We start from the raw sequence: 55,128 nt of genomic DNA on the forward strand, positions 1-55,128 counted from the left end.
TGCGATGGCGGGTTTCGTTTGCCGTCGCTGCTGTTCTAACCCAAGCAGCCGATTGGCTGACGGGACCAAGACTGACCGGGTACGCCATGGTGGTGTGACCGGATTAAGTTGGGAAAGATAAACCATGATCCAGACCGAAACTCGGCTTGAAGTGGCCGACAACACGGGTGCGCGTGAAGTCATGTGCATCAAGGTGCTCGGCGGCTCGAAGCGTCGTTATGCCAGCATTGGCGACATCATCAAGGTGACCGTCAAAGAAGCAACGCCGCGCGGGCGCGTGAAGAAAGGCGAAATTTATAACGCCGTGGTGGTTCGCACCGCCAAGGGCGTGCGCCGTCAGGACGGCTCGCTGATCAAGTTCGACGGCAATGCTGCAGTGCTGTTGAATGCCAAGCTCGAACCTATTGGCACCCGTATTTTCGGGCCTGTCACGCGCGAGTTGCGTAGCGAACGATTCATGAAGATCGTTTCGTTGGCACCTGAAGTGCTGTAAGGAGTCGCGATGAACAAGATTCGCAAAGGTGACGAAGTTATCGTCATCACCGGCAAAGACAAAGGCAAGCGCGGCGTCGTGCTGTCCGTTGGCGAAGGCAAGGTCATTGTCGAGGGTATCAACCTCGTCAAGAAACACGTCAAGCCGAACCCGATGAAGGGTACGACGGGTGGTGTGGAAGCCAAGACGATGCCGCTGCAAATTTCGAACGTCGCATTGGTCGACGCGAATGGCAAGGCATCGCGTGTAGGCATCAAGGTCGAAGGGGACAAGAAAGTTCGTTTCCTTAAGACGACCGGTGCCGAGCTGAGCGCCTGACGCTGCGGAGTAAAAAAATGGCTCGTTTGCAAGAGTTTTACAAAGAAAAGGTTGTACCCGGCCTCATCGAGAAGTTCGGTTACAAGTCCGTGATGGAAGTGCCGCGCATCACCAAGATCACCCTGAACATGGGCCTTGGCGAAGCGGTTGCTGACAAGAAGATCATCGAAAACGCCGTTGGCGACCTGACGAAGATTGCAGGCCAGAAGCCTGTGATCACGAAGGCACGCAAGGCAATCGCTGGCTTCAAGATCCGTCAGGGCTACCCGATCGGTGCAATGGTCACGTTGCGCGGTCAGGCAATGTACGAATTCCTGGACCGTTTCGTGACGGTTGCGCTCCCCCGTGTGCGCGACTTCCGTGGCGTGTCGGGTCGTGCGTTCGATGGTCGCGGCAACTACAACATCGGTGTGAAAGAGCAGATCATTTTCCCCGAAATCGACTACGACAAAATCGACGCACTGCGTGGGCTGAACATCAGCATCACGACGACTGCGAAGACCGACGACGAAGCAAAGGCTCTGCTCGCCAGCTTCAAGTTCCCGTTCAGAAACTGAGGTTACCGTGGCTAAACTGGCACTGATCGAACGTGAAAAGAAGCGTGCTCGCCTCGCTGCTAAGTACGCGCCTAAGCGTGCAGAGTTGAAGGCGATCATCGGCGATATGAGCAAGTCGGACGAAGAGCATTACGCAGCACGTCTGGAACTGCAACAACTGCCGCGCAACTCTAACCCGACCCGTAAGCGCAATCGTTGCGCGATTACTGGTCGCCCGCGTGGCACGTTCCGTAAATTCGGGCTGGCGCGTAACAAGATTCGCGAAATCGCGTTCCGCGGCGAGATCCCTGGCCTGACCAAGGCGAGCTGGTAATAGGAGAAACGTAAATGAGCATGAGTGATCCTATCGCCGATATGCTGACTCGCATCCGCAACGCGCAGATGGTCGAGAAGGTTTCGGTGACAATGCCCTCGTCGAAAGTCAAGGTTGCGATTGCGCAGGTCCTGAAGGACGAAGGCTATATCGATGATTTCGCAGTGAAGTCCGAAGGTGCGAAGTCTGAATTGAACATCGTGTTGAAGTACTACGCCGGCCGTCCGGTCATCGAGCGCATTGAACGCGTTTCGAAGCCTGGTCTGCGTGTGTACCGCGGCCGTAACGACATCCCCGTGGTCATGAATGGCCTCGGCGTGGCAATCGTGTCGACGCCCAAGGGCGTGATGACGGACCGCAAGGCGCGCGCAACGGGCGTTGGCGGCGAAGTCATCTGCTACGTCGCTTAAGGCCGAAAGGAGAGAAACATGTCTCGAGTAGGTAAGAGCCCGATCGCGCTGCAAGGCGCAGAAGTGGCCCTGAGCGATGATCGCATCACCGTCAAGGGCCCGCTGGGTACGATTACGCAGGCGGCAAACCGCCTCGTGAAAGTGGTGAACGACAACGGCATTCTGAAGATCGAGCCGGTTGACGAAAGCCGCGAAGCGAATGCGATGTCGGGCACGATGCGCGCACTGGTTGCGAACATGGTGAACGGCGTGACGAAGGGTTTCGAGCGCAAGCTGACGCTGGTAGGCGTCGGTTACCGCGCACAGGCGCAAGGCGACAAGCTGAATCTGTCGCTGGGTTTCTCGCACCCCGTGGTGCACCAGATGCCGGAAGGCGTGAAGGCTGAAACCCCGTCGCAAACCGAAATCGTGATCAAGGGGATCGACAAGCAGAAAGTTGGCCAGGTCGCTGCAGAAGTGCGCGGCTATCGTCCGCCGGAGCCCTACAAGGGCAAGGGCGTGCGCTATGCCAACGAGGTCGTGATCCTCAAAGAAACGAAGAAGAAGTAAGGGTGCGCAATCATGGATAAGACTCAATCTCGCCTGCGCCGCGCTCGTCAGACGCGTATCAAGATCGCTGAGCTGCAGGTCGCGCGTCTCGCCGTGCATCGCACGAACACGCACATCTATGCGCAAGTGTTCTCGCCGTGCGGCACCAAGGTGCTCGCCAGCGCGTCGACGCTCGAGGCCGAAGTGCGTGCGCAACTGGCTGATCAAACGGGCAAGGGCGGCAACGTCGCCGCTGCCACGCTGATTGGCAAGCGCATTGCAGAAAAGGCTAAGGCTGCCGGCATCGAATCCGTCGCCTTCGACCGTTCGGGTTTCCGTTACCACGGCCGCGTGAAAGCGCTGGCTGATGCGGCGCGCGAAGCCGGACTCAAGTTCTAAGGGAAGAATTCGTCATGGCAAAGATGCAAGCGAAAGTTCAGGCTGACGAACGCGACGACGGCCTGCGCGAAAAGATGATTTCGGTCAACCGCGTGACCAAGGTCGTGAAGGGTGGCCGCATTCTCGGCTTCGCCGCACTGACCGTGGTTGGCGACGGTGATGGCCGCGTCGGTATGGGCAAGGGCAAGGCGAAGGAAGTGCCGGTCGCTGTCCAGAAGGCGATGGAACAAGCCCGCCGCAACATGTTCAAGGTGCCGCTTAAGAACGGTACCCTGCAACACGAAGTGCACGGCAAGCACGGCGCATCGATGGTCCTCCTCGCTCCGGCGAAGGACGGTACCGGTGTGATCGCCGGCGGCCCGATGCGCGCAGTGTTCGACGTGATGGGCGTGCAGAACGTTGTGGCCAAGAGCCACGGCTCGACGAACCCGTACAACCTCGTTCGTGCAACGCTCGACGGTCTGCGCAAGCAGTCCACGCCGGGCGACATCGCGGCGAAGCGCGGCAAGTCCGTCGAAGATATTCTGGGCTAAGGTGGACACCATGTCTGAAAAAACTGTCAAGGTCCAGCTCGTCAAGAGCCTGATCGGCACCCGTGAAACGCACCGTGCAACGGTGCGTGGCCTGGGTCTGCGCCGACTCAACTCGGTCAGCGAGTTGCAGGACACGCCGGCCGTGCGCGGCATGATCAACAAGGTTTCGTACCTCGTTAAGGTCATCAGCTAAGCGGCTGACCAGGACTCAAGGAGTTGATAATGGAATTGAATGATCTGAAGCCGGCTGAAGGCGCGAAGCACGCAAAGCGTCGCGTTGGTCGCGGTATCGGCTCTGGCCTCGGCAAGACCGCTGGCCGTGGTCACAAGGGTCAGAAGTCGCGTTCGGGCGGCTTTCACAAGGTTGGCTTCGAAGGCGGTCAAATGCCGCTGCAACGTCGCCTGCCGAAGCGTGGCTTCACCTCGCTGACGAAGGAATTCGTCGGTGAAGTGCGTCTCTCGGATCTGGAAAAGCTGCCGGTCGACGAAATCGATCTGCTGGCTCTGAAGCAAGCCGGCCTGGTCGGCGAGCTGATCAAGAGCGCCAAGATCATCGCGACGGGCGAGCTGAAGCGCAAGATCGTTGTGAAGGGTCTGGGTGCGACGAAGGGTGCGCGCGCTGCTATCGAGGCAGCCGGCGGCTCTTTTGCCGAGTAACGCGCAAGTTATTTTGCCGTCACTAGCATTTGCATCGGAGAAGGTACTTGGCTAACAGCCCGAGTCTCGCAAAACCCGGTCGCAGCGCGGCGAAGTTTGGCGATCTGCGTCGGCGGGCAGTGTTTCTGCTGCTGGCGCTGATCGTCTACCGTGTCGGCGCGCACATTCCGGTGCCGGGTATCGACCCGGACCAACTGGCGAAGTTGTTCCAGAGCCAGTCGGGCGGCATCCTTGGCATGTTCAACATGTTCTCGGGTGGCGCGCTTTCGCGGTTCACGATTTTCGCGCTTGGGATCATGCCGTATATCTCGGCGTCGATCATCATGCAGTTGTTGGCAATTGTCTCGCCGCAACTCGAAGCGTTGAAGAAGGAAGGGCAGGCGGGGCAACGAAAGATCACGCAGTACACGCGTATCTTCACGGTCCTGCTGGCAACGTTCCAGGCTTTCGGTATTGCCGTAGCCCTGGAAAATCAGCCGGCTCTGGTGATCGATCCGGGAATGGTGTTTCGGTTGACGACGGTCGTGACGCTGGTGACGGGCACGATGTTCCTGATGTGGCTGGGTGAGCAGATCACGGAGCGCGGGCTTGGCAACGGTATCTCGATCATCATTTTCGGTGGTATTGCAGCGGGTTTCCCGAATGCAATCGGTGGTCTTTTCGAACTGGTGCGAACCGGCTCGATGAGCATCATCTCGGCGATTATCGTCGTCGCGCTGATCGCCGCAGTGACGTATCTGGTGGTGTTCATCGAACGCGGCCAGCGCAAGATCCTTGTGAACTACGCGAAGCGGCAAGTCGGTAACAAGATTTACGGCGGTCAATCTTCGCATTTGCCGCTGAAGTTGAACATGTCGGGCGTGATTCCGCCGATCTTCGCATCGTCGATCATTCTCTTCCCGGCAACCATCCTGAACTGGTTCAGTTCGGGGTCGCGCACCAGTTGGTTCGCAGACACGCTGCACAACGTGGCCGAGGCCATTAAGCCCGGTCAGCCCGTGTACGTGTTGCTGTACGCGTTGGCGATCGTTTTCTTCTGCTTTTTCTACACCGCGCTGGTGTTCAACAGCAGAGAGACGGCCGACAACCTGAAAAAGAGTGGCGCTTTCGTTCCTGGCATCCGCCCGGGCGATCAAACGGCGCGATATATCGACCGCATCCTCACGCGTCTGACGCTGGCCGGTGCGATCTACATCGTGTTTGTTTGCCTGCTGCCCGAGTTTCTGGTGCTGCGCTGGAACGTGCCGTTTTATTTTGGTGGAACGTCGCTGCTGATCATTGTCGTCGTCACAATGGATTTCATGGCGCAGGTGCAGTCGTACGTTATGTCGCAACAGTATGAATCGCTGCTGAAGAAGGCTAATTTCAAAGGCGGCGGCGTCCCGATGCGTTGAAAGGACTTATGGCCAAAGACGATGTTATCCAGATGCAGGGTGAAGTCATCGAAAACCTGCCTAATGCTACCTTCAGGGTGAAGCTGGAAAACGGCCATGTCGTATTGGGACACATATCCGGCAAGATGCGGATGCACTACATCCGAATCCTGCCGGGCGACAAGGTGACGGTTGAATTGACGCCTTACGATCTCTCGCGTGCGCGGATCGTGTTCCGGGCGAAGTGATTTGAAAAAAGGGTAATATCATGAAAGTGATGGCATCGGTTAAGCGCATTTGCCGCAATTGCAAGATCATCAAGCGCAAAGGCGTTGTGCGCGTGATTTGCAGCTCTGATCCGCGCCACAAACAGCGTCAAGGCTGAACGCCGCGCTTTTGCTTGCGCTTTTTGTTTGAGGAAAAACAATGGCTCGTATCGCAGGGGTTAACATCCCGAATCACCAGCATACTGAAATCGGCCTGACGGCTATTTACGGTATCGGCCGCACGCGCTCGCGCGACATTTGCGTCGCTGCTGGTGTGGCATTTTCGAAGAAGGTCAAAGACCTGAACGACGCAGACCTCGAAAAGCTGCGTGAAGAAGTCGGCAAGTTCATCGTTGAAGGCGATCTGCGCCGTGAAACGACGATGAACATCAAGCGCCTGATGGATCTCGGCTGCTACCGTGGCGTTCGGCATCGTAAGGGCTTGCCCCTGCGCGGCCAACGTACGCGTACGAATGCCCGTACGCGCAAGGGTCCGCGTCGTGCAGCGCAATCGCTGAAGAAGTAAGCGGAACTGACAGTTACAGGAAAACGTAATGGCTAAGGCTTCGAACAACTCCGCGGCGCAACGCGTTCGCAAGAAGGTCAAGAAGAACGTCGCCGAGGGCGTGGTTCACGTTCACGCGTCGTTCAACAACACCATCATCACGATCACCGATCGTCAAGGCAATGCACTTGCCTGGGCAACGTCGGGTGGTCAGGGCTTCAAGGGTTCGCGTAAATCGACCCCGTTTGCAGCTCAGGTGGCGGCCGAATCGGCTGGCCGCGTGGCGATGGAATACGGCGTGAAGAACCTCGAAGTGCGGATCAAGGGCCCCGGTCCTGGCCGTGAATCGGCGGTGCGCGCGTTGCATGGTCTTGGCATCAAGATCACGGCAATCTCCGACGTGACCCCGGTCCCGCACAACGGCTGCCGTCCGCCGAAGCGTCGTCGTATCTAAGACGCTGTTTTCGCTAGCGCCTGTTGCCGCTGGTTCAAGTGACCGGCGAAACAGGCTGCTTGCGCTATTGAATTGACTAAGCCCACCGTTCGACCCAAAGGGTTCGGACTAGCGCGAGTGCGAGCATTCGCGTGATCAATCAACGAAGGAATCAACGTGGCACGTTATATCGGCCCTAAGGCCAAGCTGTCCCGCCGTGAAGGCACTGACCTCTTCCTGAAGAGCGCCCGTCGTTCGCTCGCTGACAAGTGCAAGCTTGACAGCAAGCCTGGCCAGCATGGCCGCACCTCGGGTGCGCGTACGTCCGACTACGGCACGCAGCTGCGCGAAAAGCAAAAAGTGAAGCGCATCTACGGTGTTCTGGAGCGTCAATTCCGCCGTTACTTCGCCGAAGCGGACCGTCTGAAGGGCAACACGGGTGAAAACCTGCTGCAATTGCTCGAGTCGCGTCTGGATAACGTCGTGTACCGCATGGGCTTCGGTTCGACGCGTGCTGAAGCGCGTCAGCTGGTGAGCCACAAGGCGATCACGGTGAACGGCGTCGTGTCGAACATCCCGTCGATGCAAGTGAAGGCAGGCGACGTCGTCGCAGTGCGCGAACAGAAGAAGAAGCAAGCGCGTATTCTCGAAGCGCTGTCGCTGGCTGAGCAAGGCGGCATGCCGAGCTGGGTCGCCGTGGATTCGAAGAAGTTCGAAGGCACGTTCAAGTCCAAGCCGGAACGCAGCGACATCGCTGGCGATATCAACGAAAGCCTGATCGTCGAATTGTATTCGCGGTAATCGGATTAACGGCCGGGGCACCTCGTTGCGTTGCGCAAGGGGGCGTCTCGGCTGTTTATTTTCAGGTTGTTACCGGTCAGCCTTATCGGTGTAACGAGCCGAGGGTATTGAAAAGGAAAACCTATGCAAACCAGTTTGTTGAAGCCCAAGATCATCGCAGTTGAATCGCTGGGCGAAAGCCACGCGAAAGTGGTCATGGAACCGTTTGAACGCGGTTACGGCCACACCTTGGGTAACGCGCTTCGGCGCGTGCTGCTGTCGTCCATGATCGGCTATGCGCCGACCGAAGTGACGATCGCAGGCGTCGTACATGAATATTCGACGCTCGACGGTGTGCAAGAGGACGTGGTCAACCTGTTGTTGAACCTGAAGGGCGTGGTGTTCAAGCTGCATAACCGTGACGAAGTGACGGTTACGCTGCGCAAGGAAGGCGAAGGCGTTGTGACCGCTGGCGACATCGAGCTGGCGCACGACTGCGAAGTGATCAACCCTGACCACGTGATCGCGCATCTGTCGAAGGGCGGCAAGCTCGACGTTCAGATCAAGGTCGAAAAGGGCCGCGGCTACGTGCCGGGCAATGTGCGTCGTTATGGCGAGGAGTCGGCCAAGATTATCGGCCGTATCGTGCTGGACGCGTCGTTCTCGCCGGTTCGCCGCGTGAGCTACGCCGTTGAAAGCGCTCGCGTCGAACAGCGTACCGACCTCGACAAGCTCGTGATGAACATCGAAACGAACGGTGTGATTTCGCCGGAAGAAGCGATCCGTCAATCGGCGCGCATTCTGGTCGATCAGCTGTCGGTGTTCGCTGCACTGGAAGGCACCGAAGCAACGGCTGAAGCGCCGTCGCGCGCACCGCAGATCGATCCGATCCTGCTGCGTCCGGTCGATGATCTCGAACTCACGGTTCGTTCCGCGAACTGCCTGAAGGCCGAGAACATCTACTACATCGGCGACCTGATCCAGCGCACGGAAAACGAGCTGCTCAAGACGCCGAACCTGGGCCGCAAGTCGTTGAACGAAATCAAGGAAGTCTTGGCGTCGCGTGGTTTGACGCTCGGCATGAAGCTGGAAAACTGGCCGCCCGCAGGGCTGGATAAGTAACTCGGCAGTCATCCGGGGCAGAGCCCGCCGCTGTACTGGCAAGGACGCGGATTTTCCTTTAAAATCCGCGTCTTGTCTTTTTTCACTACCGGCCCGTGCACTCGCTACTTTGGTAGATCGAGCGCGATAGAAGAGCTGGATCAAAACTTTGAATCGAAGGAATTAACATGCGTCACCGTCATGGTCTGCGGAAACTGAACCGCACGAGCAGCCACCGTCTGGCAATGCTCCGTAACATGTCCAACTCGCTGATCGAGCACGAAGTCATCAAGACCACGCTGCCGAAGGCGAAAGAACTCCGTAAAGTTGTCGAGCCGCTGATCACGCTCGGCAAGAAGCCGTCGCTGGCAAACCGTCGTCTGGCGTTCAACCGCCTGCGCGATCGTGACTCGGTCACGAAGCTGTTTGAAGTCCTCGGCCCGCGTTACGCTACCCGTCCGGGCGGCTACCTGCGCGTGCTGAAGTTTGGCTTCCGCGTCGGCGACAACGCACCGATGGCTCTGGTCGAACTGCTCGATCGTCCGGAAGTTGAAGAAGTCGAAGTGCAAGAAGCTGAATAAGCTTTGAAGCGCTGATAGCACAGAAGAAAGCCAGGCTCACAGCCTGGCTTTTTTGTTTATGGCGGCAGGCGTAGTAGGCGCGCTGGCACAGGCGGCGAAACGCCGCATCCTCGCGTCCACGCGGTCGGGCAGCCAGCGGCGGTCCAAGACCAGGTGATACGATATTGACACGCAAATTGTGCCTGGCTGGAGCTTGCTGTGAACGTGAATGTGACTCTCCTTCTCACGACGGTGCCCGATGCGGCCGCTGCACAGAAGCTGGCCGCGGACGCATTGGCCGCACGCCTGTGTGCATGCGTTACGCAGCTCGGCCCGGTGCAGTCCAGTTACCATTGGCAGGGTCAGCTAGAAACGGCGCAAGAAATCCAGCTGCTGTTCAAGACCAGCGCCGCCCGCGTGCTTGAGCTCGAGCAGTACCTACAGGCAAACCATCCCTACGACACGCCGGAAATCCTGTCATGGCAAGCTGCCGCGTCGGCCGCCTATGGCCAGTGGATCACTTCTGAAACCCAACGTCCCCTACATGTTTAACGGTCTCAACCGACGCGCGCGTCACGCGTTGCGTGCCGCATTCCTCGTTTCCGCGTGCCTGATTCTCGCGCAGTTCGGCACGCTTGCCCGCGCTTCGGACGACTTCCTCGATCCTGCCGTCGCCTTCAAATTCAGCGCGACCGAGAAGCCCGGCGAGGTCGACGTGACCTACAAGATCGCGGACGGCTACTACATGTACCGCGAGCGCTTCGCATTTGCGGCCCGCAACGGAAACGCGACGATCGGCGAACCGCAGTTGCCGGCGGGTCATATCAAGTTCGATCAGACGTTCAACAAGAACGTTGAGACGTATCGCAACGAACTGACGATCCGGATTCCCGTGAAGCAGGCCGCAGGTGGGTTCGATCTGGCGGTCACATCGCAAGGCTGCGCCGACGCCGGCATCTGTTATCCGCCGATGGAGCGCGTCTACCACGTCAGCGGCGCAGCGCTGCTGCCTGCCGGCAGCGCGGCTGCGCCGCAGTCCACGGCACACGATGCGCCGTGGTACGAACGCGCCACCAGCGCCGACTACGCGCAATCGCTGCTGCAAGGCGGAGGTTTCCTCGCGATCATCGGGCTTTACTTCGTTGCGGGCATCGTGCTGAGCCTGCTGCCGTGTTCCTATCCGATGATTCCGATCCTGTCCGCCATCATCATCGGTGAAGGCGCGCGGGTCACGCGGGCGCGCGGCTTCGCGTTGTCGCTGGCCTATGTCATCGGGATGGCGCTCGTCTACACCGCGCTCGGCATTGCCGCCGCGCTGGTCGGGCAGAGTCTTGGCGCCTGGCTGCAGAATCCGTGGGTGTTGGGCGCGTTCGGCGTGCTGCTGACTATTTTCGCACTCACGCTGATCGCCGGGTTTGACATCGCGTTGCCGCAGCGCTGGCAGGAAGGCGCGTCGCACGCGTCGGCGGGACGTTCGGGCGGCAAGTTCGCAGCCGTCGCCGGAATGGGCGCGCTGTCGGCACTGGTGGTCGGCGCGTGCATGACTGCGCCGCTTTTCGCGGTGCTGGCCTTCATCGCGCATACGGGGAGCGCGGTGCTCGGCGGCGCGGCGCTGTTCGCAATGGGGCTAGGGCTTGGCGTGCCCCTGATGATTGTCGGTCTCGGCGCCGGGACTTTGCTGCCGCGCGCCGGCGCATGGATGGACGACATCAAGGTGCTGTTCGGCGTCGTGCTGCTCGCCGCGGCGCTGTGGATCGTGTGGCCTGTGCTCGGAGCAACCGCCACCATGTTGCTCAGCGCACTCTGGTTGCTGATCGCCGCCGCATGCTTGGGCCTTTTTTCCGCGCCTGGCGCGCAGGCGTCGATATGGCGGCGGCTTGGACGCGGCATCGGCGCGGCCCTCGCTGTTTGGGCGGCCGTGCTGCTGGTCGGACTTGCTGCGGGTTCGTCCGATCCATTGCGTCCGCTCGCCGTGCTGGCGTCGCGGTCGGCGGCGCCGGCCGCTACGTCTGTGGCTGGCGCGCCTCAAACCGCGTCGCACGACGATCTGGCGTTCCAGGCGGTGCGTTCATCGGCGGAACTGGACGGCGCCGTCAAAGCGGCGGCACAGCCCGCCATGCTCGATTTTTACGCGGACTGGTGCGTAAGCTGCAAAGAGATGGAGAAATTCACCTTCAGCGATCCGCGCGTCCAGGCGAAGTTAAAGCAGATGAATCTGCTGCGCGCCGACGTCACCGCGAATAACGCCGACGATCAGGCTCTGCTCAAGCGATTCGGCCTTTTCGGCCCGCCGGGGATTATCTTCTTCGACCGCGGCGGCAAAGAGGTGCTGCGTGTCGTCGGTTACGAATCGGCTGACAAATTCCTGCGTTCGCTCGAGCGGGCGAGTGCGCCGCAGACCTGATCGCACGCAAATCACACGACGATGTGCAACGCGCGGGGCTTACGTCCGCGTAAACGCACAAAAAAACGGAGGCGCGACTCAAAGTCCGCCTCCGTTTTCCATTTCTAGCGAGTTCTTCGCTACACGCGCTAACCTAAAATCCAACCCAAATCACTTCTGCGACCGTAGAATCCGCGCCGCATCCAGCGCGAAATACGTCAGAACCCCGTCCGCGCCCGCACGCTTGAACGCGAGCAGCGATTCCATCATCGCCTTGTCGTGATCGAGCCAGCCGTTCTGGGCCGCCGCTTTCAGCATCGCGTACTCGCCGCTGACCTGATAGACGTAGGTCGGGAACTGGAACTCGTCCTTCACGCGACGCACGATGTCGAGATACGGCATGCCCGGCTTGACCATCACCATATCGGCGCCTTCGTTGATGTCCGCCTGGACTTCGCGCAGCGCTTCGTTCGAATTCGCCGGGTCCATCTGGTACGTCATCTTGTTGCTTTTGCCGAGGTTCGTGGCCGAGCCCACGGCGTCGCGGAACGGGCCGTAGAACGCGGACGCGAACTTGGCCGCGTAAGCCATGATCCGCGTATGCACATGGTCCTCGCTCTCCAGCATTTCGCGGATGGCGCCAATGCGGCCGTCCATCATGTCAGAGGGCGCAACGATATCGACGCCGGCCTCGGCCTGCGCGCGCGCCTGCTCGATCAGGATTTCGACGGTTTCGTCGTTGATCACGTAACCCGTCTCGTCGAGCACGCCGTCCTGGCCGTGGCTCGTGTACGGGTCGAGCGCGACGTCGGTCAGCACGCCGAGCTCAGGGAAGTGCTTCTTGAGTTCGCGAACCGCGCGCGGGATGAGGCCCGCGGGGTTCGCCGCCTCGCGGCCATCGGGCGTTTTCAGCGACGGCTCGATCGCCGGAAACAGCGACAGCACCGGCACGCCCAGCTCGACGCATTGCTCGGCGACTTTCATCAGCAGATCGACGGAAACCCGGTCGACGCCGGGCATCGACGGCACCGCTTGGCGAATATTAGTGCCCTCGACCACGAACACGGGATAGATCAGGTCGTTGGTGGTGAGAATGTTTTCGCGCATCAGACGGCGCGAAAAGTCGTCGCGGCGCATGCGGCGCGGGCGATAGTGCGGGTAGAAGCTCATGTGGGATAGAAAACGTGAGTGTCTTGAGTGGGGCGGTGACACGAGCGGCACCAACTGCAGGCGGCCACTCGCGGAAACTTTTCAAGACAATGGTATATCATACCGATCGAGCAAGGCGCCTGGCGCTGACCTCCCCGCTTCTCCTCCCTGAGCGGGTGCCTGTCGTTTTTCGATTAGGCTGTTTGACCCGCCGTTAATGCGGCGGGTTTTTTTATGCGCCGACGAAAACGGCGCTTTCCCCGATTCGAAAACCAGGACTCGGCTTACTGCGCGGCGTCCGTTTCGCCTTTGGCGCCGGGGATCAGCCAGCTTTCGACCAATTCATGCGCCTCGTCGATACCGACACGCTTGAGCGCCGAAAAAAGCTGCGCCGTCAGTTCGCCCTGGTAGCCCGCGGCACGATACTCGGCGAAACCCTTCTGCGTTGTGCGCAACGCATTCACACTTTCCTGACGCGTCAATTTGTCGCATTTGGTCAGCAGCGCGTGAATCGGCTTGCCGGTCGGCGCGAACCACTCGATCATTCGCCGGTCCAGATCGGTCAACGGACGGCGCGAATCCATCATCAGAATCATGCCGCGCAATTGCGAGCGCGACTGCAGGTACGTGGAAAGCAGCGCCTCCCAGTGGGCCTTCGCCGCGCCGGGCACTTCGGCGTAGCCGTAGCCCGGCAGGTCGACCAGATGGGCGACCGGTTCGTCCTCGCGGCCGACCGAAAAGTAATTGATGTGCTGCGTGCGCCCTGGCGTCTTACTCGCGAATGCCAGCCGCTTCTGATTGCACAGAATGTTGATGGCCGTCGATTTGCCCGCATTCGAGCGCCCCGCGAAAGCGATCTCGGGCTGAGCGGTGGCAGGAAGATCGCGCAGGTGATTGACGGTCGTGAAGAAGCGCGATTGGTGGAGCAGGAAGGACATGAGCAGGCCAGAATTCGAGACGCCGGGGAACCCGGAGTGGGGACGGGTCAAGCCCGACTGGCGTCTTAGCGATTAGCGAGTTATTGTACAATACGATGGTTTACTGAAAACCTGAGGGGGCCAGCCCGCGTGCCTCGGCGGCTCCTGGCGGTCACTTGGGTCGCCGTCGTATTGTGCAAAACCTCTAAAATCCCACAAGACGAGACAGGGTGTGCGAATGAATCGACTGTGCAAGGCTCTGATGGTGTTTCAGGTAGCGGCAGGTCTTTCAGGTTTGGCAATTCAGGCACGAGCAGCAGATCCGGCAAAGCCGGACATCAACCGGGGGCAGGCAATCGCGGTGCAGGTTTGCGCGTCGTGTCACGGCGCAGACGGTAACAGCGCCGGCGGTGCCTATCCGAAGCTCGCGGGTCAGCATCCCGACTATCTCGTCAAACAACTCAAGGATTTCAAGCTGCAGCCCGGCGCCAAGCAGCCCGTGCGCAACAATGCGATCATGACGGGCATGGCTTCAGCGCTGTCGGATCAGGACATGGTCAACGTCGCTGCCTATTTCGCGACGCAGGCTCCGAAGCCCGGCTATGCGCACAACAAGAATACCGTGCCGCTCGGGCAGAAGATCTATCGTGGCGGTATCGCCGACAAGGGCGTGCCGGCATGTGCGAGCTGTCACGGGCCCACGGGTCAGGGTATTCCGTCGCAATATCCGCGTTTGTCGGGACAATGGGCGGAGTACACGGTGGCGCAGTTGAACGCGTTCACGCAAGGTCCGGGCGCGCGCAATAACAACGAGGCGATGCATGCTGTCGCAACGCGTCTGTCGGACAGCGAGATAAAGGCTGTTGCCGATTACATCGCGGGCCTGCACTAAGAGGTTCGCGCGCAAGTGCAACCGGCCCGTCGAGGCCGGTGAAAAACAAGAAAAGGGTGGGGGCGTCGTATCTACGATCGCCCTTCACCCTTTTTTGCTGTTCAGTCGGAGTATGAATGAGCGTCACCACGTCGGGTTTGCAGTCGAAGTCGGGCAATCGCGTCTTGCGCAGCGTCATCGAAGTATTGAGTTCGATGCGTTTTGCCATTGCGCTGCTTGTGATTCTGTCGATCGCCAGCATCATCGGCACCGTTCTCACGCAGGACGACCCTTACCCCAACTACGTCAATCAGTTCGGTCCTTTCTGGGCCGACATCTTCCGCTCGCTGAGCCTCTACACGGTCTACAGCTCGTGGTGGTTCATGCTGATTCTCGGCTTTCTGATGGTGTCGGTGTCGCTGTGCGTGATCCGCAACGCGCCGAAAATGATCGCCGATACGAAGAGCTGGAAAGACAAGGTCCGCGAAGCCAGCCTGCGTGCGTTCCATCACAAGGGCGAATTCGCGGTGCATGGCACGCGGGCGCAGACCGCGGCGGTGCTCGCGAAACTATCGGCGAAACTCGGCTATAAGTTCGTCACGCGGGAGTCCGAGGGCGCGACGCTCATCGCGGCCAAACGCGGCGCGTTGACCAAGCTCGGCTACATTTCCGCGCACATTGCAATCGTGGTGATCTGCCTGGGTGGCCTGCTCGACAGCAATCTGCCGATCAAGCTGCAAATGTGGCTCTTCGACAAGTCGCCGATCCGCGCCAACACGGTCATCAACGACATTCCGCCGGAACACCGTCTGTCGCAATCCAATCCGACGTTCCGCGGTTACGCGTGGGTGCCGGAAGGGCAGCACGTGTCGACGGCGATCCTGAACCAGCCGGACGGCTCGCTGATTCAGGACCTGCCGTTCTCGATCGAGCTGCAAAAGTTCATCGTCGACTATTACTCGACGGGCATGCCCAAGCTGTTCGCGAGCGACATCGTCGTGGTCGATCACAAGACCGGCGCCCGTGTGCCGGCGCGCATCGAGGTGAACAAGCCGTTCGAGTACGACGGCGTGTCGATCTATCAATCGAGCTTCCAGGACGGCGGCTCGCAAATGCAGATGACCGCGTTTCCGATGACCGGCGCAAGCGCGGCAACCGCGCCGTTCGGCGGCGCGATCGGCGGCAATGCGCCGTTGAGTTCCGCGACGCCGCTTGCAGACGGCCAGACGGTCGAGTTCACCGATTTCCGCGCGATCAACGTCGAAAACATTTCGAACGCCAACGGCCAGACGGATGCTCGCGGCGTCGCCGCGCACCGCTCGCTGAAGGAAGCGTTCGACGAGCGGCTCGGCTCCGGCGCGAAGACTTCGAAGCCGCTCGAGCTGCACAACGTCGGTCCTTCGGTGCAGTACAAGGTGCGCGACAAGGACGGCCAGGCGCGCGAGTACAACAACTACATGCTGCCGGTCACGGTGGGCGGCGAGCGGTTCTTCCTCGCCGGCATGCGCCTGAATCCCGACGATCCGTTCCGCTACCTGCGCATTCCCGCGGACAGCGGCGGCACCGTCAAGGAATGGATGAACCTGCGCGCCACGCTGGAAAATCCGGCGGCGCGCGCACAAGCCGCTCGCCGCTTCGCGCAGCGTTCGGTGCCCGAAGCGAACACCGAATTGCAGCAGCACCTGGAAGAAAGCGCGCTGCGCGTGCTGACCCTTTTTGCCGGCGCCGACACCAGCGTCAAGATGCCGAACGGCCAGCCGGTGGGCGGCTTCCAGGCGATCGCCGGATTCATCGACCATTCGGTGCCGAAGGGCGAGCAGGAAAAGGCCGCGGGTTTGCTGCTGCGTATGCTGGAAGGCTCGATGTGGGACCTGTGGCAACTGTCGCGCCAGCAACTCGGCGAGCCGCAGGCAGACGCGAACGCCGACGCGAGCCGCTTCGTCCAAAGCTCGATCAACGCGCTATCAGACAGCTTTTTGTATGGATCGCCGGTCTACTTGCAGCTCGATTCCTTCAAGCAGGTGCAAGCCTCGGTATTTCAGCTGACGCGCGCGCCCGGCAAAAAAGTCGTGTATCTTGGCAGCCTGCTCCTCGTATTGGGCATCTTCTCGATGTTCTACGTCCGCGAACGGCGCCTCTGGTTCTGGCTCAAAGATAGTGAGCAGGGCACGCATGTTGTGATGGCAATGTCGAGCGCCCGCAAGACGCTCGACTTCGAGAAAGAATTTGCTCAGACGCGCGACGCGGTCGGCGCCGCGCTGGGCGCGAAACCCGCTGATCCAGCATCCGGCAACGCGGGCGCGCAGTCCGCAAGCTCACAAGATTCGACCCGGTAATACCATGGACTTGACTCAGGTTTCCTCATCCTCTCCTTCCTCCTCCCGGCCTGCCAGGGCGGCCGCGGACGAAGCGCTCAACGCGGCTCAATACGACGAGCGGCCGTTTCTGAAGCGGCTCGGCATTGTCGACTGGCTGTTCGCCCTCGCGATGGTCGCGGGCGCCGGGTTCGCGCTGACGCGCTATCACCCGTTCATGAATTACTACGACAAACTGGTGCTGGTGTGCTCAGTGCCGGTGTTCGTCGTGCTCGGCTGGCGCTGGAAACCGGTGCGTCCGCTGATGGCGGGAATCGCGGCGCTGTCGCTGCTGGCCATCCAGATTTATCACGGCGATCTGAGCCGCGCCGACAACGCGTTCTTCCTGAAATACTTCCTGTCGAGCCAGTCCGCGATTCTGTGGATGAGCGCGCTCTTCGTCTTCGCGACCGTGTTCTACTGGATCGGCTTGCTGTCCCGTTCGCCGACGGGCGGCGCGATCGGCTCGCGCATGACGTGGGTTGCGGTGCTGATGGGGTTTGTCGGTCTGATGGTGCGCTGGTACGAGTCGTATCTGATCGGCGCGGACGTCGGCCATATTCCTATCTCGAACCTGTACGAAGTGTTCGTGCTGTTCAGCCTCATCACCGCGCTCTTCTATTTGTACTACGAGCAGCACTACAACACGCGCGCGCTCGGCGCCTTCGTGCTGCTGGTGATCAGCGCCGCCGTCGGCTTCCTGATGTGGTACTCGGTTGCCCGCGACGCGCAGCAGATTCAGCCGCTCGTTCCGGCTCTACAAAGCTGGTGGATGAAGATCCACGTGCCCGCGAACTTCATCGGCTACGGCAGTTTTGCGTTGTCGGCGATGGTGGCGGTCGCGTATCTGGCCAAGGAGCGCGGCGTGCTGGCCGATCGTCTGCCCGCGCTCGAAGTGCTCGACGACGTCATGTACAAGTCGATCGCCGTCGGTTTCGCGTTCTTCACGATCGCGACGATTCTCGGCGCGCTGTGGGCGGCCGAAGCGTGGGGCGGTTACTGGAGCTGGGACCCGAAGGAAACGTGGGCGCTGATCGTCTGGCTGAATTACGCGGCCTGGCTGCATATGCGTCTGATGAAGGGGCTGCGCGGCGCGGTTGCCGCATGGTGGGCGCTGACCGGCCTGCTGGTCACGACGTTTGCGTTCCTCGGCGTGAATATGTTTCTGTCGGGGCTGCATAGTTACGGCAAGCTGTAATATCCGCCGTTCTCGACCGACAAAGAACCGCCGCGTGTTTCACACCGGCGGTTTTTTTATGGCTGGCGGAATATTTGCGCATCGAATGTGTTTGTTTTATAGAGCGCGCATGGATAGCCCGACGAGCGATCATCACCTGGCCCCGTTAGATGTTTCAACGCAAGGGCCGCAAGGAGCAGCACGATGTGGATCAAGCGAAGCGACAGGATTCAACTCACCGGCGACGATATCGCTCGCAGCGAAATCACGCCGCAGCACATTTTCGAAAACCGGCGGCGCGTGCTGCAGGCGGCCGGCGCGTTGGCGCTCGGCGGTCTGATCGGCGTGAACGGCGAAGCGCTGGCTGCGTACACGTCGACCGATCCGAAGGCGCAGAAGCTCAGCGCGAAGACCAACGCGAAGTTCATCGCGCTCGACAAGATCACGCCGTTCAAGGACATCACCACCTACAACAACTATTACGAGTTCGGCACCGATAAGTCCGACCCGGCGCAGCACGCGGGCACGCTGCGTCCGCGTCCGTGGAAGGTGAGTGTCGAAGGCGAAATCAAGAACCCGAAGGTGTATGACATCGACGAGTTGCTCAAACTCGCGCCGCTGGAGGAGCGCGTGTATCGGCTGCGCTGCGTCGAAGGTTGGTCGATGGTGATTCCGTGGATCGGCGTGCCGCTCGCGGAACTCATCAAGCGCGTGCAGCCGACCGGCAACGCGAAATACGTGCAGTTCATCACGCTCGCGGATCCGTCGCAGATGCCGGGGCTTTCCACGCCGATACTCGACTGGCCTTACTCCGAAGGCCTGCGCATGGACGAGGCGATGAATCCGCTCACGCTGCTCACGATGGGCGTCTACGGTCAGGTGCTGCCGAATCAGAACGGCGCGCCGGTTCGCATCGTGGTGCCCTGGAAATACGGCTTCAAGAGCGCGAAGTCGCTCGTGAAAATCCGCTTTGTCGAGAAGCAGCCGCCGACGAGCTGGAACACGTACGCGTCGAGCGAGTACGGGTTTTATTCGAACGTGAACCCGAATGTCGACCACCCGCGCTGGAGCCAGGCGACCGAGCGGCGCATCGGCGAAGACGGGTTTTTTACGCCGAAGCGTAAGACGCTGATGTTCAACGGTTACGGCGATCAGGTCGCGTCGCTGTATCAGGGCATGGACCTGAAGAAAAACTTCTGAGCGACATGACGATGGCTTCCGATACTCAATCCGTCGCTCGCACAGAGCGCAACGCGCCACGAGCGCAGGCTCGCGCAACGCAGACGGCGGGCGCGACGGCGAAACGGACGACCGCCGGCGCGCGCTGGGTCGTGCCCGCGAAAATCGCGGTGTTTATCGCGGCGTGGTATCCGCTTGCGCGCATCGTGTTGTTCGGCATGACCGACCGGCTCGGCGCCAACCCGATCGAGTTCATCACGCGTTCCACGGGTCTCTGGACGCTCGTGTTTCTGTGCATCACGCTGGCCGTGACGCCGTTGCGTCGTCTGACAGGCGTCGCGGCGTTCGTGCGCTTTCGCCGCATGCTTGGGCTCTACGCGTTTTTCTACGCGACGCTGCATTTCACGACGTACCTGTGGTTCGACAAGTGGTTCGACGTCGCTGAAATCATCAAGGACATCGGCAAGCGGCCGTTCATCACCGTGGGCTTTGCCGCTTTCGTGCTATTGATCGCGTTGGCTGCCACGTCGCCGCGCGCAATGGTGCGCAAGCTCGGCCGCCGCTGGCAGACTTTGCATCGTGCGATCTACGTGATCGGAGCGCTGGCGATTCTGCATTTCTGGTGGATGAAGGCCGGCAAGCACGACCTGATTCTGCCGAAGATCTACGGCGCGATCATGCTGGCGCTGCTGGGCTGGCGCCTGATCGTGTGGCTGCGAGCGCGCAGTTTGAAGCCGCGTTAGACGAGCGCGCGCCGCAAACAAAAAAGGCGATGCCACCGAGGGCATCGCCTTTTTTATTCAATCGCCGGTTGAGACGTCGCGGCGCTGGTTACGCCGGCAAGATCGCTTCGCCCGCAAACAGTTGCTGGACTTCCTCGCGCGCGCGGACCACATGCGCCTGTGTACCATCGACCATCACTTCCGCTGCGCGCGGACGCGTGTTGTAGTTCGAGCTCATCACGAAGCCATAGGCGCCGGCCGAACGAATCGCGAGCAGATCACCCGGCTCGACGGACAGCAGCCGCTCGCGCCCGAGCCAGTCGCCGCTTTCGCAAACGGGACCGACGATGTCGTAGACATGCGCCGGCACGTCGCGCTTAACCGCGGCGTCGATCGCGTGATACGCGTCGTACATCGCGGGACGGGCGAGATCGTTCATGGCCGCATCGACGATGGCGAAGTTCTTTTCAGCGCCCGGCTTCAGAAACTCGACGCGCGTGAGCAGCACACCCGCGTTGCCGACGAGCGAACGGCCCGGCTCGAAGTACACCTCGCGATGGCCGTGGCCGCGCGCCTCGATCCGGTCGAGCACGGTGCGCACGAACTCGCCGATATCCGGCGGCGTTTCGTCGTCGTAGGTAATGCCCAGACCGCCGCCCACGTCGATATGACGGATCGTGACGCCGTCCTGCTCGATCTGCTCGACCAGTTCCAGAACCTTGTCGACCGCGTCGAGATAAGGCGCGATCTCGGTAATCTGCGAACCGATATGGCAGTCGATGCCGACCACCTCGAGGTTCGTCATGGCCGCGGCCGCCTGATAGGTCGCGCGCGCATCTTCGAACGCGACGCCGAACTTGTTCGACTTGAGCCCGGTGGAAATATACGGATGCGTTTTCGCGTCGACGTCCGGATTCACGCGCAGCGAAACCGGCGCCTTCTTGCCCATTTGGGCAGCGACCTGATTCAGCCGATCCAGCTCGGGAATTGACTCGACGTTAAAGCATTTGACGCCCGCCGCGAGCGCCTCGCGCATTTCGTTGGCATGCTTGCCCACGCCGGAAAACACGGTGTTTTCCGCTTTGCCGCCGGCGGCCAGCACGCGCGCCAGTTCGCCGCCCGACACAATGTCGAAGCCCGCGCCGAGACGCGCGAACACGTTCAGCACCGCTAGATTGCTGTTGGCCTTGACGGCGACGTGCACGCTCGCGCGACGGCCGGCGCATGCGCCCGCGTACGCGTTCCACGCGGCGGTGAGCGCGGCGCGCGAATAAACATAGAGCGGCGTGCCGAACTGTTCGGCGAGCGAAACGGCGGACACGCCTTCGGCGTGAAGCACGCCGTCGACGTAGTCAAATGCAGGTCGAGTCATGCGAAGGTCTTATTGAGCGGGAGTGGCGGCGGGCTGCGAGGTCGGCTGCGAAGCTGCCTTTGCAGCCGATGCAGCCGATGCAGCGGAAGCTGCGGACGTAGGCGATGCAGACAGCTCATCTGCCGGTGCAAGCGAAAGCGGCGTGCCGGAAGTATCGGGAATGGAGTCTGAGTCGGCAGCGGTTTCTGCGCCCGGTTTCACTTCATCAGGCGATGACGGCTGCGTGCGGTCGATCGGCTTGGCCGGCAACGGCGGCACCGTGGGCAAATAGAGCGAACCGCGTTGCCCGCAACCGGTGAGCGAACCGCCGAGCGCGCAACCTGCGAGAATGGCTAAACCCGCTACAATCGCGCGGCCGGGCGCCGCCGCGCGCATCCGAGATACGACTCGCATGACTGTCCCTGAATAAATAATCGATGGAGTTTAGCATGTCCGATAGTGATTACCTGACCCGCGCGGAGGCCGCGCTAGCCGTCATCGAACGCGCTTTGGACGACACCGAGGCCGACATCGAACTCGAGCGCAGCGGCAACGTGCTGACCCTCGAGTTCGCGAATCGCTCGAAGATCATCGTCAACCTGCAACCGCCTATGAGCGAGATCTGGATCGCCGCGAAAGCGGGCGGTTTTCACTACCGTTTCGTCGACGGCGAGTGGCGCGACACGCGCAGCGGCAAGGAATTTTTCGAGGCGCTCTCCGAATACGCGACGCAGCAGGCTGGCGAACCGGTCCACTTCGAAGCCTGAACGCAGAGTCGGGCTGTCGACGGAAAGAAGGTCAAAAAAAAGCCGCCGCGCATGATCTGCGCGGCGGCTTTTTTCTTCAGCAAGCGGGACGCTATGTCAGTGCCCGCGGAACAGATTCATGATGTCCTGCTTCTCCTGCTCGCCGACCTGTCCCGGCGCGGCGGATGCGGCGCTCGCTTCGTCGAGCGCCGCCTGGCTGATGCCGACCGTCGAGACAAAGCCGTGCCCCGGCGTGAATTCGTCGAAATACAGTTCGGAGCCGATTTCGGTCACGCCATCGGGCTTCGGCATCTTGTAGTCCGGCACGCCTTTGAGCGCGCGTCCCATGTACTCGATCCACACCGGCAACGCGAGGCCGCCGCCGGTTTCCTTGTCGCCGAGACTGCGCGGGTTGTCGTAGCCGATCCACGCAATCGCGGTGAGCGTGTGCTGATAGCCGGCGAACCAGGCGTCGCGCGAATCGTTCGTCGTGCCGGTCTTGCCGCCGAGATCCGTGCGCTTGAGCGCGTTGGACTTCGCGCCCGTGCCGCGCTGCGCGACGCTTTGCAGCAGGCTGTTCATCACATACGCGTTGCGCGGCTCGATAGCGTGCGGCGCGCTTTGCTCGGCGACGAGCGGCTGTGCGTGCGCGACGACGACGCCGCGCGGATCGGTGACCTCGGCGATCAGGTACGGGTTGATCCGATAGCCGCCGTTCGCGAACACCGAGAACGCGCCCGCCATCTGCAGCGGCGTGACGAGACCCGCGCCGAGCGCCATCGGCAGATACGCCGGATGGCGGTCCGCATCAAAGCCGAAGCGCGTGATGTACTGCTGCGCGTACTTCGTGCCGATGTGGTTGAGGATACGAATCGACACCAGGTTTTTCGACTTTTGCAAAGCGGTGCGCATGCTCATCGGCCCGTCGAAACCGCCGCCGTAGTTCTTCGGCTCCCACGGCTGGCCGCCCGTTTCCGCAGCGCTGAAAAAGAGCGGCGCGTCGTTGATGACGGTTGCCGGGCCGAGTCCTTTTTCGAGCGAAGCCGAATAGATGAACGGCTTGAAACTCGAGCCCGGCTGACGCCACGCCTGCGTGACGTGATTGAACTTGTTCTTGTTGAGTCGAAGCCGCCGACGAGCGCACGAATCGCGCCGTCCTGCGGCACGACGGAAACGAAGGCGCCTTCGACTTGCGGCAACTGCGTGATCGCCCACTCGCCTTCGTCGTTCTTCACGAGACGGATGATCGCGCCGGGCCGCAGCCGCTGATTCGGCTGCGCGCGTGCGCTTAGCGCCGATTGCGCGAAGCGCAGGCCGTCGCCCTGAATGGTCGCCACATTGCCGTCGATAAACGTGGCCTGCACCTGCTTCGGGCTCGCCGCGGTCACGACTGCCGCAATGATTTCGCCGTTATCCGGATGCTCGAGCAGCGCGTCGTCGATGGCCTGCTCGCGGTCGTCCGCGTCCGACGGCAAATCGATGAACGCCTCCGGGCCGCGATAACCGTGGCGCCGCTCATAGTCCGTCAAACCTTTGCGCAACGCGCGATAGGCGACGTCCTGATCGGCGGAGTCGATCGTCGTCACGACGTTCAGGCCGCGCGTGTACGCTTCCTCGCGGTACTGCGCGTACATCATCTGCCGCACCATTTCCGCGACATACTCCGCGTGCACGCTGAATTCCTTGCCGGCGCCCTTCACGACAAGCGGCTGACGGCTCGCTTCGTCGTACTGCTGCTGGTTGATGTAATGCAGCTCGTACATGCGCTGAAGGATGTACTCCTGGCGCACCTTCGCGCGCTTCGGATTCACCACGGGGTTATACGCGGACGGCGCCTTCGGCAAGCCGGCCAGCATCGCAGATTCCGCGAGCGTCAGGTCCTTCAGATCCTTGCCGAAATACACGCGTGCCGCGCTCGCGAACCCATATGCGCGCTGACCCAGATAGATCTGATTCATATACACCTCGAGAATCTGATCCTTGCTGAGCTTCGACTCGATCTTGTACGCGAGCAGCATCTCGTAGATCTTGCGCGTATAGGTCTTCTCGCTGGAGAGAAAGAAGTTGCGCGCGACCTGCATCGTGATCGTGCTCGCGCCTTGCGTCGCGTGGCCATTGGTCAGCGCGACGAAGCCGGCGCGCGCGATGCCCGTCAGGTCGACGCCGCCGTGATCGTAAAAGCGCGCGTCTTCAATGGCGAGCACGGCCTTCTTCAGGCTGTCGGGCACGTCCTGAATGCGGACGATGTCGCGGCGTTCTTCGCCGAATTCACCGATCAGCACGTGATCGGCCGTATAGATGCGCAGCGGCACTTTCGGCCGGTAGTCGGTGAGCGCTTCGAGCGAGGGCAGGTTAGGCGTCGCGACCACGAGCGCATAACCGAGCACCAGCAGCACGCACGCGATGCCCGCGACGATCAGACCAAAAAACCCAAGCAGCAGCTTGAGCCACAACGGGCGTTTGCGCTTAGGCGGCGCGGGCGGCGGAGAGGTGGGAGACGTGGATTGCATATAGGCACCAAAAAACAGTCCCGCGATTATAGCCGCCCCGCTTTTCAGCTTTCGGCATGCTTACTGACAGTTCTTTACAAGTCTCCGCGCCACGTTGAATGAGGCCTCACTGTAGCTGCTTTGACGATCGCCGGCGCGTCGGTTTCGACGACGTTGGCCGTTTGGCTGAGTGTCGCTCAGACGCGCCGATGCGCACAATCCTCCTCGCTGCTCGCGTTCGAATCGTTCGCCGCGCGAGTCTCAGGGAGGGCGTGATGACAATAAGAAGTTCATGGCTGGAAGCTGTGCAGGCAGGCATGCAGCGTTTCGCTGCGGGTATCGACGTGAGTTCGCAGGACGTGCGGCTCGTCGTGGTGAGTCAGCGTGCGCGAGCCTGCGCGTCGTTGCAGATCGAATATGTGCGCACGGTGCCGTTGCCGCCGAATGCAATGGCCGGCATCGAGATCGCGGATCGGCAAGCGGTCTCGCGCGCGTTGCGCGATGCGTTTGCCGATCTGCCTCATTCATGCGCGACGTCCGCATTGCGATGCGCGATGGCGGTGCCCGCGTCCGCGACGCTGACCGCTACGGTCCCGCTCGCACGCCTCGCCGTGCAAAGCGGTGGCGCGGAAGACGGCGGATATGAACTCGCCGAGCTCGAACCGGCGGTGATGAGCGAAGTGGAACGCATCGCGGGACTCGAGCGGCACGCATTGGCCGTCGACTGGTTTGTCGATGACCGGCCGTCGCCGGTTCGTTCGGTGACGATTGCCGCGACCGCGCGTCAGCATATCGAAGCGCGCATCGAATGCGCGGCGGCCGCGGGCATTTCGCTGACCGCGATCGACGGCGAGCCGCATGCCGCGCTGCGTGCGATGCGCTACGCGGCGAGTCGCGAACTCGATCCACATGAACCGTATGTGGCGTTGTGGATCGACGCCGACGGCGTGCAAGGCTGGCGTCTCGTCGACGACAGCGTCGCCGCCGAAATGCGCTACCCCGCGCCTGAGCATTCCGATCTCGCCGATGCGTTGCGCGATCTGGCGCATGGCCCGGAGTGCGACTGTGCGCTGGTGGGCGGCGAACTCGATCTGCTCGAGGGCGTCGGCTTCTCGATGGCGGATATCGCGGATGTTCTCGGCTGCACCGTGTTGCCGTTCGAGTGCGGCGCATTGGGCGGCGTCGCGCGCAAGCTGAGCGATCCGCTGCTGCACGAACCGGCAGGCGCCGTTGCATTCGGGCTTGCATTGCGCGGGGTGCTCGAATGAGCCCGGCCGTTTTCGACGCAGGACATCTCGGCGCGGCGGCGCAATCGCATGTCGCGCGCGATATGCGCCGGCTGCGCGCCGCGCATTCGTTCACGCCGAGGCTCGGCGGTTTCAATCTGCTGCCGCACAGACAACGCGACGCGCGGCTTGCGCGTCGGCGGTGTGTCCTTCTATGGGCCGCCGCCGCGTTGGCCGGCTGCGCTGCTGTGATTGCGCTCGCCGGATATCAGATGGTCGAGAAAGCGCGGCTCGATGCGCAGCGCGAGTCGGCCGAGCAAGCGCTTGCGCAGCTCGCCGCTCCGCTGGCCGAGCATACGAAGCTGCTGCGCGCGCGCGACAGGCAACGCGATGAAGCCGCCCGCGCAAAGCGTCTCGCCGAGCCGCTCACCTATTTGCGCGATCTGCTCGATGCGCTGAGTTTCGAACCGGGCGACGGTGTGCTGTTGCAGCAGCTTCGCCAGCGCGAGCATGAGACCGAGCTCGTGGCGAGTTCGCGAGCGCACATCGATTCCGCGCAGTGGCTCAAGCGCCTCGGTGCGATACGCGGTGTAGAGAGCGCGGAGATGAGCGAATCGCATCGCGCGTCGGGCAAGGCGAATGCCGCGGCGAGCACTGCCGGCTCAACGGAGTTCGGTGCCCGCCTGCGCTGGGAGCACACCATAAAAAATACGGCCGAGCATGCGGGCCTGGCGGCATCGCGGAAAACGAGCGCCGATCACAGCGGAGGTTTGAAATGAGTACGACGTTTATCGACTTCGGCGGCGCGCAACAGCCAGGTTCCATGCTGGCGCATTGGATCAAACGTGCGCGCGCGCCGCTTCATACATGGAGCAGGCGTCGCCGCTGGGCGGTTGCGTTGCTGATTGCGCTGGTGGTGTTCGGCCTCGGTGCGCATGGCTGGATCGTGGCCGATCTCGGGCGCCTCGAAGCAAGCCGCGCGGCGCTGCATGCGAGCGCGCAACGTCTCGCGGAGGCCAAGCGTGCGCTTTTGCAATTGCCCGCGTTGCGTCGCGAAGCCGATGCGGCGAGCGGAACGACAGGAGGCGCGTGGCCGTCGCGGGCGCAATGGACTTCGGCGGATGACGTGCGCGTCGTCTCCGAACTCGCCGCGCAAAACGGCGTGATGTTGCTGGCCGTGGAGCCCGGTACCGCGAGCGGCACGGGCGCACAAAGCGAGCGACCGTTGCAGTTCTCGGCGCATACGGACTTCGTTCATCTGATGTCGTTCCTGCGTGGCTTGACGGAGTTGCCGGTACTGATGGTTCCCGTCGACGTCACGATCAAGCGCGATGCGGCGTCGCTCTCGGTGAACGCGACGCTGCGCGTGTACAGCGGTTTGCGCCCGGCGCCTGTGAGCCTCTCGGTGCAGGAGCTCGCCGACGCAAGCCTTGATTCGGATGACGAAGAAGATGTCGTGTTCTTCGACCCGTTCTCGCCTGCGCAGATGCAGGCCGCGATCGACTCGCCGGGACTCGCGCAACTGCGCCTCGTTGGATTGCTGCATGACCGCGCGCGCGGTCTGGCGCTAGTCGATACGCCGGACGGCGCAGCGACTGTCGCGTCCGGTCAGCAGATCGGCGACGAGCGCTTCACGCGCTTCGATGCGTCGGGTATCACGCTCGCCCGAGGTGATGCGACGCGCACGCTGCTGCTCGCGGAGGCTTCGTGATGAGCATCAGGAAGGTTTTGTGTGCCGACGCGCGTTCGATTGTGGGCGCTGTTTTCCAACGTGTGGCCCGCGCATGCTCCGGCTTTGGCCTGTCGATCAGCGTGCATCTCAGCGTGTGCGTCAGCATCGCAATCGGCGTGGCGCTCAGTGCGGGCATCGCGCAGGCGGCGATTCCATCGCTGCCACCGTTGCCTGCCTATCTGCCGCTCGACGACACACCGGCGCAGTCCGACGCGCGCTACGATGCCCCGCCGCTGCCACGCGGCGAAGTCGCGCAAACGCCGAACCCGTTCCGCGACGATTCTCCCGATGACACGGCGGTCTCGCACACGACGCCTGCGCTGGCCGGCCCAACCCGCACGGACGATGCAACCGACCCCGCCGACGGCTCCGCGCCTCTTGGCCCGCAAGCGGCAGCCTTAAGCCGCGAGGCCGCTGCGACATCATCCGCGCTCGAAGGCCCGCCCGTCCCGTTGCCGCCGCTCGCACGCCTGAGCGGCGCGCCGAAAACCGCCGCCGACGCCTCGCTAGCCGCCGACGACAAGCCGATCTCGCTGAACTTCCAGCGCGCCGAGCTGGGCGCGGTGCTGAATGCGTTTGCGCAATTCACCGGCTTGAACATCGTCGCGAGCGAGAGAGTGCGCGGCGCCGTGTCGCTGCGCCTCGACAAAGTGCCGTGGCGCGTCGCGTTCGACACGCTGCTCGACGTTCACGGCCTCGCGATGGAGCGCCACGGCAACGTCGTGTGGGTCGCGCCCATCGCGGATCTGGCGGCGCGCGAGCGGCAGCGCTACGAGGCCCACGCGCGGGCCGCCGATCTCGAACCGCTCGCGAGCCGCACATTCCAGTTGCACTATGCACGCGCCGAAGACGTGCGGCGTCTGTTGACCGGCTCGGGCAACCAGCGCGTGCTGTCGAAGCGCGGCGCCGTGACCGCCGATCCGCGCACGAATCTGCTGTTCGTGACCGACCTGGAGGGCCGCCTCGCGCAGATAGCCGCGCTGCTTGCTTCCGTCGACCGGCCGACGCGGCAGGTGCTGATCGAGGCGCGCATCGTCGAAGGCGAGCATGGTTTTTCGCGCAATCTCGGCGTGCGGCTTTCGATGGCGGGCACCAGCGCCGACGGCACCACGCGTGGCCTCAGCGGCGGCAAGGACGGTCTGGTCGCCGATCTGTCAGCGCGGCCGATCGCGGGCTTCGACGCCGCCACGGCCGGGCTCACGCTGTTCGCGGCGGGCGCGACGCGGCTTCTGAACATCGAATTGAGCGCGCTCGAGGCCGAAGGGCGTGGAGAGGTCGTTTCCAGTCCGCGCGTCGTTACCGCCGACCGGATGAAGGCCGTGGTCGAGCAGGGCACCGAACTGCCGTATCAGGCGAAAGTCGGGCAGGGCGTGTCGGGCGTGCAGTTCCGGCGGGCCACGCTGAAGCTCGAAGTCGAGCCGCAGATCATGCCGGACGGCCGCGTCGTGCTGGACCTCGATGTGGCCAAGGACAGCGTCGGCGAGCAGACCGACGCCGGTCCCGCGATCAACACCAAGCACGTGCAAACCCGGGTCGAAGTGGAAGATGGTGGTACGGTGTCGATCGGCGGAATCTACGCGACGGACGGTCGCGACGATGTGACTCGGGTGCCGCTCCTGGGCAAAATACCGGTTTTAGGCGCGCTTTTCCGCCATCGGGCTCATCGCGACCAGCGCAGCGAACTGGCTGTTTTCATCACGCCGCGCGTCGTTCAGACGAATTGAGGGCACGCGCCCGCCGCGCGAAAGCGGCGGCGCGCAGGCTCGACAAGGCAGCCGCTTTGCCAGTAAGCTGCGGCACGAACCATACCGGATTAGCCAGAGGACACCGTTGCAAGCGCGGGACGCACACGCCAATGTATTTTTTGTAGGGCTCATGGGGGCAGGAAAGACCACCGTGGGCCGGGCCATTGCGCGCCGTCTCGATCGCCCGTTCTTCGATTCGGACCATGAAATCGAAGCGCGTACGGGCGCGCGCATTCCGGTCATCTTCGAGCTCGAGGGCGAAGCCGGCTTTCGCGACCGCGAAGCGAGCGTCATTTCGGAACTCACGGAGCGCGACAACATCGTGCTGGCAACCGGCGGCGGCGCCGTGCTTCGGCCGGAAAACCGCGCGGCGCTGCAAAACCGCGGCGTCGTGATTTACCTGCGCGCGAATCCGCACGATCTGTGGCTGCGCACGCGGCGCGACAAGAATCGTCCGCTGCTGCAAACCGAAGACCCGAAAGCGCGGCTCGAAGCGCTCTACGAAGTGCGCGATCCGCTCTACCGCGAGTGCGCGCACTTTGTGATTGAAACAGGCCGGCCTTCGGTCAACGGACTCGTCAATATGGTTCTGATGCAGCTCGAGATGGCCGGCGTCGCCAAACATCCTGCGTCATAATGGGCCGTATGATTACCGTCAACGTCGAACTGGGCGAACGCGCCTACCCCATCCATATCGGTGCCGACCTGATCGGGCAGACTGCGCTGTTCGCGCCGCACATTGCGGGCAATTCGGTCACGATCGTCACCAACACCACCGTCGATCCGCTCTATGGCGACACGCTGCGCGCGGCGCTTGCGCCGCTCGGCAAGCAGGTGTCCACGGTCGTGTTGCCCGACGGCGAGGCGTACAAGAATCTCGAAACGCTGAACCTGATTTTCGACGCGCTGCTCGGCTCGCGCGCCGACCGCAAGACGACGCTGATCGCGTTGGGCGGCGGCGTGATCGGCGATATGACGGGTTTTGCGGCGGCCTGCTATATGCGCGGCGTGCCGTTCATCCAGGTGCCGACCACGCTGCTCTCGCAGGTGGATTCGTCGGTGGGCGGCAAGACGGGCATCAATCATCCGCTCGGCAAGAACATGATCGGCGCGTTTTATCAGCCGCAGGCGGTGATCGCCGACATCGGCGCATTGCGCACGTTGCCCGCGCGCGAACTGGCCGCGGGCATCGCCGAGGTCATCAAGACCGGCGCGATTGCCGACGCCGGCTTTTTCCGCTGGATCGAGGCCAACGTCGAGGCGTTGAACGGCTGCGAACCCACGGCGCTCGCGGAGGCGGTCAAGCGCTCGTGCGAGATCAAGGCGTCGGTGGTCGCGCAGGACGAGCGCGAAGGCGGGCTGCGCGCCATTCTCAACTTCGGCCACACGTTCGGTCACGCGATCGAAGCGGGCCTTGGCTACGGCGAGTGGCTGCACGGCGAGGCCGTCGGCTGCGGAATGGTGATGGCGGCGGATCTGTCCGTGCGTCTCGGCTATCTCGACGAAGCGTCGCGCAAGCGGCTCGTCGACGTGATCGTCGCCGCGCATTTGCCGACCCGCGCGCCCGCGCTCGGCGAATCGCGCTACATCGAACTGATGCAGGTCGACAAGAAGGCGGAAGCCGGCGCGATCAAGTTCATTCTGCTGAAGCGTTTCGGTGAGACGCTCATCACCCAGGCGCCCGACGCCGAGGTGCACGCCACGCTGGCCGCCGCCGTCTGACACGCGGATATTCCAGCAAGGCGCCGCGCACGGCGTCGAGCGGCGCCGCCCATGTTTCGGAGAAGCCGGTGACAGACAGGCGCAGCGACGATGTGAAGCAGCAACCCGCCGCAGCCGCGGCCGCGCTCGGCGCGCTCACGCAGGAAGCGCTCGAAGCGCATCTCGCGCCGTATGCCGCGCATTCGGCGCATTCGCGCGGGCGCCGCTATCCGGAAGCCCCGCCGAGCGCGCGCACCGAGTTCCAGCGCGACCGCGACCGCATCGTTCATTCGACGGCGTTCCGCCGCCTCGAATACAAGACGCAGGTGTTCGTGAACCATGAGGGCGACCTGTTCCGCACGCGTCTCACGCACAGTCTCGAAGTCGCGCAGATCGCGCGCTCCGTGGCGCGTAACCTGCGCGTGAACGAAGACCTCGTCGAAGCCATTTCTCTTGCCCACGATCTCGGCCACACGCCGTTCGGTCATGCCGGCCAGGACGCGCTGAACGAGTGCATGCGCGAGCACGGCGGCTTCGAGCACAATCTGCAAAGCCTCGCAGTGGTGGACGATCTCGAGGAGCACTATGGCGCGTACAACGGCCTGAACCTGTGTTTCGAAACGCGCGAAGGCATTCTCAAGCATTGCTCACGTGAGAATGCGCGGCGGCTCGGCGCTTTAGGCGAGCGGTTTCTCGAAGGGCGTCAGCCGTCCATCGAAGCGCAGATCGCGAATGTCGCCGATGAAATCGCCTACAACAATCACGATGTCGACGACGGTCTGCGCTCGGGTTTGCTCACCGTCGAGCAACTCGCCGAAGTCGAGCTTTGGCAAACGCACTTCGAAGCGGCGCGGCGCGATTTCCCGCAGATCGAAGGCCGCAGGCTGATTCACGAGACGGTGCGGCGCATCATCAATACGCTAATCGTCGATCTTATCGACACGACCAAGCTGAACCTTGCGCATCATGCGCCCGATTCGCTCGACGCCGTGCGCGCGGCGCCGGCGCTCGTCGCGCATAGCGAGCCGATCGCGGCTCAGGCGGCGGCGCTCAAGCGCTTTCTGTTCAAGAACCTGTACCGCCATTACCGCGTGATGCGGATGGCCAACAAGGCGCGCCGCATCGTCGTCGGTCTGTTCGACGCGTTCACCGACGATCCGCGGCTGCTGCCGCCCGGCTATCAGTCGACCGACGCCGCGCTGCAACCGCGCCTGATCGCGCATTACATCGCGGGCATGACGGACCGCTATGCGCTGAAGGAGTATCAGCGCCTTTTCGTCATCGACGACAACTGAGCGGCCACGACGGCGACGCCGTAGCGTGCCGCAGTGGCCGCGCGCCTGGCAAGCGCGCGCTCGCAGTAGCCGCGCCTGTCAGCGCACCCGCGAGGCAAACAGCGCGCCTACGATCAACGCGACGCCGCCGACAATCGCCAGCGTCTGCCACGGATTCTCATGCACGTAGTCGTCGGCATCGGCTAGCGCGACGTTGGCACGTTCGCGCACGGCTTCGCGCGTGTCGCTCAAACGGGCGCGCGCGTTGTCGAGCTGCTTGCGCAATTTGCCGCGTAGTGCGACGGCGTCGGCCTGCGTGCCGTCCGCCAGGGTGGACTCCAGCTCGGACATCAGCGTGCGCAGTTCGCCTGCAATGTCTTCGGCCGCGTGGCGGCTGTGTCGCGCAATGCGTCGCGCGCGGCGGCTCGTGCTGGTCCAGGATTCGCCGAGGGCGTCTCGCGTATTCGGAAGTGCTGTCATGGTCGCTCCGTCGATGAGGGTGAAAAAGGCCCACGTTCACGGTTGCGTTAAACCTGATCGCAACGCAGGAAACACCAGCAGAACGCAACTTCGGTGCCACAGCCGAATGCTCCGCCCACGGCGGCGCGCGCCGAATTTCCTCAGCACATATTGCCTTCGCGACGGGTCAAATTTACAAACGCAGCGGCAACGGGACGCGCGGCATCGGTAAAGCCGGCGCGGTGGCTCGCCGCGCGCACAAAATAAAAAACGCCGCCATTGGATGAATGACGGCGTTGTTCAAGCCCCGGAAATTCGACTACCCTAATCGCACGGCATGGTTCGATGCCCGCGCGTTGAACGCTGTGCGAAGCGGGCGTTCGGAGCGACGGCAAAGAGCGAGTGTTAAAAGCGGTAACCGATATTGACGTACGTAACGATCGGGTTCAGCTTGATCTTGGTTTCCGATTGCACATTGAGCGTGCCGACCGGCGTCTTCGCCTGCGTGTTCAGTTTGGCCGTCGTGCTGAGCGGCAGGTACGACACCGAAGCGCCTGCGAACCAGTGCTCGTTGAACGCGTAAGTGAAACCCAGATTAAACACCGGCTCCCACGAACTATCCGTAGTGACGCTGGTCGGACCATGCAGGACGTTTGCCTGAAATGCGCCGTTGGTGATCTTCTCGTCGGTGAACCAGATACGGCTCACGCCGATACCGAGATACGGACGGAACGTAGCAGTGGGGGCGTTGAAGTAGTACTTGAACAGCAGCGTCGGGCTCCACTGTTTCGCCTGCCCGATCTTGCCGAATTGTTCGAGGCTGCCGCTGCCGTTCAGGTCGAACGAAGGCGGATAGCCAACCACGAATTCGGTCGCGATATGGTCGGTGATGAAGTAGCCAAGAGCCAGGCCGATGGTGTCGGCCGAACTCAGCGTTGCTCCGGTGTTCGGTTCGGTGATGTTGGTCGGACTACCGCCGATGCTCGTCACTTTCAGGGGCTTGCTGCTCGATTGAGGCGCAAGATGGAACCAGCCTGTTGTGACGGTAAAGCTACCGGCCGATTGTGCGTATGCTGCCGTTGTCATGCCGGCTAGCATCGCGGTCCCCACTACGGCCTGTTTTAATTTCATATGTGCTCCTCCAAAAAAGGCCCGCTCATTATGAACACAACGTTTGAAACTAACCATACGCGGCGGTTAGAGTTTTCTCCCTAAGCCACGCGCGCTTTCTGGCCTGGCCGCGCCGCGCCGAATCTCCGGCGCATGCGGCTCTTCGGACCTTCGGGTATGTACCAACGCGACTATCGGATACTTCAGCATGGCACGGCTTGCACGTCTTTATGTTCCTGACCAGCCGCAGCACGTCATCCTCCGCGGACTCGATCAGCAGCCTGCGTTCGTCGACGACCAGGACTATGAATTGTTCATCGACTGTTTGAAAGCGGCTTCCCGCGACCATCACCTGTCGATCCACGCTTATGCGTTGATGCCGGGCGCGGTTCAACTGCTCGTCACGCCGACCGAGGAGTCGAGTCTGCCCAAGGCGATGCAGGCGGTGGGGCGCCGCTATGTGGCGCACTTCAACCGTCGCTACGCGCGGCGCGGCACGCTGTGGGAAGGGCGTTATCGCGCCACGGTGATCGAGGGCGAGCGGTACTTTCTGCTGGCGAGCCGCGTCGTCGAAATGTGTCCGGTGCGCATGCAGCTCGTGAGCGCGCCGGAAGACTACCGGTGGTCGAGCTACCGGCATCACATCGGTCTCACGCTCGACAGCCTGATCACCGACCATCCGCTTTACTGGTCGCTCGGCAATACGCCGTTCGAGCGGCAACGCGCGTACCGCGAGCTCTGCGAACAGCCACTCGACGAACGCGAGGCAAGCCAGCTTCAGCAGGCCACGTTAAAGGGCTGGGTGCTCGGCAGCGACACGTATCGCGAATGGGCGGCGCGCGCGGCGAACCGGCGCGTGTCTCCATTGCCGCGCGGACGGCCGCGCAAAGTCCGCGAAACGCCGCAGACGCAATAAACGCAGCGAGCGCCCCACGCTCGATAGGCAATCAGAATCAACGGTTTATGCTTTGAACGGCATTCGGACATGCCGTTTTATTTTGCCCACTTTCGATATGGCACCAATAAAAGCGAGCCGCAATGCACCAAATTGATAATTGGGGATCGAACGCAACGTTTTATTTGCTATTCCGTTGATTCGTCGCGTATATTCCGAATTCCGGCGTTTTTGATATGTGCAGGATGCAGCCTCAGAAGCGCCTTCGCCGTTGCGGGTGTGCACGTGCGGCAATAGAAAAAACGGTTTAACGGCCTGTCCGGCCCCTCACAGACGGTGTCCCCATGAACGATCACCAGCAACCGGTTCACCCGGTTCCCGCCGCGCAAGGGTTGTACGACCCGCAAAACGAACATGACGCCTGCGGCGTCGGCTTCGTCGCTCATATCAAGGGCAAGAAAAGCCACCAGATCATCGAGCAGGGCCTGAAGATTCTGGAGAATCTCGACCACCGCGGCGCCGTCGGCGCCGATCCGCTCATGGGCGACGGCGCGGGCATCCTGATCCAGATTCCGGACGGTTTCTATCGCGAGGAAATGGCGAGGCAAGGCGTGACCTTGCCGCCGTTCGGCGAATACGGCGTCGGCATGGTGTTCCTGCCGAAGGAACACGCATCGCGTCTCGCCTGCGAGCAGGAGCTGGAGCGCACGGTCAAGGCCGAAGGCCAGGTCGTGCTCGGCTGGCGCGATGTGCCGGTCGATCACACCATGCCGATCTCGCCCACTGTGAAGGCGAGCGAGCCGCTGATCCGCCAGATCTTCATCGGCCGCGGCAAGGACATCATGGTGACCGACGCGCTCGAGCGGAAGCTGTATGTGATCCGCAAGACCGCGAGCCACCGCATCCAGGCGCTCAAGCTCAAGCACGGCAAGGAATACTTCGTGCCGTCCATGTCGGCGCGCACGGTGGTCTACAAAGGTCTGCTGCTGGCGGGTCAGGTCGGCGTGTACTACCGCGACCTGCAAGACGAGCGCACCGTGTCGGCGCTCGCGCTCGTGCACCAGCGCTTCTCGACCAACACGTTCCCGGCGTGGGAACTGGCTCACCCGTACCGCATGATCGCCCACAACGGCGAAATCAACACGGTGAAGGGCAACGTCAACTGGCTGAACGCGCGTACCGGCGCGATCGCGTCGCACGTGCTCGGCGACGATCTGCCGAAGCTGTGGCCGCTCATCTATCCGGGCCAATCGGACACGGCATCGTTCGACAACTGCCTCGAACTGCTCGTGATGGCCGGCTATCCGCTCGTCCACGCCATGATGATGATGATCCCGGAAGCCTGGGAACAGCACACGCTGATGGACGACAACCGCCGCGCGTTCTACGAATACCACGCCGCGATGATGGAGCCGTGGGACGGTCCCGCGGCAATCGCGTTCACCGACGGCCGTCAGATCGGCGCGACGCTCGACCGTAACGGCCTGCGTCCGGCGCGCTACATCGTCACCGACGACGACCTCGTCATCATGGCGTCCGAAGCGGGCACGCTGCCTATCCCCGAGTCGAAGATCGTCAAGAAGTGGCGTCTGCAGCCGGGCAAGATGTTCCTGATCGACATGGAGCACGGCCGCATCATCGACGACAAGGAACTGAAGGACAACCTCGCCAACGCGAAGCCGTACAAGAGCTGGATCGACGCCGTGCGCATTAAGCTCGACGAGATCGAGCCGAAGGCCGAAGACGTCGCGACGGAACGCCGCGAAGCCGCCGCGTTGCTGGATCGTCAGCAGGCATTCGGCTACACGCAGGAAGACCTCAAGTTCCTGATGGCGCCGATGGCGCAAGCCGGTGAAGAAGCCGTCGGTTCGATGGGCAACGACTCGCCGCTCGCGGTCATGTCCAACAAGAACAAGACGCTCTATCACTACTTCAAGCAGCTGTTCGCGCAAGTCACGAACCCGCCGATCGACCCGATCCGCGAAAACATGGTGATGTCGCTCGTGTCGTTCGTCGGTCCGAAGCCGAACCTGCTCGACACCAACAACATCAACCCGCCGATGCGCCTCGAAGTGTCGCAGCCGGTGCTCGACTTCAAGGACATCGCCAAGATCCGCGCGATCGATCAGTACACGGGCGGCAAGTTCAGCTCGTACGAACTGAACATCTGCTATCCGGTTGCGTGGGGCAAGGAAGGCATCGAGGCGCGTCTCGCGTCGCTGTGCGCGGAAGCCGTCGACGCCGTCAAGTCCGGCTACAACATGCTGATCGTGTCGGACCGCAAGACCGACCGCGACAACGTCGCGATCCCGGCGCTGCTGGCCACGGCCGCTATTCACACGCATCTCGTGCAGCAAGGTTTGCGCACGAGCACCGGTCTGGTCGTCGAAACCGGATCGGCGCGTGAGACGCATCACTTCGCGCTGCTCGCGGGCTATGGCGCGGAAGCCGTGCATCCGTACCTCGCGATGGAAACGCTCGCGCAGCTCGCGGCCGGCCTGAAGGGCGACCTGTCGGCGGAGAAGGCGATCTACAACTTCACGAAGGCGGTCGGCAAGGGCTTGCAGAAGGTCATGTCCAAGATGGGCATTTCGACCTACATGTCGTACACCGGCGCGCAGATTTTCGAAGCAGTCGGCCTCGCTGAAGACCTCGTGCAGAAGTACTTCAAGGGCACGTCGTCGAAGGTCGGCGGCATCGGTTTGTTCGACGTCGCCGAAGAAGCGATCCGTCTGCATCGCGATGCGTTCGGCGACAACCCGGTTCTCGCGAGCATGCTCGACGCGGGCGGCGAGTACGCGTATCGCGTGCGCGGCGAAGAACACATGTGGACGCCGGATGCGATCGCCAAGCTGCAACACTCGGCGCGCAGCAACTCGTATCAGACGTACAAGGAATACGCGCATCTGATCAACGATCAGACCAAGCGTCACATGACGTTCCGCGGCCTGTTCGAATTCAAGCTCGATCCGGCCAAGGCAATTCCGCTCGACGAAGTCGAACCGGCGAAGGAAATCGTCAAGCGTTTCGCGACCGGCGCCATGTCGCTCGGCTCGATCAGCACCGAAGCGCACGCCACGCTGGCGGTCGCGATGAACCGCATCGGCGGCAAGTCGAACACGGGCGAAGGCGGCGAGGACGAAAACCGCTATCGCAACGAACTGCGCGGCATCCCGATCAAGAACGGCGACACGATGAAGTCCGTCATCGGCGACGAAGTGATCGTCGACATTCCGTTGAAGGACGGCGATTCGCTGCGCTCGAAGATCAAGCAGGTCGCATCGGGCCGCTTCGGCGTGACGGCGGAATACCTCGCGTCCGCCGATCAGATCCAGATCAAGATGGCGCAGGGCGCGAAGCCGGGCGAAGGCGGCCAGTTGCCGGGCCACAAGGTGTCCGACTACATCGGCAAGCTGCGTTATTCGGTGCCGGGCGTCGGCCTGATTTCGCCGCCGCCGCACCACGACATCTATTCGATCGAAGATCTGGCGCAGCTCATTCACGATCTGAAGAACGCGAACCCGGCGGCGAGCGTCTCGGTGAAGCTCGTGTCGGAGTCGGGCGTCGGCACGGTTGCCGCGGGCGTTGCCAAGGCGAAGGCCGATCACGTCGTGATCGCGGGCCACGACGGCGGCACGGGCGCGTCGCCGCTGTCGTCGATCAAGCACGCCGGCACGCCGTGGGAACTCGGTCTCGCCGAAACGCAGCAGACGCTGGTGCTCAACCAGTTGCGCGGCCGTATCCGCGTGCAGGCCGACGGTCAGATGAAGACCGGCCGCGACGTCGTGATCGGTGCGCTGCTCGGCGCCGACGAATTCGGCTTTGCGACGGCGCCGCTCGTCGTCGAAGGCTGCATCATGATGCGCAAGTGCCATCTGAACACGTGCCCGGTCGGCGTAGCGACGCAAGATCCGGTGCTGCGTGCGAAGTTCAAGGGCCAGCCGGAACACGTCGTGAACTTCTTCTTCTTCGTCGCTGAAGAAGCACGCGAACTCATGGCGCAACTGGGCATCCGCAAGTTCGACGATCTGATCGGCCACGCCGAATTGCTCGACATGAAGAAGGGCGTCGAGCACTGGAAGGCGAAGGGTCTCGACTTCTCGCGCGTGTTCTACCAGCCGCAAGTGCCGGCCGAAGTCGCGCGCAAGCACGTGGAACAGCAGGATCACGGTCTCGATCGCGCGCTCGATCACACGCTGATCGAGAAGGCGAAGGCGGCCATCGAGAAGGGCGAGCATGTGTCGTTCATCCAGCCGGTGCGCAACGTCAATCGTACGGTCGGCGCGATGCTGTCCGGCACGATCGCGAAGAAGTACGGCCACGACGGCTTGCCCGACGACACAATCCACATCCAGTTGAAGGGCACGGCGGGCCAGAGCTTCGGCGCGTTCCTCGCGAAGGGCATCACGCTGGATCTCGTCGGCGACGGCAACGACTACGTCGGCAAGGGTTTGTCGGGCGGGCGGATCATCATTCGTCCCACGAACGATTTCCGCGGCAAGTCGGAAGAGAACATCATCTGCGGCAACACGGTGATGTACGGCGCGATCGAAGGCGAAGCCTTCTTCCGCGGCGTGGCGGGCGAGCGCTTCTGCGTGCGTAACTCGGGCGCGACGGCGGTTGTCGAAGGCACGGGCGACCACGGCTGCGAATACATGACGGGCGGCACGGTGGTCGTGCTCGGCGAAACCGGGCGCAACTTCGCAGCGGGCATGTCGGGCGGCATCGCTTATGTGTACGACCCGGACAACACGTTCGCGGGCAAGTGCAACAAGTCGATGGTCGCACTCGATCCGGTTCTGCAGCAGGCCGAGCAGGAACGCACGGTCGACCGCGGCCTGTGGCACGCCGGCACCACCGACGAAGCGCTGCTGAAGGGTCTCGTCGAACGTCACTTCCAGTTCACGGGCTCGCCGCGTGCAAAGGCGCTGCTCGAAAACTGGGACGCGTCGCGCCGTCAATTCGTGAAGGTGTTCCCGACCGAATACAAGCGCGCGCTCGGCGAAATGGCAGCGAAGAAAGCGAACAAGGAAGTGCTCGCCGCCTAAGCGCGGATTGAGCACTGACTGAACGCTGACTAAGCGCTAACCGCTCCCGCACAGTAGACGTCACCTTTAGCCGTACCCGCCGCCGCTCGACAATCCGATGCGCGGCGGGTCCAGATTACCCCTAGATACAGATAGAGAAGAGAACCACATGGGCAAGGCAACCGGTTTTCTCGAGTTCGAGCGCCGCCACGAGGCGTACGAAGCTCCGCTCACGCGTGTGAAGCACTACAAGGAATTCGTCGCGGCACTCACCGACGACGAAGCGAAGATTCAAGGCGCACGTTGCATGGACTGCGGCATCCCGTTCTGCAACAACGGCTGCCCGGTGAACAACATCATTCCGGACTTCAACGACCTGGTGTTCCATCAGGACTGGAAGACCGCGATTGAAGTGCTGCACTCCACGAACAACTTCCCGGAATTCACGGGCCGCATCTGCCCGGCGCCGTGCGAAGCAGCGTGCACGCTCGGCATCAACGACGATCCGGTCGGCATCAAGTCGCTCGAACACGCGATCATCGACAAGGCGTGGGCCGAAGGCTGGGTCGCGCCGCAGCCGCCGAAGCACAAGACCGGCAAGAAGGTCGCCGTGGTCGGTTCGGGCCCTGCTGGCCTGGCCGTCGCGCAGCAACTCGCGCGCGCGGGCCACGAGGTCACCGTGTTCGAGAAGAACGACCGCATCGGCGGCCTGCTGCGTTACGGCATTCCCGACTTCAAGCTCGAGAAGTGGCTGATCGACCGCCGCATGCGCCAGATGGAAGCGGAAGGCGTGACGTTCCGCGCCAACGTGTTCGTCGGCAAGGCGGATTCGCTGCCGCCGTACATCGGCAACACGGCGAAGGAAACCATCACGCCCGAGCAGTTGAAGGAAGACTTCGACGCGGTCGTGATCGCCGGCGGTTCGGAAACGCCGCGCGATCTGCCGGTGCCAGGACGCGAGCTGGAAGGCATTCACTATGCAATGGAATTCCTGCCGCAGCAGAACAAGGTCAACGCCGGCGACAAGGTCGCGAACCAGTTGCTCGCGAAGGGCAAGCATGTGGTCGTGATCGGCGGCGGCGATACGGGCTCGGACTGCGTGGGCACGTCGAATCGTCATGGGGCGAAGAGCGTCACGCAATTCGAACTGCTGCCGCAACCGCCGGAAGAAGAGAACAAGCCGCTCGTGTGGCCGTACTGGCCGATCAAGCTGCGCACGTCGTCGTCGCATGACGAAGGCTGCTCGCGCGATTGGGCGGTCGCCACGAAGCGCCTCGAAGGCAAGAACGGCAAGGTCGAAAAGCTGATCGCGGCACGCGTCGAATGGAAGGACGGCAAGATGGTCGAAGTGCCGGGTTCGGAGTTCGAAATGAAGGCCGACCTCGTGCTGCTCGCGATGGGCTTCACGCAGCCGGTGTCGCCGGTGCTCGAGGCGTTCGGCGTCGACAAGGATGCGCGCGGCAACGTGCGTGCTTCCACTGAGGGCGACAAGGCGTATTACACGTCGGTGGACAAGGTGTTCACGGCGGGCGACATGCGTCGCGGCCAGTCGCTCGTGGTGTGGGCGATCCGCGAAGGTCGTCAGTGCGCGCGTTCGGTCGATGCGTTCCTGATGGGTCATTCGGAACTGCCGCGTTAAACGTCTGTCTCGCCGCCAGCCAGGGTTTGCAGGAAGAGGTGGAGACGACGACGGTGCCTGCTTCGCGTTATAGCGGCAGCACCGCCGAGAGCAGTGAGAATAAAGCCGGGCACCTGAGAAGGTGACCCGGCTTTTTAACGTGCGGTTTCTGCGTCCCCTAGTGCCTTAAATTGCGCAGAGGCTAGCTACTTCCCATAACGCGCCAGCGTCAGCCCGTCCAGATCGATCTCCGGTTCGCGCTGCGTGATCAGATCCGCAACCACACGCGCCGAGCCCATCGACATCGCCCAGCCCGTCGAGCCGTGGCCGAGGTTGAGCCACAGGTTGCCGATGCCCGAAGGTCCGAGCAACGGTGCGCCGTCGGGCGTCATCGGGCGGCGGCCGACCCAGAAATGCGCGGACGTCGGCGCCGCGGCGTGCGGAAACCAGTCGGCCAGCACTTTCATCAGCGTCTGCAACGCCTGCTCGCGCAGCGTCGCGTCGCGGTTGCCGAGTTCCGCCGTGCCGGCCACCCGCAGGTTATCGCCGAAACGCGTGATCGCCGTCTTCAGCGATTCGTCCATGAGCGCGGCGCGCGGGGCCTTTTCGTCGTCGATCACAGGCAGCGTCGCCGAATAGCCTTTCACCGGATAGAGCGGCACCTTCACGCCAAGCGGCGCGAGCAACGCCGCACTGTCGACGCCCAATGCCACGACCACGCTGTCGGCCGGCACCGTCTCCGCGCCGCGCTCGCTTTCGACACGCACCGCGCGCACGACGCCGCCTTCCACGTCGAGCGATGTCACGCGCGTGTCGAAGCGAAAGCGCACGCCATGACGTTCGCAGATGGCGCGGAGTTCACGCGTGAAGCGCGCGCAGTCGCCGGCTTCGTCGTCGGGAAGATGGACGCCCGATACCGGCGTCGCGCGTGCCCAGCGAAGGCCCGGCTCGATGTCGACGCATTGCGCGGCGCTCACTTCCCGATAAGCGATGCCCGCGTCGCGCAGCACCGCGAGCGCCGGCTGTGCGAGTTCGACGTCGTACTCGCTGCGAAAGAGTTGCAGGTAGCCTTGGCTGCGGCCGTAATCGAACGGATGACGGCTGCGGAATTCGCGCAGACACTCGCGGCTGTAGTAAGCGATGCGCTGCATCCGCTGCTTGTTGACGCGAAAGCGCTCGAGCTCGCATTCGCGCAGCCAGCGCGCGATCCAGCGCCATTGAGCCGGGTCCAAAGTCGGCCGGAAAATCAGTGGCGAAGCGGGCTTGAACAGGTACTTGAGAATCTTGGTCGGCATGCCGGGCGCGGCCCACGGCGTCACATAGCCGGGTGCGATCACGCCCGCGTTGCCGAAGCTCGTGGCGAGCGCGACGTCCGGCTCGCGTTCGAGCAGCGTCACCTCGCAGCCTTGCTGGCGCAGGTAGAAGGCGGTGGCGACGCCGATCACGCCGCCTCCGAGAACAATCGTTTTCATGTGCTGTTATCAGGCAAATCAGCGGCGACGTCGGGTCGCGATCTCAGGTCGCAACTCAGGCCGCCATGTCATGCAGCAGGATGCGCCGCGCCGAGCACCTTGCCCTTCGTCTCAGGCAGGCACAAAGCGGCGACGATCACGAGCAGATAACCCGAACCGGCGACAATCCCCATTGCCTTCACGAGCGACATGCCCTGCGAAAGCGTGCCGACGAGAATCGGAAAGAACGAGCCGAAGCCGCGCCCCAGGTTGTAGCAGAAGCCCTGGCCCGATCCGCGAATCGCGTTCGGATACAGCTCCGACAGATACGCGCCCACGCCGGCGAAAATACCTTGCACGACGATGCCGAGCGGAAAGCCGAGCGCGAGCATCATGCCGTCGGTGATCGGCAGCATCGTGTAGATCATGCCGAGCACGAACGAGCCGATCGCGAACAGGATGAACGACGCGCGCCGGCCGATCTTGTCGCACAGAATCGCGCCGACGATATAACCGGTGAACGAGCCGACGATCAGCACGATCAGATAGCCGCTCGTGTTGAACACCGACAGATGGCGCACAGTCTTCAGATAGGTCGGCAGCCAGGTGGTAATCGCGTAATAGCCGCCGAGCATGCCGGTGCATAAGGCGCTGCCGAGCAGCGTGGTGCGCAGATGAGGCAGCGAGAAAATCTGCAGGAAATGCGCGGTCTCGAGGCCGCTGTCGCGCGCGCGGCGCGTCTCGAGATAAATGTCCGGGTCGCTGACGTTGCGGCGAATGTAGATGATCCACGCCGCGGGCAGGAGGCCGATCCAGAAACAGGCGCGCCACGCGACTTGCTCCGGCAGCAACGCAAAGAACGCCCAATAGACGATGGCCGCGGCCGCCCAGCCGAACGACCAGCTGCTCTGAACGGTCCCGACGGCTTTCGCTCGATGCTGCGGCGAGCGTATCGTCTCGGCCATCATGATCGTGACCACTGACCATTCACCGCCGAAGCCGATGCCTTGTAGCGTGCGTGTCGCGAGCAGTTGCCAGAACGAATGCGTGAAGCCGGACAGAAACGTGAACAGCGCGAAAGTCGCGATGGTCCATTGCAGCACGCGGATGCGGCCATAGCGGTCGGCCAGAATGCCGGCAAGCCATCCGCCGAGCGCCGATGAAATCAGCGAACTCGTCGCGATCATGCCCGCTTCGCTTTTGCTCATGCCCCACGTCGCGATCAGCGTTGGAATCAGGAACGAGTAGATCATGAAGTCGAACGCGTCGACCGCGTAGCCGCCGAAACCCGCGTAGAGCGTGCGGCGTTCCCGCTGCGTCAATTCGGTGAACCATTGGAGAGAAGGCATGTTTGTTGTGTTCTCCTGGGCTTTTCTTGTGTGCGTGCGGCTCGAGGGGAGGTCTTTGTATTCTACGGGGCGAGGCGTCGTGCGGCCACTTGTGGTCAAAATTGGCAGCAGACGGTAAGCAGGGAGTAAGCAGCCGACAGGAGACGAAATGCCTGGGAGAATGGCTTAAGAAGCGCTTTTTCGCGCGTGATTGCAGCGGGCATATCGGAAGCGCGCGCGGCACGGGCAAAGACCAAGCTGACCGTTGCTTACGAACTAATACGTCGTAACCAAAAAAATATTGGAAACGTTAAACTGCGCCCGCAGCGCTCAGGCTGCACTTTTTTTACTCACCTCGCGCATGACACATCAGATCGCCTAATGCCCGCCACCGCGAAAACCTGTCCGGCAACTCGCCGCCACCTTGTTCCCCCGGCCATGCCCGCGCACTCGCTGGCGGCATGCGCGTCGCGACGGACGTTCCTGAAGCGCTCCGCCAGCGTGCTGCTGGTGTCCGGCGTGGGCAGTTCGCTGCTTTCCGCATGCGGCGGCGGCCTCGGCGACGAGCAGAGCGACACGCCGCGGCTTGCATCGGTGGACAATTTCCGCGATGTCGCGGGCGCTGCGGCCGGCTATCCGACCGTCGACGGCAAGAAGATGCGGCGCGGCCTCTTTTTCCGCGCGAATGTGCTGACGCTGAGCGTGGCCGATCAGACGGAAATGGAGCGGCTCGGCATTGCGAGCGTCTACGATTTGCGCACGCCGGGCGAGGTCGAACGAACCGCCGACATCGTTCCTCGCGGCGCGGTTTCGCAAACGCTCGATGTGCTCGGTGTGCGCGACTTCACGCCGCCGCCTTTCGATTCAGCCGCTGGCGCGACCGCGTTCATGGAGTCGCAGGCGCGCGGCTATGTGACCGGCGCGGCGCAGCGGGCGAACTTCGGCGCGCTGCTGCGCCAGCTCGCGGACGGCACGGGCCCGCAGCTCTTTCATTCCAACGCGGGTAAGGATCGCGCCGGCTGGGTCGCGGCGCTGCTGCAGAGCATTGCGAATGTGCCGCTCGACGTGATCATGCAGGACTATCTGCTGAGCAATGTCTACCGCGCGCAGGCCATCAGGTCGATGAAGGAAACATTGCGCGCGCAGGACGGCGACGCGCTCGCCGCGATTCAGGAACCGTTGCTTGGCGTGCAGGAAAGTTTTCTGCAGGCGGGCTTCGATCAGGTGCAGACGAGCTACGGCACGATGACGCGCTATCTGACTGACGGGCTTGGCGTATCGGAGGCGGCTATCGAGAGCTTGCGGAGCCGGTTGGTTGTTTGAGACTGGCGGCGAGGGAGCGGGTGAGGCGCGTGGGCCGAGCGGGCTAGCTGAAAACAGCGGCTGAAGATGCGCGCCAAGCGCGCAAACCAAACGCGCAAACCAAACGCGCAAACCAAACGCGCAAACCAAACGCGCGGGCCGAACGCGCGGGCCGAACGCGCGGGCCGAACACGCAGGCCAAACACGCAGGCCAAACACGCAGGCCAAACACGCAGGCCGAACACGCAGGCCAAAACACGCAGGCCGAACACGCAGGCCGAACACGCAGTCAAAAAAAATCCGCCCCGGATACGCGGGCGGACTGAGAAGGGCGGCATCGAGGTTGCCGGGGTCGACTATAAGGCCCGCGATCATGCGTTAGCCGATGCGGTAAGGCAGCGTAAGCGCGCGCCTTGCGCCGCGCCGCGCAGTGCGATCACGACCGCTACCGCTACCACGAGCCCACCTGTCATGTCGATGTCGACGCAGGCACCGCCACCACCCCCACCGGCAACTCAATACACACTTCCAGCCCACCCTCGGCGTGATTGCGCACGTGGCAACGTCCGCCGCGATCGTGCGCGAGCCGTGCGACGATCGCGAGACCGAGACCGCAATGGCCTTCGCCGCCGCGCGCGGCGTCGAGCCTCACGAACGGTTTCATCGCGGCGGCAATGCGGTCGTCGGGAATGCCCGCGCCATGATCCCGCACGCTGATGACCCAATGTCCGTCGCTGCGCGCGGTGCGGATATCGACGGGCGGCGCGCCATGTTCGAGTGCGTTATCGACGAGGTTGGTCGCCAGCCGATCGAGCAGCGTGCGCGGCAACGTGAACGACGGGCCGGCACGCAGATCCAGCGCGAACAGCCGGGCTTCGCCGCCCGCGTCCTGCGAGCCCGAGCCATCGACGGCGCTGTCAATCACACTGTCACCCACACCATCACTATCCGAAAACTGCTCGCGCAAGAATTCGTCGACCTGAACCGGCGGACCGGCATCGGCGGATTGACCGGCGAACTCCAGAAACTGCTGGACGATGTTAGTCAGCGAATCGACATCGCGAATCAGCCCGGCACGCTCGCTTTCCGCGACCAGCACGCTCGCGCGCAGCTTCAGGCGCGTGAGCGGCGCTTTCAGGTCGTGCGCGACGCCGGCGAGCATGACCGCCTGGTCGTCGCCGGCCTCGTTCAGGCGCCGCATCATGTCGTTGAACGAGCCAATCAGCTCGCGCAGTTCGCGCGGGCCTTGCACGGTCACCGGTTCCGGCCGGCCGCCCGAACCGAAGACGCGCGCGGCGTCGGCGACGCGCGACAGCGGACGCTGCATCTGCCACACCGCGAACAGCGACAGGATCAGCGCGGCGGCCAGCATCGAAATGGCTTCGATCAGAAAGCGCGGCGGCGGCGGCAGATCGACCGGCAGCACGACCCAGTTCGACTTGCCCGGAAACAGCACCCACAGTTGCGGCGGACGCAGATCGTCGACGGCAATCTGGGTGCCTGGCGGAAGCGTCTCACGCAGATGCTGCGTCAACTGAACAACCAGGTGCTCGGTGGGTTCGCGCAGATGGACGCTCGGCGGCATGTTCCACGTCGGAACCAGATGCACGCGCATGGCCGGCGCGAGCGCGGCGCCCTTGATCGGCTCGCCGTTGATGGCCTGAAGCGCCAGCACGACGCCGCGCGCAAAGCCGTCGATCTCATGGCGCGGCGGCTGCATCACCACCAGCACGAACCAGCCGGCCTGAATCGCCAACAGCACCGCCGTCGAAAGCAACGCCATTCTGCCGAACAGCGTGTTCAGCGGGTTTCTCATGCGTTCGAGGCGGCCTCGTCGGAGAACGGTGTGCCGTCGGCGTCGGGTACGAAAACATAGCCCTTGCCGCGCACCGTTTGCACGTAGCACGGATTGGACGGATCGTCCTCGATCACGCGCCGCAGACGCCAGATCGGCACGTCGAGGCTGCGATCGCGGAAGGCGAGGTTGTCGCGATGCACGAGGTCGTGAATCAGCACACGCGACAACACCTTGTACGGGTTGTTGACGAAGATCTTCAGTAGCGCGAACTCACTGTCGCGCAACGGCAGCTTCGTATCGGCGCGCGACAGCGAGCGTGTGGCGAAGTCCAGTTCGAACGGGCCGAACCTGTACGGCTTGCGGGCTTCCGGCGCGCTCGTGGTCGACGGCCCGCGGCGGCGCAGCACCGTGTGGATGCGCGCGAGCAGTTCGCGCGGATCGAAGGGCTTGGTCAGATAGTCGTCCGCGCCGAGCGACAGCCCGACGATGCGGTCGGCCACCGTGCCGCGCGCCGTCACGAAGATCACCGGAATGTCGTCGCCGGCGGCGCGCAGCGCGGTGAGCGCGCGCAGGCCGTCGGTGTTCGGCATCATGATGTCGAGCACGACGACCGACGGCCGTTCGCGCTCGAGCCGGCGCTGGAGATGGGTGCCGTCATGCAGCACCGACGCGTCAAAGCCGTTCGACTGCAAGAACTTGCAAAGCAGATCGCGTACGACCGGATCGTCGTCGACGATAAGGACCTGTGGATTCATGGCGAAATTCTAGACCGGCGCGCGCGACGCGCGGCCGACTGTTTTCTTACCAATGCTTACCCGATGCGGTGCGAGTTTTTCGGCGCGATTCTGGCGCAATTGGGCGCAATGTTCGCACACGCGAGCGTAAGGCCCGTCAACCAAGGTTCACAGCATATTTCAGCACTGCCGCTTCTGGCAACGCGGGCGCGCGTGCGGGCCTCGCATTCGATGTGCGCACGCGGTATTTCTCGAAACAGTTTGCGCACAACGGCAAGTGCCGGAAAGCACTCGCAACGCGTCGTAAGCACCGTCGAAAAGCGCGCTTTTCTTCGTGCATCGGCGAGGCGTGGGCGGCGAGATGATTCGTCCTGCGATACGTCGCGCCGCACGCCGGCAGAGCTTCAGGCTCTCATCCGGCGCACGCGGTGCGCGACCGACATCTTGCCAAACCCAGCCCAACCAGCGCCATGCGAGGCTCATCATGACTGTTCCCAGCAACCTCAATTCCACCCATTTTTCTTCGATTGCGCCCACCAAGGCGACGGAAAAGCCGGCGTCCAACGGCAGTTCCGCAGCGACAAGCGGGAGCGGCAGCGGCAACGCGCAAGCCAAGGGCTCGGCGACTCAGCCGCAGCCGCAGCCGTCGGTGCCCGCGGGCCTCGTCGGCCATCACGTCAACACGACCGCCTGACGTACCGAGGCGCGCGTGTCGACATCAATAATTTCCGGGCGCGTCGTGCGCGCCGCTGCGTGGCTCGCGCTCGGCGCGGCGCTGTTGCCGCTCGACGGCTGCGCCGTTGCCGCGCTGCCTTGCCGGCTGACCTCGGCGACGCTGAAGATCATCCCGGTCGTCGGCCATGCGGCGGCCACGCCGTTCGACATCTGCTCATCCGCGATCGATTGAAACATGAGACCACAACGGATTGCCTGCGCGCTGGCGCTGCTGTGCGGCACATTCTCGCTGACCGTGCCGGCGCAGCCGGCGGCGCGCGATGCGGGCGCCGCAGCTTCGGCGCCGGCATCGAAGGACGCATTCGCCGACGCCCGCCGACGCGCGCAGGACACGCCATTCGCATTCCGCGGCATTGCGCTCGGCATCACGCTCGATGAATTCCGCGCCGGTTCGAAAGTGCGTGCGACGCCGGTCGGCAGCGTGCCGGTCTGCGAGACGGACGTGCAGGCGGGCGCGCTCGGCATGCGGCTGAAGTCGCACGAGAGTCTGACCGTCGCGTGCCGCTGGGCGCATCGCGACGATAACGGTTGGGCGCTGTCGCAAGCGGTCGTCGACGGTGCGCCGGCGGCCGAGCATGTGCTGCGTTTCGCGCGCATGGAAGGGCAAAGCGCGCTGCGGCTCTACGAGATTTCCTTCGTGATCGACGAAGTCACCGCCGAAGATCTGCGCGACGCGCTCGCGGACCGCTACGGCCCGCCGCGTCATGCGACGCGGAACGTGTCGTCGCCGGGCGCGTTGCCGGTCTACGTGTGGGAAAACGCGGTCAGTTCGATCACGTTGTGTTTCCTGCCGGGCACGCGCAACGGCACGCTCACTTATCTGCTGAAGGGGTCGGACGCATGGGTGAAGTCCGTCGTGCGGCAGTGGCAGGCGAGCGATGCAGAAGCCGGTTGATGCAGCGGCACCGATGCGCGGATCAGCACCATTCAGCGAGGGAGTAAACCCGATGCCTACGCTACGTTTTTCCGTCGCGCTATGCGCGGCGGCATGTGTGTCCGCTTGCGCGAGCGGACAGAGGTCGATTGTCGAAACACCGATGGCGCCGCCGCTCGTGTCCGCGCCGCTGAACGTCAACACGCAGGGCGCGATCTATCAGGCGGGCACGCTGATGGTGCTGTACGAGACGCCGCGCGCGCAACACATCGGCGACGTGCTGACGATCCGTCTGTCCGAGTCGTATAGCGGGAACAACAGTTCGACGGCGGCTGCGAGCCGGGCGAGCAGCATCACCGCCGATGCCGCCGATAATCGACGGCGCCGCCGCGCGGCTCGCGAGCTCTTCACATCGCTCGGCCAGCACGGAATTCAAAGACAGCAGTCTCACCGACGCGAGCGCGATGACCGGCACACTCGCCGTGACCGTGATCGGCACGATGCCGACCGGCAACCTGGTCGTGTCGGGCGAAAAGGTGATTTCGATGGGCGGCAACCGCGACCGCTTGCGGCTGTCAGGCGTGGTGAATCCTAAGGATATCGAAACAGGCAACTACGTCGCGTCGAGCAAGGTCGCGAATGCGCGCATCGAGCAGGCCGGCTCCGGCATGATCTCCGACGCGACGACGATGGGCTGGCTGCAGAGGATGTTTTTGAGCGTGCTGACTTTCTGAGGCGGCGTCACGAACGCGCTCACTGCGCAGCCGCGCCCGCTCCGCGCTCGGCCGCGCCGATCTCGCCGTCCGGCACGAACACATAGCCGCGTCCCCACACCGTTTGCACGTAGCGCGGCTCGGACGGATCGACCTCGATCAGCCGACGCAAACGCCAGATCGACACATCGAGACTGCGGTTGCGATGCGTCTCGCTATTGCCATGCAGTTTTTCGAGCAGTTGCCCGCGAGTGAGGACGGTCATCGCGTGAGTGACGAACACTTTCAGCATCGCGAATTCGCTTGAGCGCAGCGTGATGCGTTCGCCGTCGCGGCGCAATTCACGCGCCGGGAAATTCACCTCGAAGCGGCCGAAGCGATACGGCGCGCGTTGCTCGGGCGCGCTCGGCGCAATCGAGCCGCGACGGCGCAGCACCGTGCGAATCCGCGCGACGAGTTCGCTCGGTTCGAACGGCTTGCCCAGGTAATCGTCCGCGCCGAGTTCGAGACCGATCACACGGTCGATCGGATCGGCGCGTGCGGTCAGCAGAATCACGGGGATATCGTCGCCCGCCACGCGCAGCGCGCGCAGCGCACTGATGCCGTCGAGCTCGGGCATCATGATGTCGAGCACGACCAGCGCGGGACGCTCGTCCTGAAGTTTGCGCTGCAGCGCCATGCCATGTTCGAGCGTGGCAACCTTGAAGCCGCGCCCTTCGAGATACTGACTGACGAGCTCACGTACGACGGGGTCGTCGTCGACGACCAGAATGGATTGGTTCATTCAGGTCATCTTAGTGATCCGCGCGCGCGCAGCAAAGCGGCTAACGCTTTCCAATCCTTTCTCGCGTAAGAGAAAGCAACCGGCATGCGGCTAGTTGACCTGCGAGGTCTGAATGGTCTGCCGTGTTTCGCGGCCGAAATCGGTCCGGTCGATCACCATCTTGTCGATCAACCCATTGAGCTTGGTCGACGCCGACGAGAAGCGGTCGCTGTTCAGGCCGCCCGTCTGGTAGCGCGCGGTGACGAGAATGCGGCCACTCTGCACGAGCGTCAAATCGATGACCGACAGATACTGGATCGCGTCGTCGCTGAACGAGCGGCGGCCGTAGTCGATCGCCGCGTTGTAGACGAGGCGCGCCTCGCAGCCGGCGGGCGAGGTGCCGGGATTGTAGACATCCGAACGAATGCCGCGGCGATCAAGCGCGAGTTGCAGCGCCGGCACGAAATCGCCGACCGACACAGCAGCGTTCACTTCGATGCAAACGTGCCGCACATCCGCGGGACGGCCGCTCACGAAGGTCGGCGACGAATAGTTCGCGGCGATGGCGTAGCCGGCCTGGATCACGGAGCCGGTGGCGTCGGCTGCCTGGATCAGCGTCCACGCGCAGCCGTTCAGTCCGACCGTCAACGTCGTACAGGCGACGAACCGCGCGCTCGGCCGCCGCAACCTGACCCAGGCCGCGCGAGGGGCTCGCGTCAAAGCGTTAGCGCGTTTCGTGGTCAGGAAGGTCATCAAGCGGAGCCAAATGCGATAAAGGCAAGCCATGCGGATCGGCTGAGCGAAGCGAAATGCGGCGGAACGCGCATCGTCCTCGACGTGTCTGCATTCAGCGCGCGACGCGCAGCCGCAACTCGTTTTGCCCTTGCACGCTCGCAGTGACATTCACGCGCCGCTCGGCGGTCGTCACGATGAAATGCTGGCGCGTCGGCGTGTTCACGTCATGCACGACGTTCGGAAAGCACGCGGCGATGTCGGCGCCGATTTCCTCGAGCGGATCGTTGACGACACCGTCGGCTTGCCAGTGCGCGCGCCAGTGGCAGTCGTACGCGTGCGCGTTGGCGCGGCAGTCTTCGGCGCTCGCGACGCCCGGCAGTTGCGCGGCCGGTTGCGTGTGCAATTGCTTGTAGTCGGATGCTTCGACGATGTGCCTGAGCGCGGGGCACACGTCGGCGGGTTCGTTCGGCGGCGTGGTTTGCGCGGCATGAGCAAGATGAGCGGCACTTCCGAGCAGCACGGCCGCGGAGAGAGCAAGGCCGAGCCGGTGAATCGAAGGATAAGAGCGGCGATCGAATGACATGAGCGAGAGTCCGTTAGCAGTGGATGGCGTGCGGGCCGCAGGGGACGGCGCGCACGACTATCGTCGCTGTTTCGGGCTCGTTTCAAAGGGCTGAAAAGCTTGCCCGCTTCGCAAATGCTTTCGAGGTGTTCTCGCGTGTTTCGGGATCTTGCCGCGGCTCGCGCGAATGTGAGTACGGGTGCGGGCGCGTTGGCGAATTGCGCGCGGCGGTGTGAATCAGCCGAGCGTCAGTCCGCCGTCGACGTGGATCACCTGGCCGGTGATGTGACGCGCTTCGTCGGAAAGCAGGAAGGCGATCAGCGCGGCAATGTCGGCGGGCTCGGCGATGTGGCCGAGCGGTGTCGATTCCGCGGCACGCGTCCACACGGCGGCGTTATCGGCGCTCGGTCCGCGGTCCTTGCGCGTATAGCCGGGCGCGACGCAATTCACGGTCACGCCGTGCGGCGCGAGTTCGGCGGCTGCGGTTTTCGCGAGCGACTCGAGCGCCGCCTTGGCCGCGGCGGTCGCGGCAAACGGCGTATCCGCGCGATAACGATGCGCGACGAACGAACTCAACGCGATCACTCGGCCTCGCTTCGAGGTTTCCAACGCAGGCGTGGCGCGCTTCACGAGCGCCGCGAAGGCGGCGGGCATCGCGGCGAATGCGGCGCCGAGCACATCGGAGTCGAGCGCCTGAAGCGTCTGACGCTGCGCGTGGCCCGCGTTCGCGACCAGTTGATCGAGTGCGCCGAAGTTCGCGAGCGTTTGATGCACCACATGTTCCGCGGCGCCGCGCTCGGCGAGATCGCCCGTCACCGTTGCGCAGGCCGCGCCGTTCGCGCTGCAATCGGCGGCAACCTGCGCGAGACGCTCGCGCGACTCGCGCTCGGCGCCGCGTGCGTGCAGCATCAGCGCGGTGCGCGGCGCGGCGATCCGCCGGGCCAGCGCCGCGCCGATGCCGGAACCCGCGCCGGTGATCAGCACGACGCGGTCAAAGCCCGCACTGGGTTCGCTCGCTGCGGCGCTCTCCGGGTTCATGCCGCGACCGCTTCGCCGGCGCGCTCGACTTCGAGCGTTTCGTCATGGAACGCCGCCAGCGATTCGCGATGCGCGACGCTGACGATGGCCGCCTTCGGCAGCCGCTCGGTGAAGAGGCGATAAAGACGCGCTTCGTTCTCGGCGTCGAGCGCGCTCGTCGCTTCGTCGAGGAACAGATAGTCGGGCTTGTGCAGCAGCACGCGCGCGGCGGCGAGGCGCTGTTGCTCGCCCGGCGAGAGAACGCGCGTCCAGTGCGCGGATTCCTGCAAACGGTCCGCGTATTGCGACAGGTGGCAAACGACGAGCGCCTCGCGGCATTCCTCGTCGGTATACGTGTCGGCCGCCGACGGATACGCGAGCGCCGCCTTCAGCGTGCCGATCGGCATGTAGCTCACTTGCGGAATGAACATCATGCGGGCGTTGACCGGCGCGTCGATGGCTCCATCGCCGAACGGCCACAAGCCGGCGAGCGCGCGCATCAGCGTGCTCTTGCCCGAGCCGGACGGCCCGCGCACGAGCCAGCGCGAGCCCGGATGAATCACGATGTCGCGGATGCGCGAGAGCGGGCTGCCGTTCGGAAGCGCGAGCTGGAGGCCGTCGGTGGAGAGCTTGTCGGCGTCGACGAAATGCAGGTTGATGCCGCCGTGCGCGGTGGCCGGCGAGACGGATTCCTTCAGACGCGGCGCATGCACGACCCGCTTGAATTCGCGCAGACGGTTGACCGTGGCGCGCCATTCGACCAGCGTCGAGTAACTGTTGATGAACCACGAGAACGAATCGCTGACCGTGTTGAATGCGCTGGAGATTTGCATCAGCACACCGAACGTGAAGGCGCCCGCGAAATAACGCGGCGCGGCGACGACGAGCGGAAAGATGATCGCGATCTGACCGTAGAAGCTCAGCACGAAGGTGAGCCGCTTCGTGTACTTCATGACCTGCCACCAGTTATCGCGGATGCGGCCGAACAGCGAATGGGCGTTGGTCTTCTCCGTGTCCATGCCGTTGTAGAACGCGATCTGCTCGGCGTTCTCGCGCAGACGGATCAGGCCGAAACGGAAATCGGCCTCGACTTTCTGCGCCTGATAGTTGATCGGCACGAGCGGATGACCGACTTTCTGGATCACGAGCGAGCCGACCACTGCGTACAGCGCGGCTGCCCACACCATGTAGCCGGGAATGTGCAGCGGCACGCCGCCGAGCGTGATGGTCAGCGCGCCGGCCAGCGCCCACAGGATCGTGATGAACGAGACGAGCGTGACGACCGTGGACAGCAGATCGAGCGTGAGCGACAGCGTGGTCGTGGCGAACGACTGCAGGTCGTCGCTGATCCGCTGGTCGGGGTTGTCGGCGAGGCGGTCGCGCTCGATCCGGTAAAACGCGCTGTCGTGCAGCCACTCGTTCAGATAGCGCGTGGTCAGCCATTGACGCCAGCGAAAGCCGAGCATCTGGCGCATATAGCGCCCGTACACCGCGAGGATGATGTAGCCGAACGCGAGCCCGGAAAAGATCATCAGCAGATGCGGGAAGTCGCGTACGTTCTTGGTTTGCAGCGCGTTATAGAAGTCGGCGCTCCAGCGGTTCAGGCGGACGTTGATCCATACCACCGCGAGGTTCATCGCAATGATCGCGATGAGCATCCCCCACGCCGTCTTTTTTTCTTCCGACACCCAGTAAGGCTTGATGAGGCTCCATGCGGAGACTTTCTCGTCGGGCGGCAGCGCGGGGCTGACAGAAGTATTCGTTG

At 63.0% G+C, this 55,128-nt stretch carries 55 protein-coding genes and 2 pseudogenes (1 of these 57 only partly in view); 41 read left to right on the plus strand and 16 right to left on the minus strand.

The features are described from left to right. Nucleotides 1–124: 124 nt before the first annotated feature. From rplN to dsbD, 20 genes are all read left to right on the plus strand, one after another. Entirely contained in the window at nucleotides 125–493 is a 369-nt protein-coding gene (gene rplN / locus BGRAMDRAFT_RS27740) for a 50S ribosomal protein L14 (protein ID WP_006052212.1), read from the plus strand. A gap of 9 nt (nucleotides 494–502) precedes the next feature. Further along, complete coding sequence (gene rplX / locus BGRAMDRAFT_RS27745) at nucleotides 503–811, plus strand: 50S ribosomal protein L24 (protein ID WP_006052213.1); 309 nt, start codon at nucleotides 503–505, stop codon at nucleotides 809–811. 17 nt (nucleotides 812–828) lie between these two features. Next, nucleotides 829–1,368, plus strand: coding sequence for a 50S ribosomal protein L5 (gene rplE / locus BGRAMDRAFT_RS27750; protein ID WP_006052214.1), 540 nt, complete (start codon nucleotides 829–831; stop codon nucleotides 1,366–1,368). Nucleotides 1,369–1,375: 7 nt separating this feature from the next. Continuing rightward, on the plus strand, nucleotides 1,376–1,681 hold the full coding sequence (gene rpsN / locus BGRAMDRAFT_RS27755) for a 30S ribosomal protein S14 (protein WP_006052215.1): 306 nt from the start codon (nucleotides 1,376–1,378) through the stop codon (nucleotides 1,679–1,681). 14 nt (nucleotides 1,682–1,695) lie between these two features. After that, entirely contained in the window at nucleotides 1,696–2,091 is a 396-nt protein-coding gene (gene rpsH, locus BGRAMDRAFT_RS27760) for a 30S ribosomal protein S8 (RefSeq protein ID WP_006052216.1), read from the plus strand. A gap of 18 nt (nucleotides 2,092–2,109) precedes the next feature. Continuing rightward, entirely contained in the window at nucleotides 2,110–2,640 is a 531-nt protein-coding gene (rplF, locus tag BGRAMDRAFT_RS27765; protein WP_006052217.1) for a 50S ribosomal protein L6, read from the plus strand. A gap of 12 nt (nucleotides 2,641–2,652) precedes the next feature. Beyond that, complete coding sequence (gene rplR / locus BGRAMDRAFT_RS27770) at nucleotides 2,653–3,018, plus strand: 50S ribosomal protein L18 (RefSeq protein WP_006052218.1); 366 nt, start codon at nucleotides 2,653–2,655, stop codon at nucleotides 3,016–3,018. 14 nt (nucleotides 3,019–3,032) lie between these two features. Beyond that, nucleotides 3,033–3,551: a 30S ribosomal protein S5 gene (gene rpsE, locus BGRAMDRAFT_RS27775; RefSeq protein ID WP_006052219.1), complete on the plus strand. Its 519-nt coding sequence runs from the start codon at nucleotides 3,033–3,035 to the stop codon at nucleotides 3,549–3,551. 10 nt (nucleotides 3,552–3,561) lie between these two features. Further along, the gene (rpmD, locus tag BGRAMDRAFT_RS27780) at nucleotides 3,562–3,744 is read left to right on the plus strand and encodes a 50S ribosomal protein L30 (protein ID WP_006052220.1); all 183 of its coding nucleotides are present in this window, start codon (nucleotides 3,562–3,564) and stop codon (nucleotides 3,742–3,744) included. 29 nt (nucleotides 3,745–3,773) lie between these two features. Beyond that, nucleotides 3,774–4,208, plus strand: a complete 435-nt coding sequence (rplO, locus tag BGRAMDRAFT_RS27785; RefSeq protein ID WP_006052221.1) for a 50S ribosomal protein L15 — start codon at nucleotides 3,774–3,776, stop codon at nucleotides 4,206–4,208. A 47-nt stretch (nucleotides 4,209–4,255) separates the two neighbouring features. Further along, a complete protein-coding gene (gene secY, locus BGRAMDRAFT_RS27790) occupies nucleotides 4,256–5,602 on the plus strand; it encodes a preprotein translocase subunit SecY (RefSeq protein ID WP_006052222.1) in 1,347 nt (448 codons plus the stop codon). Between the two features lie 8 nt (nucleotides 5,603–5,610). Beyond that, entirely contained in the window at nucleotides 5,611–5,829 is a 219-nt protein-coding gene (infA, locus tag BGRAMDRAFT_RS27795; RefSeq protein ID WP_004521905.1) for a translation initiation factor IF-1, read from the plus strand. A gap of 20 nt (nucleotides 5,830–5,849) precedes the next feature. Next, nucleotides 5,850–5,966 (plus strand): 50S ribosomal protein L36, encoded by a 117-nt coding sequence (rpmJ, locus tag BGRAMDRAFT_RS27800; RefSeq protein WP_004199844.1) that lies wholly within the window; start codon nucleotides 5,850–5,852, stop codon nucleotides 5,964–5,966. 41 nt (nucleotides 5,967–6,007) lie between these two features. After that, entirely contained in the window at nucleotides 6,008–6,373 is a 366-nt protein-coding gene (gene rpsM / locus BGRAMDRAFT_RS27805; protein WP_006052223.1) for a 30S ribosomal protein S13, read from the plus strand. A 28-nt stretch (nucleotides 6,374–6,401) separates the two neighbouring features. Then, nucleotides 6,402–6,806, plus strand: coding sequence for a 30S ribosomal protein S11 (gene rpsK / locus BGRAMDRAFT_RS27810; protein ID WP_006052224.1), 405 nt, complete (start codon nucleotides 6,402–6,404; stop codon nucleotides 6,804–6,806). Nucleotides 6,807–6,962: 156 nt separating this feature from the next. Next, nucleotides 6,963–7,586 carry a 30S ribosomal protein S4 gene (rpsD, locus tag BGRAMDRAFT_RS27815; protein ID WP_006052225.1) on the plus strand — a complete coding sequence of 208 codons (624 nt, stop codon included), beginning with the start codon at nucleotides 6,963–6,965 and terminating at the stop codon, nucleotides 7,584–7,586. Between the two features lie 123 nt (nucleotides 7,587–7,709). After that, nucleotides 7,710–8,687, plus strand: a complete 978-nt coding sequence (locus BGRAMDRAFT_RS27820) for a DNA-directed RNA polymerase subunit alpha (RefSeq protein ID WP_006052226.1) — start codon at nucleotides 7,710–7,712, stop codon at nucleotides 8,685–8,687. Between the two features lie 167 nt (nucleotides 8,688–8,854). Then, nucleotides 8,855–9,247 (plus strand): 50S ribosomal protein L17, encoded by a 393-nt coding sequence (gene rplQ, locus BGRAMDRAFT_RS27825; RefSeq protein WP_006052227.1) that lies wholly within the window; start codon nucleotides 8,855–8,857, stop codon nucleotides 9,245–9,247. Between the two features lie 198 nt (nucleotides 9,248–9,445). Further along, entirely contained in the window at nucleotides 9,446–9,778 is a 333-nt protein-coding gene (gene cutA, locus BGRAMDRAFT_RS27830) for a divalent-cation tolerance protein CutA (RefSeq protein ID WP_006052228.1), read from the plus strand. Continuing rightward, the gene (dsbD, locus tag BGRAMDRAFT_RS27835) at nucleotides 9,771–11,630 is read left to right on the plus strand and encodes a protein-disulfide reductase DsbD (RefSeq protein ID WP_044021923.1); all 1,860 of its coding nucleotides are present in this window, start codon (nucleotides 9,771–9,773) and stop codon (nucleotides 11,628–11,630) included. Before cutA ends, dsbD begins: the two co-directional genes overlap by 8 nt. Nucleotides 11,631–11,780: 150 nt before the next feature. Here the strand turns inward: dsbD and hemB are convergent, their stop codons facing one another. After that, nucleotides 11,781–12,779, minus strand: coding sequence for a porphobilinogen synthase (gene hemB, locus BGRAMDRAFT_RS27840; protein ID WP_006052230.1), 999 nt, complete (start codon nucleotides 12,777–12,779; stop codon nucleotides 11,781–11,783). Between the two features lie 263 nt (nucleotides 12,780–13,042). Continuing rightward, nucleotides 13,043–13,696 (minus strand): ribosome biogenesis GTP-binding protein YihA/YsxC, encoded by a 654-nt coding sequence (yihA, locus tag BGRAMDRAFT_RS27845; protein ID WP_006052231.1) that lies wholly within the window; start codon nucleotides 13,694–13,696, stop codon nucleotides 13,043–13,045. A gap of 217 nt (nucleotides 13,697–13,913) precedes the next feature. Here yihA and BGRAMDRAFT_RS27850 point away from each other — a divergent pair, with 217 nt between their 5' ends. From BGRAMDRAFT_RS27850 to msrQ, 5 genes are all read left to right on the plus strand, one after another. Next, entirely contained in the window at nucleotides 13,914–14,567 is a 654-nt protein-coding gene (locus BGRAMDRAFT_RS27850; protein WP_006052232.1) for a c-type cytochrome, read from the plus strand. A gap of 116 nt (nucleotides 14,568–14,683) precedes the next feature. Continuing rightward, nucleotides 14,684–16,882, plus strand: coding sequence for a cytochrome c biogenesis protein ResB (locus BGRAMDRAFT_RS27855; protein WP_006052233.1), 2,199 nt, complete (start codon nucleotides 14,684–14,686; stop codon nucleotides 16,880–16,882). 4 nt (nucleotides 16,883–16,886) lie between these two features. Continuing rightward, the gene (ccsB, locus tag BGRAMDRAFT_RS27860; RefSeq protein WP_006052234.1) at nucleotides 16,887–18,098 is read left to right on the plus strand and encodes a c-type cytochrome biogenesis protein CcsB; all 1,212 of its coding nucleotides are present in this window, start codon (nucleotides 16,887–16,889) and stop codon (nucleotides 18,096–18,098) included. Nucleotides 18,099–18,281: 183 nt separating this feature from the next. Beyond that, on the plus strand, nucleotides 18,282–19,277 hold the full coding sequence (gene msrP / locus BGRAMDRAFT_RS27865; RefSeq protein WP_006052235.1) for a protein-methionine-sulfoxide reductase catalytic subunit MsrP: 996 nt from the start codon (nucleotides 18,282–18,284) through the stop codon (nucleotides 19,275–19,277). Between the two features lie 11 nt (nucleotides 19,278–19,288). Next, nucleotides 19,289–19,999 carry a protein-methionine-sulfoxide reductase heme-binding subunit MsrQ gene (msrQ, locus tag BGRAMDRAFT_RS27870; RefSeq protein ID WP_006052236.1) on the plus strand — a complete coding sequence of 237 codons (711 nt, stop codon included), beginning with the start codon at nucleotides 19,289–19,291 and terminating at the stop codon, nucleotides 19,997–19,999. Nucleotides 20,000–20,087: 88 nt separating this feature from the next. Here the strand turns inward: msrQ and lysA are convergent, their stop codons facing one another. Further along, nucleotides 20,088–21,350, minus strand: a complete 1,263-nt coding sequence (gene lysA, locus BGRAMDRAFT_RS27875) for a diaminopimelate decarboxylase (RefSeq protein WP_006052237.1) — start codon at nucleotides 21,348–21,350, stop codon at nucleotides 20,088–20,090. Nucleotides 21,351–21,359: 9 nt separating this feature from the next. Beyond that, on the minus strand, nucleotides 21,360–21,743 hold the full coding sequence (locus BGRAMDRAFT_RS27880) for a lipoprotein (protein WP_044021925.1): 384 nt from the start codon (nucleotides 21,741–21,743) through the stop codon (nucleotides 21,360–21,362). A 35-nt stretch (nucleotides 21,744–21,778) separates the two neighbouring features. Between BGRAMDRAFT_RS27880 and cyaY the strand changes: the two genes are divergently transcribed. Beyond that, nucleotides 21,779–22,096: an iron donor protein CyaY gene (gene cyaY / locus BGRAMDRAFT_RS27885; protein ID WP_006052238.1), complete on the plus strand. Its 318-nt coding sequence runs from the start codon at nucleotides 21,779–21,781 to the stop codon at nucleotides 22,094–22,096. A gap of 96 nt (nucleotides 22,097–22,192) precedes the next feature. Here the strand turns inward: cyaY and BGRAMDRAFT_RS27890 are convergent. Further along, nucleotides 22,193–24,585, minus strand: a pseudogene (locus BGRAMDRAFT_RS27890) (penicillin-binding protein 1A). Nucleotides 24,586–24,839: 254 nt separating this feature from the next. Between BGRAMDRAFT_RS27890 and pilM the strand changes: the two are divergent. The 7 genes from pilM (at nucleotide 24,840) to BGRAMDRAFT_RS27925 (ending at nucleotide 32,263) form a co-directional block, all read left to right on the plus strand. Then, nucleotides 24,840–25,832 carry a type IV pilus biogenesis protein PilM gene (pilM, locus tag BGRAMDRAFT_RS27895; RefSeq protein ID WP_006052241.1) on the plus strand — a complete coding sequence of 331 codons (993 nt, stop codon included), beginning with the start codon at nucleotides 24,840–24,842 and terminating at the stop codon, nucleotides 25,830–25,832. Next, nucleotides 25,829–26,569 carry a hypothetical protein gene (locus tag BGRAMDRAFT_RS27900; RefSeq protein ID WP_006052242.1) on the plus strand — a complete coding sequence of 247 codons (741 nt, stop codon included), beginning with the start codon at nucleotides 25,829–25,831 and terminating at the stop codon, nucleotides 26,567–26,569. Before pilM ends, BGRAMDRAFT_RS27900 begins: the two co-directional genes overlap by 4 nt. After that, complete coding sequence (locus tag BGRAMDRAFT_RS27905) at nucleotides 26,566–27,501, plus strand: hypothetical protein (protein ID WP_006052243.1); 936 nt, start codon at nucleotides 26,566–26,568, stop codon at nucleotides 27,499–27,501. The genes BGRAMDRAFT_RS27900 and BGRAMDRAFT_RS27905 overlap by 4 nt, the downstream gene beginning before the upstream one ends. Beyond that, on the plus strand, nucleotides 27,501–29,246 hold the full coding sequence (locus BGRAMDRAFT_RS27910) for a type IV pilus secretin PilQ (protein WP_006052244.1): 1,746 nt from the start codon (nucleotides 27,501–27,503) through the stop codon (nucleotides 29,244–29,246). The genes BGRAMDRAFT_RS27905 and BGRAMDRAFT_RS27910 overlap by 1 nt, the downstream gene beginning before the upstream one ends. A 106-nt stretch (nucleotides 29,247–29,352) precedes the next feature. Then, the gene (aroK, locus tag BGRAMDRAFT_RS27915; RefSeq protein ID WP_006052245.1) at nucleotides 29,353–29,904 is read left to right on the plus strand and encodes a shikimate kinase AroK; all 552 of its coding nucleotides are present in this window, start codon (nucleotides 29,353–29,355) and stop codon (nucleotides 29,902–29,904) included. Between the two features lie 8 nt (nucleotides 29,905–29,912). Further along, nucleotides 29,913–30,989 (plus strand): 3-dehydroquinate synthase, encoded by a 1,077-nt coding sequence (gene aroB / locus BGRAMDRAFT_RS27920; RefSeq protein ID WP_044021929.1) that lies wholly within the window; start codon nucleotides 29,913–29,915, stop codon nucleotides 30,987–30,989. A gap of 68 nt (nucleotides 30,990–31,057) precedes the next feature. Then, entirely contained in the window at nucleotides 31,058–32,263 is a 1,206-nt protein-coding gene (locus BGRAMDRAFT_RS27925; protein ID WP_006052247.1) for a deoxyguanosinetriphosphate triphosphohydrolase, read from the plus strand. A gap of 78 nt (nucleotides 32,264–32,341) precedes the next feature. Here BGRAMDRAFT_RS27925 and BGRAMDRAFT_RS27930 read toward each other — a convergent pair whose 3' ends face one another. Continuing rightward, a complete protein-coding gene (locus tag BGRAMDRAFT_RS27930; protein WP_006052248.1) occupies nucleotides 32,342–32,722 on the minus strand; it encodes an ElaB/YgaM/YqjD family protein in 381 nt (126 codons plus the stop codon). 384 nt (nucleotides 32,723–33,106) lie between these two features. Then, a complete protein-coding gene (locus BGRAMDRAFT_RS27935) occupies nucleotides 33,107–33,832 on the minus strand; it encodes an OmpW/AlkL family protein (protein WP_006052249.1) in 726 nt (241 codons plus the stop codon). Between the two features lie 187 nt (nucleotides 33,833–34,019). Between BGRAMDRAFT_RS27935 and BGRAMDRAFT_RS27940 the strand changes: the two genes are divergently transcribed. The 3 genes from BGRAMDRAFT_RS27940 to BGRAMDRAFT_RS27950 all read left to right on the plus strand — a co-directional run bounded on the left by BGRAMDRAFT_RS27940 (nucleotide 34,020) and on the right by BGRAMDRAFT_RS27950 (nucleotide 41,372). Further along, the gene (locus BGRAMDRAFT_RS27940; protein WP_006052250.1) at nucleotides 34,020–34,727 is read left to right on the plus strand and encodes a transposase; all 708 of its coding nucleotides are present in this window, start codon (nucleotides 34,020–34,022) and stop codon (nucleotides 34,725–34,727) included. 323 nt (nucleotides 34,728–35,050) lie between these two features. Further along, complete coding sequence (locus tag BGRAMDRAFT_RS27945; RefSeq protein WP_006052251.1) at nucleotides 35,051–39,754, plus strand: glutamate synthase-related protein; 4,704 nt, start codon at nucleotides 35,051–35,053, stop codon at nucleotides 39,752–39,754. A 148-nt stretch (nucleotides 39,755–39,902) separates the two neighbouring features. Next, a complete protein-coding gene (locus BGRAMDRAFT_RS27950) occupies nucleotides 39,903–41,372 on the plus strand; it encodes a glutamate synthase subunit beta (RefSeq protein WP_006052252.1) in 1,470 nt (489 codons plus the stop codon). Between the two features lie 185 nt (nucleotides 41,373–41,557). On the opposite strand, the gene BGRAMDRAFT_RS27955 is transcribed toward BGRAMDRAFT_RS27950, so the two are convergent. Both BGRAMDRAFT_RS27955 and BGRAMDRAFT_RS27960 read right to left on the minus strand, forming a co-directional pair. Further along, the gene (locus tag BGRAMDRAFT_RS27955) at nucleotides 41,558–42,823 is read right to left on the minus strand and encodes a D-amino acid dehydrogenase (protein WP_006052253.1); all 1,266 of its coding nucleotides are present in this window, start codon (nucleotides 42,821–42,823) and stop codon (nucleotides 41,558–41,560) included. A gap of 68 nt (nucleotides 42,824–42,891) precedes the next feature. After that, nucleotides 42,892–44,151, minus strand: a complete 1,260-nt coding sequence (locus BGRAMDRAFT_RS27960) for an MFS transporter (RefSeq protein WP_006052254.1) — start codon at nucleotides 44,149–44,151, stop codon at nucleotides 42,892–42,894. 417 nt (nucleotides 44,152–44,568) lie between these two features. Here BGRAMDRAFT_RS27960 and BGRAMDRAFT_RS27965 point away from each other — a divergent pair, with 417 nt between their 5' ends. Further along, a complete protein-coding gene (locus BGRAMDRAFT_RS27965) occupies nucleotides 44,569–45,453 on the plus strand; it encodes a tyrosine-protein phosphatase (protein WP_006052255.1) in 885 nt (294 codons plus the stop codon). A 448-nt stretch (nucleotides 45,454–45,901) separates the two neighbouring features. Here the strand turns inward: BGRAMDRAFT_RS27965 and BGRAMDRAFT_RS27970 are convergent, their stop codons facing one another. Together BGRAMDRAFT_RS27970 and BGRAMDRAFT_RS27975 are read right to left on the minus strand one after the other, a co-directional pair. After that, on the minus strand, nucleotides 45,902–47,248 hold the full coding sequence (locus tag BGRAMDRAFT_RS27970; RefSeq protein ID WP_006052256.1) for an ATP-binding protein: 1,347 nt from the start codon (nucleotides 47,246–47,248) through the stop codon (nucleotides 45,902–45,904). Further along, nucleotides 47,245–47,985 carry a response regulator gene (locus BGRAMDRAFT_RS27975; protein WP_006052257.1) on the minus strand — a complete coding sequence of 247 codons (741 nt, stop codon included), beginning with the start codon at nucleotides 47,983–47,985 and terminating at the stop codon, nucleotides 47,245–47,247. Before BGRAMDRAFT_RS27975 ends, BGRAMDRAFT_RS27970 begins: the two co-directional genes overlap by 4 nt. A gap of 463 nt (nucleotides 47,986–48,448) precedes the next feature. Here BGRAMDRAFT_RS27975 and BGRAMDRAFT_RS27980 point away from each other — a divergent pair, with 463 nt between their 5' ends. The 4 genes and pseudogenes from BGRAMDRAFT_RS27980 to BGRAMDRAFT_RS27995 all read left to right on the plus strand — a co-directional run bounded on the left by BGRAMDRAFT_RS27980 (nucleotide 48,449) and on the right by BGRAMDRAFT_RS27995 (nucleotide 50,307). Further along, nucleotides 48,449–48,658: a hypothetical protein gene (locus tag BGRAMDRAFT_RS27980; RefSeq protein WP_006052258.1), complete on the plus strand. Its 210-nt coding sequence runs from the start codon at nucleotides 48,449–48,451 to the stop codon at nucleotides 48,656–48,658. A gap of 45 nt (nucleotides 48,659–48,703) precedes the next feature. Then, complete coding sequence (locus BGRAMDRAFT_RS34075) at nucleotides 48,704–48,871, plus strand: DUF6726 family protein (protein WP_321175810.1); 168 nt, start codon at nucleotides 48,704–48,706, stop codon at nucleotides 48,869–48,871. A 3-nt stretch (nucleotides 48,872–48,874) separates the two neighbouring features. Next, entirely contained in the window at nucleotides 48,875–49,594 is a 720-nt protein-coding gene (locus BGRAMDRAFT_RS27990) for a hypothetical protein (protein WP_006052260.1), read from the plus strand. Nucleotides 49,595–49,646: 52 nt separating this feature from the next. Beyond that, nucleotides 49,647–50,307, plus strand: a pseudogene (locus BGRAMDRAFT_RS27995) (flagellar basal body L-ring protein FlgH). Between the two features lie 19 nt (nucleotides 50,308–50,326). Here BGRAMDRAFT_RS27995 and BGRAMDRAFT_RS28000 read toward each other — a convergent pair. The 5 genes from BGRAMDRAFT_RS28000 to BGRAMDRAFT_RS28020 all read right to left on the minus strand — a co-directional run. Beyond that, the gene (locus BGRAMDRAFT_RS28000; protein WP_006052263.1) at nucleotides 50,327–51,070 is read right to left on the minus strand and encodes a response regulator; all 744 of its coding nucleotides are present in this window, start codon (nucleotides 51,068–51,070) and stop codon (nucleotides 50,327–50,329) included. 90 nt (nucleotides 51,071–51,160) lie between these two features. Next, complete coding sequence (locus BGRAMDRAFT_RS28005) at nucleotides 51,161–51,802, minus strand: hypothetical protein (protein ID WP_044021927.1); 642 nt, start codon at nucleotides 51,800–51,802, stop codon at nucleotides 51,161–51,163. 94 nt (nucleotides 51,803–51,896) lie between these two features. Further along, the gene (locus BGRAMDRAFT_RS28010; protein WP_006052265.1) at nucleotides 51,897–52,367 is read right to left on the minus strand and encodes a hypothetical protein; all 471 of its coding nucleotides are present in this window, start codon (nucleotides 52,365–52,367) and stop codon (nucleotides 51,897–51,899) included. 216 nt (nucleotides 52,368–52,583) lie between these two features. Further along, nucleotides 52,584–53,384 (minus strand): SDR family NAD(P)-dependent oxidoreductase, encoded by an 801-nt coding sequence (locus tag BGRAMDRAFT_RS28015; protein WP_006052266.1) that lies wholly within the window; start codon nucleotides 53,382–53,384, stop codon nucleotides 52,584–52,586. After that, nucleotides 53,381–55,128 carry the 3' portion of an ABC transporter ATP-binding protein/permease gene (locus BGRAMDRAFT_RS28020; RefSeq protein WP_006052267.1) on the minus strand. It continues 4 nt past the right edge of the window, so 1,748 of the gene's 1,752 nt are visible here — the last part of the coding sequence; its start codon lies beyond the right edge, outside the window — the gene reads right to left on this strand; it ends in the stop codon at nucleotides 53,381–53,383. Before BGRAMDRAFT_RS28020 ends, BGRAMDRAFT_RS28015 begins: the two co-directional genes overlap by 4 nt.

Source organism: Paraburkholderia graminis C4D1M (assembly GCF_000172415.1).
Taxonomy (GTDB): domain Bacteria; phylum Pseudomonadota; class Gammaproteobacteria; order Burkholderiales; family Burkholderiaceae; genus Paraburkholderia; species Paraburkholderia graminis.

What these genes read in the sequence shown, in the direction of transcription:
- rpsE (WP_006052219.1), top strand. Translation starts at nt 3,033, where the DNA reads ATGGCAAAGATGCAAGCGAAAGTTCAGGCTGACGAACGCGACGACGGC.
- rpmJ (WP_004199844.1), top strand. Translation starts at nt 5,850, where the DNA reads ATGAAAGTGATGGCATCGGTTAAGCGCATTTGCCGCAATTGCAAGATC.
- BGRAMDRAFT_RS27930 (WP_006052248.1), bottom strand. Translation starts at nt 32,722, where the DNA reads ATGACAGCACTTCCGAATACGCGAGACGCCCTCGGCGAATCCTGGACC.
- rpmD (WP_006052220.1), top strand. Translation starts at nt 3,562, where the DNA reads ATGTCTGAAAAAACTGTCAAGGTCCAGCTCGTCAAGAGCCTGATCGGC.
- msrP (WP_006052235.1), top strand. Translation starts at nt 18,282, where the DNA reads ATGTGGATCAAGCGAAGCGACAGGATTCAACTCACCGGCGACGATATC.
- yihA (WP_006052231.1), bottom strand. Translation starts at nt 13,696, where the DNA reads ATGTCCTTCCTGCTCCACCAATCGCGCTTCTTCACGACCGTCAATCAC.
- BGRAMDRAFT_RS27955 (WP_006052253.1), bottom strand. Translation starts at nt 42,823, where the DNA reads ATGAAAACGATTGTTCTCGGAGGCGGCGTGATCGGCGTCGCCACCGCC.
- ccsB (WP_006052234.1), top strand. Translation starts at nt 16,887, where the DNA reads ATGGACTTGACTCAGGTTTCCTCATCCTCTCCTTCCTCCTCCCGGCCT.
- BGRAMDRAFT_RS27850 (WP_006052232.1), top strand. Translation starts at nt 13,914, where the DNA reads ATGAATCGACTGTGCAAGGCTCTGATGGTGTTTCAGGTAGCGGCAGGT.
- BGRAMDRAFT_RS27820 (WP_006052226.1), top strand. Translation starts at nt 7,710, where the DNA reads ATGCAAACCAGTTTGTTGAAGCCCAAGATCATCGCAGTTGAATCGCTG.
- BGRAMDRAFT_RS27990 (WP_006052260.1), top strand. Translation starts at nt 48,875, where the DNA reads ATGAGACCACAACGGATTGCCTGCGCGCTGGCGCTGCTGTGCGGCACA.
- BGRAMDRAFT_RS27960 (WP_006052254.1), bottom strand. Translation starts at nt 44,151, where the DNA reads ATGCCTTCTCTCCAATGGTTCACCGAATTGACGCAGCGGGAACGCCGC.
- BGRAMDRAFT_RS27905 (WP_006052243.1), top strand. Translation starts at nt 26,566, where the DNA reads ATGAGTACGACGTTTATCGACTTCGGCGGCGCGCAACAGCCAGGTTCC.
- BGRAMDRAFT_RS27950 (WP_006052252.1), top strand. Translation starts at nt 39,903, where the DNA reads ATGGGCAAGGCAACCGGTTTTCTCGAGTTCGAGCGCCGCCACGAGGCG.
- BGRAMDRAFT_RS28015 (WP_006052266.1), bottom strand. Translation starts at nt 53,384, where the DNA reads ATGAACCCGGAGAGCGCCGCAGCGAGCGAACCCAGTGCGGGCTTTGAC.
- infA (WP_004521905.1), top strand. Translation starts at nt 5,611, where the DNA reads ATGGCCAAAGACGATGTTATCCAGATGCAGGGTGAAGTCATCGAAAAC.
- hemB (WP_006052230.1), bottom strand. Translation starts at nt 12,779, where the DNA reads ATGAGCTTCTACCCGCACTATCGCCCGCGCCGCATGCGCCGCGACGAC.
- BGRAMDRAFT_RS27880 (WP_044021925.1), bottom strand. Translation starts at nt 21,743, where the DNA reads ATGCGAGTCGTATCTCGGATGCGCGCGGCGGCGCCCGGCCGCGCGATT.
- rpsM (WP_006052223.1), top strand. Translation starts at nt 6,008, where the DNA reads ATGGCTCGTATCGCAGGGGTTAACATCCCGAATCACCAGCATACTGAA.
- BGRAMDRAFT_RS27910 (WP_006052244.1), top strand. Translation starts at nt 27,501, where the DNA reads ATGAGCATCAGGAAGGTTTTGTGTGCCGACGCGCGTTCGATTGTGGGC.
- BGRAMDRAFT_RS27900 (WP_006052242.1), top strand. Translation starts at nt 25,829, where the DNA reads ATGAGCCCGGCCGTTTTCGACGCAGGACATCTCGGCGCGGCGGCGCAA.
- rplN (WP_006052212.1), top strand. Translation starts at nt 125, where the DNA reads ATGATCCAGACCGAAACTCGGCTTGAAGTGGCCGACAACACGGGTGCG.
- BGRAMDRAFT_RS27855 (WP_006052233.1), top strand. Translation starts at nt 14,684, where the DNA reads ATGAGCGTCACCACGTCGGGTTTGCAGTCGAAGTCGGGCAATCGCGTC.
- rpsK (WP_006052224.1), top strand. Translation starts at nt 6,402, where the DNA reads ATGGCTAAGGCTTCGAACAACTCCGCGGCGCAACGCGTTCGCAAGAAG.
- BGRAMDRAFT_RS27970 (WP_006052256.1), bottom strand. Translation starts at nt 47,248, where the DNA reads ATGAGAAACCCGCTGAACACGCTGTTCGGCAGAATGGCGTTGCTTTCG.
- msrQ (WP_006052236.1), top strand. Translation starts at nt 19,289, where the DNA reads ATGGCTTCCGATACTCAATCCGTCGCTCGCACAGAGCGCAACGCGCCA.
- rpsH (WP_006052216.1), top strand. Translation starts at nt 1,696, where the DNA reads ATGAGCATGAGTGATCCTATCGCCGATATGCTGACTCGCATCCGCAAC.
- lysA (WP_006052237.1), bottom strand. Translation starts at nt 21,350, where the DNA reads ATGACTCGACCTGCATTTGACTACGTCGACGGCGTGCTTCACGCCGAA.
- BGRAMDRAFT_RS28010 (WP_006052265.1), bottom strand. Translation starts at nt 52,367, where the DNA reads ATGTCATTCGATCGCCGCTCTTATCCTTCGATTCACCGGCTCGGCCTT.
- rplQ (WP_006052227.1), top strand. Translation starts at nt 8,855, where the DNA reads ATGCGTCACCGTCATGGTCTGCGGAAACTGAACCGCACGAGCAGCCAC.
- cyaY (WP_006052238.1), top strand. Translation starts at nt 21,779, where the DNA reads ATGTCCGATAGTGATTACCTGACCCGCGCGGAGGCCGCGCTAGCCGTC.
- rplO (WP_006052221.1), top strand. Translation starts at nt 3,774, where the DNA reads ATGGAATTGAATGATCTGAAGCCGGCTGAAGGCGCGAAGCACGCAAAG.
- aroB (WP_044021929.1), top strand. Translation starts at nt 29,913, where the DNA reads ATGATTACCGTCAACGTCGAACTGGGCGAACGCGCCTACCCCATCCAT.
- BGRAMDRAFT_RS27965 (WP_006052255.1), top strand. Translation starts at nt 44,569, where the DNA reads ATGCCCGCGCACTCGCTGGCGGCATGCGCGTCGCGACGGACGTTCCTG.
- BGRAMDRAFT_RS28005 (WP_044021927.1), bottom strand. Translation starts at nt 51,802, where the DNA reads ATGACCTTCCTGACCACGAAACGCGCTAACGCTTTGACGCGAGCCCCT.
- BGRAMDRAFT_RS27945 (WP_006052251.1), top strand. Translation starts at nt 35,051, where the DNA reads ATGAACGATCACCAGCAACCGGTTCACCCGGTTCCCGCCGCGCAAGGG.
- dsbD (WP_044021923.1), top strand. Translation starts at nt 9,771, where the DNA reads ATGTTTAACGGTCTCAACCGACGCGCGCGTCACGCGTTGCGTGCCGCA.
- BGRAMDRAFT_RS27940 (WP_006052250.1), top strand. Translation starts at nt 34,020, where the DNA reads ATGGCACGGCTTGCACGTCTTTATGTTCCTGACCAGCCGCAGCACGTC.
- rplR (WP_006052218.1), top strand. Translation starts at nt 2,653, where the DNA reads ATGGATAAGACTCAATCTCGCCTGCGCCGCGCTCGTCAGACGCGTATC.
- rplE (WP_006052214.1), top strand. Translation starts at nt 829, where the DNA reads ATGGCTCGTTTGCAAGAGTTTTACAAAGAAAAGGTTGTACCCGGCCTC.
- BGRAMDRAFT_RS27975 (WP_006052257.1), bottom strand. Translation starts at nt 47,985, where the DNA reads ATGAATCCACAGGTCCTTATCGTCGACGACGATCCGGTCGTACGCGAT.
- rplF (WP_006052217.1), top strand. Translation starts at nt 2,110, where the DNA reads ATGTCTCGAGTAGGTAAGAGCCCGATCGCGCTGCAAGGCGCAGAAGTG.
- BGRAMDRAFT_RS28000 (WP_006052263.1), bottom strand. Translation starts at nt 51,070, where the DNA reads ATGAACCAATCCATTCTGGTCGTCGACGACGACCCCGTCGTACGTGAG.
- rplX (WP_006052213.1), top strand. Translation starts at nt 503, where the DNA reads ATGAACAAGATTCGCAAAGGTGACGAAGTTATCGTCATCACCGGCAAA.
- BGRAMDRAFT_RS27935 (WP_006052249.1), bottom strand. Translation starts at nt 33,832, where the DNA reads ATGAAATTAAAACAGGCCGTAGTGGGGACCGCGATGCTAGCCGGCATG.
- pilM (WP_006052241.1), top strand. Translation starts at nt 24,840, where the DNA reads ATGACAATAAGAAGTTCATGGCTGGAAGCTGTGCAGGCAGGCATGCAG.
- BGRAMDRAFT_RS27980 (WP_006052258.1), top strand. Translation starts at nt 48,449, where the DNA reads ATGACTGTTCCCAGCAACCTCAATTCCACCCATTTTTCTTCGATTGCG.